At 60.8% G+C, this 57,671-nt stretch carries 45 protein-coding genes (2 of these 45 cut by a window edge); 31 read left to right on the top strand and 14 right to left on the bottom strand.

What is annotated here, in order from left to right:
* A protein-coding gene (locus PTZ19_RS11670; RefSeq protein WP_276354604.1) for an SDR family oxidoreductase crosses the window boundary here: on the bottom strand, positions 1-360 show its start. 525 nt of this gene lie to the left of the window's left edge; 360 of the gene's 885 nt are visible here — the first part of the coding sequence; the start codon lies at positions 358-360; the stop codon falls past the left edge of the window.
* 135 nt (positions 361-495) lie between these two features.
* Here PTZ19_RS11670 and PTZ19_RS11665 point away from each other — a divergent pair, with 135 nt between their 5' ends.
* Positions 496-2,562 carry a sensor domain-containing protein gene (locus PTZ19_RS11665; protein WP_276354603.1) on the top strand — a complete coding sequence of 689 codons (2,067 nt, stop codon included), beginning with the start codon at positions 496-498 and terminating at the stop codon, positions 2,560-2,562.
* 10 nt (positions 2,563-2,572) lie between these two features.
* Here the strand turns inward: PTZ19_RS11665 and PTZ19_RS11660 are convergent, their stop codons facing one another.
* On the bottom strand, positions 2,573-3,985 hold the full coding sequence (locus PTZ19_RS11660; RefSeq protein WP_276354601.1) for a SpoVR family protein: 1,413 nt from the start codon (positions 3,983-3,985) through the stop codon (positions 2,573-2,575).
* Positions 3,986-4,139: 154 nt separating this feature from the next.
* Here PTZ19_RS11660 and PTZ19_RS11655 point away from each other — a divergent pair, with 154 nt between their 5' ends.
* From PTZ19_RS11655 to PTZ19_RS11640, 4 genes are read left to right on the top strand one after another with little or no spacing between them, the layout of a single operon-like run.
* Entirely contained in the window at positions 4,140-4,397 is a 258-nt protein-coding gene (locus PTZ19_RS11655) for a hypothetical protein (protein WP_276354600.1), read from the top strand.
* A 59-nt stretch (positions 4,398-4,456) separates the two neighbouring features.
* Positions 4,457-5,224 carry a peptidylprolyl isomerase gene (locus PTZ19_RS11650; RefSeq protein ID WP_276354599.1) on the top strand — a complete coding sequence of 256 codons (768 nt, stop codon included), beginning with the start codon at positions 4,457-4,459 and terminating at the stop codon, positions 5,222-5,224.
* A gap of 27 nt (positions 5,225-5,251) precedes the next feature.
* A complete protein-coding gene (locus PTZ19_RS11645; RefSeq protein ID WP_276354598.1) occupies positions 5,252-8,299 on the top strand; it encodes a peptidase domain-containing ABC transporter in 3,048 nt (1,015 codons plus the stop codon).
* 15 nt (positions 8,300-8,314) lie between these two features.
* Positions 8,315-8,755: an HlyD family secretion protein gene (locus tag PTZ19_RS11640; protein ID WP_276354597.1), complete on the top strand. Its 441-nt coding sequence runs from the start codon at positions 8,315-8,317 to the stop codon at positions 8,753-8,755.
* Positions 8,756-8,761: 6 nt separating this feature from the next.
* On the opposite strand, the gene PTZ19_RS11635 is transcribed toward PTZ19_RS11640, so the two are convergent.
* The 4 genes from PTZ19_RS11635 to PTZ19_RS11620 form a co-directional block, all read right to left on the bottom strand.
* Positions 8,762-9,478, bottom strand: a complete 717-nt coding sequence (locus tag PTZ19_RS11635) for a response regulator transcription factor (protein WP_276354596.1) — start codon at positions 9,476-9,478, stop codon at positions 8,762-8,764.
* A gap of 86 nt (positions 9,479-9,564) precedes the next feature.
* On the bottom strand, positions 9,565-10,935 hold the full coding sequence (locus PTZ19_RS11630) for a DUF4129 domain-containing protein (RefSeq protein WP_276354595.1): 1,371 nt from the start codon (positions 10,933-10,935) through the stop codon (positions 9,565-9,567).
* Complete coding sequence (locus PTZ19_RS11625; RefSeq protein ID WP_276354594.1) at positions 10,919-12,040, bottom strand: DUF58 domain-containing protein; 1,122 nt, start codon at positions 12,038-12,040, stop codon at positions 10,919-10,921. The genes PTZ19_RS11630 and PTZ19_RS11625 overlap by 17 nt, the downstream gene beginning before the upstream one ends.
* A gap of 4 nt (positions 12,041-12,044) precedes the next feature.
* Positions 12,045-13,034 (bottom strand): AAA family ATPase, encoded by a 990-nt coding sequence (locus PTZ19_RS11620; RefSeq protein ID WP_422614995.1) that lies wholly within the window; start codon positions 13,032-13,034, stop codon positions 12,045-12,047.
* A 175-nt stretch (positions 13,035-13,209) separates the two neighbouring features.
* Here PTZ19_RS11620 and helD point away from each other — a divergent pair, with 175 nt between their 5' ends.
* From helD to PTZ19_RS11585, 7 genes are all read left to right on the top strand, one after another.
* The gene (helD, locus tag PTZ19_RS11615; RefSeq protein WP_276354593.1) at positions 13,210-15,561 is read left to right on the top strand and encodes an RNA polymerase recycling motor HelD; all 2,352 of its coding nucleotides are present in this window, start codon (positions 13,210-13,212) and stop codon (positions 15,559-15,561) included.
* Positions 15,562-15,592: 31 nt separating this feature from the next.
* Complete coding sequence (gene recQ, locus PTZ19_RS11610) at positions 15,593-17,398, top strand: DNA helicase RecQ (protein WP_276354592.1); 1,806 nt, start codon at positions 15,593-15,595, stop codon at positions 17,396-17,398.
* 65 nt (positions 17,399-17,463) lie between these two features.
* Entirely contained in the window at positions 17,464-18,051 is a 588-nt protein-coding gene (locus PTZ19_RS11605) for a guanylate kinase (protein WP_276354591.1), read from the top strand.
* A gap of 180 nt (positions 18,052-18,231) precedes the next feature.
* On the top strand, positions 18,232-18,774 hold the full coding sequence (locus tag PTZ19_RS11600; protein WP_276354589.1) for a SiaB family protein kinase: 543 nt from the start codon (positions 18,232-18,234) through the stop codon (positions 18,772-18,774).
* 3 nt (positions 18,775-18,777) lie between these two features.
* Complete coding sequence (locus PTZ19_RS11595; RefSeq protein ID WP_276354587.1) at positions 18,778-19,176, top strand: DUF1987 domain-containing protein; 399 nt, start codon at positions 18,778-18,780, stop codon at positions 19,174-19,176.
* 6 nt (positions 19,177-19,182) lie between these two features.
* On the top strand, positions 19,183-21,021 hold the full coding sequence (locus tag PTZ19_RS11590) for a SpoIIE family protein phosphatase (protein WP_276354586.1): 1,839 nt from the start codon (positions 19,183-19,185) through the stop codon (positions 21,019-21,021).
* 20 nt (positions 21,022-21,041) lie between these two features.
* Positions 21,042-22,676 carry an HD domain-containing phosphohydrolase gene (locus PTZ19_RS11585; RefSeq protein WP_276354585.1) on the top strand — a complete coding sequence of 545 codons (1,635 nt, stop codon included), beginning with the start codon at positions 21,042-21,044 and terminating at the stop codon, positions 22,674-22,676.
* Between the two features lie 74 nt (positions 22,677-22,750).
* On the opposite strand, the gene PTZ19_RS11580 is transcribed toward PTZ19_RS11585, so the two are convergent.
* The 5 genes from PTZ19_RS11580 to PTZ19_RS11560 all read right to left on the bottom strand — a co-directional run bounded on the left by PTZ19_RS11580 (position 22,751) and on the right by PTZ19_RS11560 (position 29,172).
* Positions 22,751-23,626, bottom strand: coding sequence for a carbohydrate ABC transporter permease (locus tag PTZ19_RS11580; RefSeq protein ID WP_276354583.1), 876 nt, complete (start codon positions 23,624-23,626; stop codon positions 22,751-22,753).
* The gene (locus PTZ19_RS11575; protein ID WP_276354582.1) at positions 23,623-24,492 is read right to left on the bottom strand and encodes a carbohydrate ABC transporter permease; all 870 of its coding nucleotides are present in this window, start codon (positions 24,490-24,492) and stop codon (positions 23,623-23,625) included. The genes PTZ19_RS11580 and PTZ19_RS11575 overlap by 4 nt, the downstream gene beginning before the upstream one ends.
* A 78-nt stretch (positions 24,493-24,570) precedes the next feature.
* Positions 24,571-26,019 (bottom strand): ABC transporter substrate-binding protein, encoded by a 1,449-nt coding sequence (locus PTZ19_RS11570; RefSeq protein ID WP_276354581.1) that lies wholly within the window; start codon positions 26,017-26,019, stop codon positions 24,571-24,573.
* Positions 26,020-26,137: 118 nt separating this feature from the next.
* A complete protein-coding gene (locus PTZ19_RS11565) occupies positions 26,138-27,493 on the bottom strand; it encodes a response regulator (protein WP_276354580.1) in 1,356 nt (451 codons plus the stop codon).
* 26 nt (positions 27,494-27,519) lie between these two features.
* On the bottom strand, positions 27,520-29,172 hold the full coding sequence (locus PTZ19_RS11560) for a cache domain-containing sensor histidine kinase (RefSeq protein ID WP_276354578.1): 1,653 nt from the start codon (positions 29,170-29,172) through the stop codon (positions 27,520-27,522).
* A gap of 196 nt (positions 29,173-29,368) precedes the next feature.
* Between PTZ19_RS11560 and PTZ19_RS11555 the strand changes: the two genes are divergently transcribed.
* The 9 genes from PTZ19_RS11555 (at position 29,369) to PTZ19_RS11515 (ending at position 43,866) form a co-directional block, all read left to right on the top strand.
* Complete coding sequence (locus tag PTZ19_RS11555; RefSeq protein ID WP_276354577.1) at positions 29,369-31,783, top strand: glycoside hydrolase family 31 protein; 2,415 nt, start codon at positions 29,369-29,371, stop codon at positions 31,781-31,783.
* A gap of 280 nt (positions 31,784-32,063) precedes the next feature.
* The gene (locus tag PTZ19_RS11550; protein WP_276354575.1) at positions 32,064-33,884 is read left to right on the top strand and encodes a cache domain-containing sensor histidine kinase; all 1,821 of its coding nucleotides are present in this window, start codon (positions 32,064-32,066) and stop codon (positions 33,882-33,884) included.
* On the top strand, positions 33,877-35,181 hold the full coding sequence (locus PTZ19_RS11545; protein WP_276354574.1) for a response regulator transcription factor: 1,305 nt from the start codon (positions 33,877-33,879) through the stop codon (positions 35,179-35,181). The genes PTZ19_RS11550 and PTZ19_RS11545 overlap by 8 nt, the downstream gene beginning before the upstream one ends.
* A 94-nt stretch (positions 35,182-35,275) precedes the next feature.
* Complete coding sequence (locus tag PTZ19_RS11540) at positions 35,276-36,139, top strand: carbohydrate ABC transporter permease (protein WP_276354573.1); 864 nt, start codon at positions 35,276-35,278, stop codon at positions 36,137-36,139.
* A complete protein-coding gene (locus PTZ19_RS11535; protein ID WP_276354571.1) occupies positions 36,136-37,005 on the top strand; it encodes a carbohydrate ABC transporter permease in 870 nt (289 codons plus the stop codon). The genes PTZ19_RS11540 and PTZ19_RS11535 overlap by 4 nt, the downstream gene beginning before the upstream one ends.
* 129 nt (positions 37,006-37,134) lie before the next feature.
* Entirely contained in the window at positions 37,135-38,583 is a 1,449-nt protein-coding gene (locus tag PTZ19_RS11530; RefSeq protein WP_276354569.1) for an ABC transporter substrate-binding protein, read from the top strand.
* A 75-nt stretch (positions 38,584-38,658) separates the two neighbouring features.
* Positions 38,659-41,403 carry a discoidin domain-containing protein gene (locus tag PTZ19_RS11525; protein WP_276354566.1) on the top strand — a complete coding sequence of 915 codons (2,745 nt, stop codon included), beginning with the start codon at positions 38,659-38,661 and terminating at the stop codon, positions 41,401-41,403.
* Between the two features lie 70 nt (positions 41,404-41,473).
* Complete coding sequence (locus PTZ19_RS11520) at positions 41,474-42,463, top strand: phosphotransferase family protein (RefSeq protein WP_276354563.1); 990 nt, start codon at positions 41,474-41,476, stop codon at positions 42,461-42,463.
* Between the two features lie 422 nt (positions 42,464-42,885).
* Positions 42,886-43,866, top strand: a complete 981-nt coding sequence (locus PTZ19_RS11515) for an aldo/keto reductase (RefSeq protein WP_276354561.1) — start codon at positions 42,886-42,888, stop codon at positions 43,864-43,866.
* 221 nt (positions 43,867-44,087) lie between these two features.
* Here the strand turns inward: PTZ19_RS11515 and PTZ19_RS11510 are convergent, their stop codons facing one another.
* Entirely contained in the window at positions 44,088-44,897 is an 810-nt protein-coding gene (locus tag PTZ19_RS11510; protein ID WP_276354559.1) for a hypothetical protein, read from the bottom strand.
* Between the two features lie 161 nt (positions 44,898-45,058).
* Here PTZ19_RS11510 and PTZ19_RS11505 point away from each other — a divergent pair, with 161 nt between their 5' ends.
* The 10 genes from PTZ19_RS11505 to PTZ19_RS11460 all read left to right on the top strand — a co-directional run bounded on the left by PTZ19_RS11505 (position 45,059) and on the right by PTZ19_RS11460 (position 56,542).
* Positions 45,059-45,511, top strand: coding sequence for a cupin domain-containing protein (locus tag PTZ19_RS11505; protein ID WP_276354558.1), 453 nt, complete (start codon positions 45,059-45,061; stop codon positions 45,509-45,511).
* Between the two features lie 247 nt (positions 45,512-45,758).
* The gene (locus PTZ19_RS11500; protein ID WP_276354557.1) at positions 45,759-47,327 is read left to right on the top strand and encodes an ABC transporter substrate-binding protein; all 1,569 of its coding nucleotides are present in this window, start codon (positions 45,759-45,761) and stop codon (positions 47,325-47,327) included.
* 94 nt (positions 47,328-47,421) lie between these two features.
* Positions 47,422-48,312: a carbohydrate ABC transporter permease gene (locus tag PTZ19_RS11495; protein WP_276354556.1), complete on the top strand. Its 891-nt coding sequence runs from the start codon at positions 47,422-47,424 to the stop codon at positions 48,310-48,312.
* Positions 48,313-48,314: 2 nt separating this feature from the next.
* Positions 48,315-49,142, top strand: coding sequence for a carbohydrate ABC transporter permease (locus tag PTZ19_RS11490; protein ID WP_276354554.1), 828 nt, complete (start codon positions 48,315-48,317; stop codon positions 49,140-49,142).
* A gap of 21 nt (positions 49,143-49,163) precedes the next feature.
* Positions 49,164-50,207 (top strand): NAD(P)-dependent alcohol dehydrogenase, encoded by a 1,044-nt coding sequence (locus tag PTZ19_RS11485; protein WP_276354552.1) that lies wholly within the window; start codon positions 49,164-49,166, stop codon positions 50,205-50,207.
* Between the two features lie 125 nt (positions 50,208-50,332).
* Positions 50,333-51,853 (top strand): PTS sugar transporter subunit IIBC family protein, encoded by a 1,521-nt coding sequence (locus PTZ19_RS11480; RefSeq protein WP_276354551.1) that lies wholly within the window; start codon positions 50,333-50,335, stop codon positions 51,851-51,853.
* Positions 51,844-52,806, top strand: a complete 963-nt coding sequence (locus PTZ19_RS11475; RefSeq protein WP_276354549.1) for a sugar phosphate isomerase/epimerase family protein — start codon at positions 51,844-51,846, stop codon at positions 52,804-52,806. The genes PTZ19_RS11480 and PTZ19_RS11475 overlap by 10 nt, the downstream gene beginning before the upstream one ends.
* The gene (hxlB, locus tag PTZ19_RS11470; RefSeq protein ID WP_276354547.1) at positions 52,790-53,353 is read left to right on the top strand and encodes a 6-phospho-3-hexuloisomerase; all 564 of its coding nucleotides are present in this window, start codon (positions 52,790-52,792) and stop codon (positions 53,351-53,353) included. The genes PTZ19_RS11475 and hxlB overlap by 17 nt, the downstream gene beginning before the upstream one ends.
* Before the next feature lie 48 nt (positions 53,354-53,401).
* Complete coding sequence (locus PTZ19_RS11465) at positions 53,402-55,519, top strand: BglG family transcription antiterminator (protein ID WP_276354546.1); 2,118 nt, start codon at positions 53,402-53,404, stop codon at positions 55,517-55,519.
* A 24-nt stretch (positions 55,520-55,543) separates the two neighbouring features.
* Positions 55,544-56,542, top strand: a complete 999-nt coding sequence (locus PTZ19_RS11460; protein ID WP_276354544.1) for a zinc-dependent alcohol dehydrogenase family protein — start codon at positions 55,544-55,546, stop codon at positions 56,540-56,542.
* On the opposite strand, the gene PTZ19_RS11455 is transcribed toward PTZ19_RS11460, so the two are convergent.
* Both PTZ19_RS11455 and PTZ19_RS11450 read right to left on the bottom strand, forming a co-directional pair.
* Positions 56,539-57,297, bottom strand: a complete 759-nt coding sequence (locus tag PTZ19_RS11455) for a DeoR/GlpR family DNA-binding transcription regulator (RefSeq protein ID WP_276354543.1) — start codon at positions 57,295-57,297, stop codon at positions 56,539-56,541. The two genes, PTZ19_RS11460 and PTZ19_RS11455, sit on opposite strands and share 4 nt — an antisense overlap.
* Positions 57,290-57,671, bottom strand: the final stretch of a protein-coding gene (locus PTZ19_RS11450; protein WP_276354542.1) for a carbohydrate kinase family protein. It continues 842 nt past the right edge of the window; 382 of the gene's 1,224 nt are visible here — the last part of the coding sequence; its start codon lies beyond the right edge, outside the window — the gene reads right to left on this strand; it ends in the stop codon at positions 57,290-57,292. Before PTZ19_RS11450 ends, PTZ19_RS11455 begins: the two co-directional genes overlap by 8 nt.

The raw sequence follows: 57,671 nt of genomic DNA, 5'->3' as shown, positions 1-57,671 counted from the left end.
TTCTACGGAGCGTTTGCAGAAAACGGGATCCCCGACGTCGCCTTCGAGCAGGGTGCAGCGGCGTCTTTCGGCTTCGATTCGTTGTTTCGTTTCTCGGGCATCGGGCTCTTCGTTCAAATACAGGATGGCGACATCCGCTCCTTCTTTGGCGAACGCGATGGCAACGGCCCGTCCGATTCCGCTGTCTCCGCCGCTGATGAGCGCGACCTTGCCCTGAAGCTTGCCGCCGGGCCGATAATTCGGCGATTCGGATTCCGGAATCGGCTTCATGTCTTTCTCCAAGCCCGGCTGCCGGTTTTGATGCTGCTCCGGGAATGAGCTCGGGCGCTGCGGCGTCTCTTGCCCCTGATCGTTCGTCATGAAACTTCCACTCCTTTCGGTGCTCAGGAGTAGGGTGATCCATTTTCCGGAAGCTTAAGCATGCTTTCGGGAAGGGGAACGGCCTAAACGCGTCGAAATATAGAGAAGGCACATCACATCGAGGGAGTCGGCATCATGCTCAATACCATCCAAGAGTTGGCAGACATTTACCGCCCCATGTTCGAGTACAATCCGGACGCGTGTTACGCCATCGATCCGGAGGGCCGGTTCGTCCTGGTGAACCAGGCAGCTACGGATCTTTGCGGGTATTCGCAAGAGGAAATGCTCGCCATGTCTTTCGTCTCGGTATTGCACGAGCAGCAGAGGGATCGGGTGATCGACCGGTTTCACCAGGCGTTGAGAGGTTCCCGGGAATCGTTCGAAACCGTATTGAAACACCCTGACGGACGTCTCATCCATGTGCTCGTAACGGCGGCTCCGATCGTGGTCGAAGGCAAGGTGCACGGCATTATCGGCATTTCCAAAAACGTAACCGAGAAAAACGTGTTGGCGGAGGAATTGTCGGCTTCGCGCACGCAGCTCCATTACATCGTGAACCATCTCGACATTTTCTACTGGTCATTCGACGTAAAAGAAAACCGATTCCGATCCGTGTCGCCGTCCTGCGAGAAGCTGTTCGGCGTCTCCGCGCAGCAGCTCGTTTCGAGCCGCGAGGCCTGGAAACGCATGTTCCATCCGGACGATCTGCCCAGACTGGAACAAGACCATCGGGAATTGGGCGGGCGTCCGCTTCGGGCCGAATACCGGATCATCCGTTCCGACGGGGAAATCCGCTGGGTCGATTACAACGCCATTCCGGTATACGACGGATCGGGAGAGTTGATCCGCCTGGAAGGATTGGTGACCGATATCCACGAACGCAAGCAAATCGAGGAACGTCTGGAGCGGCAAGCCTTCCACGACGCGCTGACCGGTTTGCCGAACCGCCGGAGGTTCATGGATAAGCTGGAGGAAACCATTTTCCGGGCCAAAAGGGAAAACCGCAAAACGGCGATTCTCTATTTGGATCTCGACCGGTTCAAATTCATCAACGATTCGCTCGGCCACGATGTAGGGGATCAGCTGCTGCGGATGATTGCCCGGCGGCTGGAGGAACTGCTGGGGCCGCGCGGCGTCGTATCCCGCCTGGGCGGCGACGAATTCTCGATTCTGACCGAGCCGGTCGGCGAGTTCCAGTGGGTGCGGGCGTTGGCGAAGGAAGTGCTGGCCGCCATCCAGCAGCCCGTCAAGCTCTACCATATGGAATATACGGTGACGACCAGCATCGGGATCAGCGTCTGTCCCGATTTCGGGACGGACGCGGCCACGCTCCTTAAGCAGGCCGATCAGGCGATGTATTTGGCCAAGGAAAACGGCAAGAACAACTTCCAGTTTTTCAACTTGGAATTGGACGCGCGGCTGGCCAGGAAAACGTTTCTGGAGCAGTCCATGCGCCAGGCGGTGAAAAGCGACGAACTGCTTCTCCACTATCAACCGATTTTCGATGCGGAGACGGGCAGGCTGCACGGCTTCGAAGCGTTGCTCCGCTGGGAACACCCCACGCTGGGACCGGTGTCGCCGGCGGAAATGATCCCCATTGCCGAAGAAACCGGCCTGATCGTGCCCATCGGGGAACAGGTGCTGCGGATGGCTTGTCTCCAAATGAAGGCATGGCAGGACAAGGGGTATCCCGAGATCGGCATCAGCGTGAACATCGCGGCGCAGCAGCTGAACGAGCATTTCATTCCCCTGGTCCGGAGCGTTCTGGACGAGACGGGGCTTCCCGTATCGTCCCTTACCCTGGAATTGACCGAAAGCACGGCGATGCAGCAAGTATCCGACACCTTGTCGAAAATCGAACAGCTGCGGGTTCTCGGAGTCAAGCTGTCCATCGACGATTTCGGCACGGGATACTCATCCTTGAGCTATTTGAAGAAGTTCCAGATCCATGCCCTGAAAATCGACCAATCGTTCGTGCGGGATATCGACAAGGACGAAGGCCAGGAAGCGATCATCAAAGCGGTCGTGGCGATCGCCGACAGCTTGCGCATCGGCGTCGTGGCGGAAGGGGTCGAGACGGAGGAGCAGATCCGGTTTTTGCGCCGCCTGGGATGCCGGTTGGTGCAAGGGTATTATTTCAGCAAGCCTTTGCCTGCCGCGCAGATCGAACGGATGTATTTCAGAGACAAGGCAGCCCGGTAAAGGGGCTGCCTCATAAGCTTTTACGGGACGTCTTTTGCCCGTCGAAGGTGAACAGGAGCGGCTTATCGTCCACCATCGTTTCCAGATGGACCGGTTTGCCCCACAGCCGAAACATGTAGGGAAGGGTCCGTTCGACGTATTTCAGATCCAGTTCCACGCCTTCGTAGCGGTGCACGACGTACAGCTCCCCGGTCCGCTGCCAATCTCCGTCCGTCACCTCCAAATACGGGAATCCCCCGTTCACGCGGGAGAACACCAGCTGGTCCCGGATGTTTTCCCAGGTTTTGTCGGTGATTTGCCAATCCGATCCTTTCTTCTCGAATACGTACAGGTCGAGTTCGTCCGCCAGCTCCTTCGTCATGTAGTTCCGGATGAAGGAAGGATCGGAGTCCATCTCGCGGACGTCGAACATGCGCTCCCGGCCGAACCGTTTCTCGATGTCCTCGAACATTTTCAGTCCCAGGTAATAAGGGTTCAAGGAGTGGCGGGACGGCTGCACGACCGCGGAATTCAGCTTCGCGTATTCGATCGTCTCCTCGCTGGTCAAGGGGAGCTCCCGCATGATGCGCTGGTGCCAGAACGTCGCCCATCCTTCGTTCATGATTTTGGTCTCGATCTGCGGCCAGAAGTAAAGCATTTCGTCCCGCAGCATGCTCATGACGTCCCGCTGCCAGTCTTCCAAGATGGGCGAGAATTCCTGAATGAACCAGACGAGGTCCTTCTCCGGGTGCGGGGGGATTTTGCGTGCGTCGCCCGTGCCGGCGTCCGCTTTCAACGCGTCTTCCGGGTTTTTCGGCTCCGTATCGTCCAGCACCCACAAATCGTCATAGGGGGAAGAGGAGGGGGTTCGGGCATTCTTCTCTTTTTCCTCGCGCCTCCGCCACTCCATGTAACGGTTTTTGTCCTGCCCGTAAGGCCGGTTGAGGACCGGATCGACATGTTCCTGGATCGCCATCACGGCGTCGAGGAAACGCTCCACCTCGTCCGCGCCGTAATCCATCTCGTATTGCCGGACCCGCTCCGCCGTCGCCGACATGCTCTCCACCATGTTGCGGTTCGTACGGGAGAAGCGGGCGTTGTTTTTGAAGAAGTCGCAATGCGCCAGCACGTGGGCCACGATGAGCTTGTTCTGCACGAGGGAGTTGCCGTCCAGCAGGAAGGCATAACAGGGATTGGAGTTGATCACGAGCTCGTAAATTTTGCTGAGGCCCAGGTCGTACTGCATCTTCATGCGGTTGAACGTCTTGCCGAAGCTCCAATGGCTGAACCGGGTCGGCATCCCGTAAGCGCCGAACGTGTAGATGATATCGGAAGGGCATATCTCGTAACGCATCGGATAAAAATCGAGTCCGAAGCCTTGCGCGATTTCCGTGATTTCCTCAATGGCGGTTTCGAGCGCCCGCTGATCGTCCTGGTCCCGCATCGTCGGCCATGCCCCCTGTCGCTAACGGAGATTTCACCAGGATATGTATATGAGGAAACCGGCCCGTTCGTGACCTTGTAATAATTCATTTATATTTTTAGGCCGGAGCGCTTGTTATACTGGGACATGAAAATGACCTGGGAGGGATTTTCCGATGAGCGGCGAACAAGCGGCAATTCCGAAGCTCACGCTGGACGAACTGGATCGCGAGCTGAGCGGCCAAGAGATGCGGAACGTGAACGGCGGAGCGGGCAAGACCCGTCACGAAATCCGCGATCCGAAAAGCGGCCCGGACCGCGGCGGTTCCGGCGGCAGCACGGACAGACGCAAAACGAATGACAACGACAATGAAAAGAAAAGCGGTTCCGGCGGCAGTTCCGGCGGTTCGGACGATAAAAAGAAGAAGCGTTAAGTCGGAAAGCAGGGCATCCTGCTTTTCTTTTTTCGTGCGCGGAAAGGAGCGGGGCGGGCATGGAGATTCGCGAGTCCGTTGCGTTCGTCCTGAACGGCCAACCGGTGACGCTGGGGGAAGTGCTGAAGCTGTCCAAGATCGAAAGGTCGTTTCCGGCGTTGGATAACAAACGGCGGATGGTGCTGATCGAACAGCTGGCGGCGGACAGGGGAGCGGCATGCACCTTCGACGAGCTGCAGCAGGGCGTCAACCGGTATCGCAAGGAGCTCGGGCTCTATTCCTCGGAGGAAACGAAGCGTTGGTTAGACGACAATGGGTTGTCCCTGGAAGATCTGGCGGACGCGGTCAAGCCGCGGATTTTGCGGGAGAAGCTGGTTGCCGGGATCCCGTCGGACCGGGTGAAGGCGTATTTCGCCGGGCACCGCCGGCAATTCGACGCAGCGCGCCTGTCGCGGATCGTCGCTTCGGATGCCGGAACGGCGCGCGAACTGAAGTTCAGGCTGCGGGAAGGTGCCGATTTCGGCTTGTTGGCGCGCGAGTTTTCGATCGAGGAAGAAACGCGTTACGCCTACGGCTATGTCGGCATCGTCGGCCGGACGGAAATGTCCCCGGAGGAATCGTCCGCGGTATTCGGGGCGGCGGACGGGGATATAGTCGGCGTGCTGACCACGCCCAGAGGGTACGAATTGATCCGAATCGAACGGATATTGCGGGCCGTCATGGACGACAAGACCGAAAACCGGATCCGTTCGCTGCTGTTCGAGGAAATGCTGGAAACGTTCGAGGCGGACGCGGTGACGGAAATGACGATCTGGAAACGGACATAAGCCGGATATGCGGAGGCTTGTTATAGCATGGAATCGATCATCCGAACGTTGAACCGAGTCGCGCTGTTCGATCTGCTCAGCGACGCGCAGAAGCGGAAGGCGGCAGGTTTGTTCGAACCGGCGGCTTTCCGGATGGGGGAAACGATCGCGGCCAGGGGCGAAGCCGTCGATGCCTTCTATATCATCGAGTCCGGCCAGGCGCGATGGATCGGCTTAAACGGGGCGGGCGAGGAGACGAGTCTGTCGGTATTGCGTGCCGGCGAGTTTTTCGGAGAACAGCTGCTGTTCGGGGAATCGCCGGCGGAAGCCACCGTGGCGGCGTCAACTCCGCTGCGGACGCTTCGCCTGACGAAGCCGGGCTTCGCCGCCCTGCTGCGGGAATACCCCGCGCTGGAGAAGTACTTCCGCGAAATGCTCGCGAACGAAGGCATGCGGCTGTTCCTGAAGCATTCGACGGTGCTCTCCGGTCTCGATTCGGAGGCGATCCGTTCGCTGCTCGACCGGTTCGAAGCGCGCGATTATGAGGCCGGCGACGTCCTCGTGCGGGAAGGCGCTGAGGGCGATGCCTTCTACATCATCCGTTCGGGCGCCGTGACGGTTGAAATCGGCGAAGAACGCAAAATCGTCAACCGGCTGCTTCCCGGCGACTTTTTCGGCGAACTCGCGCTTCTGACCGGCGAACCGCGCAAGGCGACGGTCCGGGCGGCCGAGCGGACCGCCGTCTTTCGGCTGGACAAGGCCGAATTCGATCGGCTGACCGCCGTCCACCCCCTGCTCAAGCAATCGCTGCAGCAGACGGCAGCCGGATATTCGCAAGAGGCGCTGGTCATGCCGGACGACCTGGAGGATCCGGAAATTTCCGAACAACCCGGCCAAGCGGAGCTCCCGACGCCCAAACGCGGCGAAGGCGCGATGCCGGGAAGGTTCCGGCGGAAGTACGCCGTATTGCGTCAGCAGAGCGAAATGGACTGCGGCCCCACCTGCCTGGCGATGATCTGCCGCCATTACGGGGTGGAAGTCTCGCTTAACCGGATGAGAGAACGGATGCGGGTGTCGCAGGAAGGCGTATCGCTGGCCGTGCTGGCGGCGGCGGCGGAAGAGATCGGGTTCGCCGCCGCCGCGCGCCAAATCGGAGGAAAGGTACCGGAGAAGGCAGCCTTGCCCGCGATTTTCCACTGGGACGGCGAGCATTACGTCGTCGTATACGCGAAACGGGGCAGACGCTATCTGATCGCGGATCCCCGATTGGGCGTGCTCGACAGCATCCCGGAAGACGAGTTGAAGCGGCACTGGAACGGAATCGCGCTGGAGCTGTCGCCGACGGCCGAACTGCGGCAGCCGCGGGGAGAGGGGAAGGAGACGCTGCTGAAACGCTTCTTGCCCTTCCTGAAGCCGGTCAAGGGCGCCATGCTCGACGTATTTCTATTGTCGATCGCGATCGAAGGGATTTTGCTGGCGCTGCCCATCCTGTCTCAGTTGGTCATCGACCGCGTGATCGCGTACCGGGATCCGTCCATGCTCCGCGTGTTGCTGATCGGCATGCTCGTTCTGGCGCTTTTCCAAATGTTCTACGCCTTCATGCGGCGGTATCTCGTGGCCGCAACCGCGGCAAAGCTGGACATCGCGCTCGTGGAGTCGTTCAATAAGAAGTTGTTCGGCCTGCCGTTCGATTTTTTCCTCCGCCGCACGATCGGGGATATCATGACGCGGGTAGGCGAGAACGAGAACATTCGACGGATGCTGACCGGCAACGCCGTCTATTTTCTGCTCGACCTGCTCGCCATCGTCATGTACGGCGTGCTGATGCTGGCCTACAACGCCAAGCTGGCGCTGATCGGGCTCGCCTTCATGCCGGCGTTCGTCGTCTTGATTCTGACGGCGATGCCGATCCTGCGCAAGATCGACCGCAAGCTGCTGGCGGCGGAATCGGACACCCATTCGAAAATGGTGGAGGCCGTGCAAGCCGTGGCGACGGTCAAGGCGCTGGCGATCGAGAAAATCGTCCGCGCCGGCATCCGGGACAAGCTCGTGAAAGAGCGGGAGCTGCGCAAGCAAGGCACGCTCCTGGCCGCCGGCGTCGACGCCTTCAGCGCGCTCGTGGAAATCTCCGCCCGCATCGCGATGCTCTATTGGGGCACGACGTTCGTGCTTCGGGGCGAATTGACGATCGGGGGGATGGTCGCGTTCCTCTCGCTTTTCCATACGGTGATGTCCGCGGTCATTTCCGTCACGGACATGCTGGACGGCTTCTCCGAAGCGAGAGTGTCCATGGAACGGCTGAATGACGTGCTGGGCGCAAGGGACGAGCAGCCGAATCCGCGGCAAAAACGGATATTGCCGCCGATCCGCGGCCATATCGAATTCCGCAACGTGACATTCCGGTACGCGCCGGGCAACCCGAACGTGCTGCAAAACCTGAACCTGGAAATTCACCCCGGTCAGACGGTGGCGATCGTCGGGCGCAGCGGAGCGGGCAAGACGACGTTCATCCAATTGCTGTTGGCGCTATTCGAGCCGACCGAAGGCCGGATACGGATCGACGGCTTCGATCTCCGCAACGTCCATTATGCGTCGCTGCGCAGGCAGATCGGCGTCGTGCAGCAGGAGAACGTGATTTTCAGCGCCACCGTCCGCGAGAACATCGCCATCCATCAGCCCGACGCGTCATTCGAAGAAGTAGCGGCCGCTGCGAAGCTGGCGGGGGCGGACGAATTCATCTCCGCGCTGACGCTCGGTTACGAGACGAAGATCGGCGAAGGAGGCACGCGCCTGTCCGGCGGTCAGCGGCAGCGGATCGCCATCGCCCGCGCGCTGCTCGGCCATCCGCGCCTGCTCGTCTTCGACGAGGCGACGAGCGCGCTCGATGCCGAGACGGAACGCCATATTCAGCGGAACATGGACGCGATCCTGAGCGAACGCACGGCGATCGTGATCGCCCATCGCCTGAGCACGGTGCGCAGGGCCGACCGCATCGTCGTCCTGGACCGGGGGACCATCGCCGAGTCCGGTACCCATGAAGAGTTGATGTCGCTGCAAGGCTTGTATTTCCATATGGTCAGCGAGCAAATGAATTGACTGGGGAGGAAAATCATGGAAAGGTTCGCGGAACGCTCGACCCGGATCGTGCTGGTCTCGTTTTTCCTCCTGGCGGCAGCGGCGCTGGCTATGTTGAAGGCGACTTCCGTCTGGGTGACGGTGTCGTCCCGCGCCGTTTTGGAGGATGACGCCTCGACGCTTCGGTTGCTGTTGAACGGCGGGGAGATCGGGAGGATCGAGGAGGGGATGGCGGTAACCGTCGAGTGGGACGCGTTTCCCAGCCGTAAGTACGGGGGAACTTCGGCGACCGTCACCGGTTGGGAGACGACGCCGGCCCGGACGTTGCCGGACGGGACGCCGCTCTATCGGGTAACGGCTCGTCTGGAGCCCCCGCCGGAATCGCTCCTCATGAAGCTCTTACCCGGTCAGCAAGGCGGAGCCGAAGTGAGGGTGACGCGAAAATCGCTGCTGGCCGTTTGGTTCGGGGCACCGTGACGGTGTTCAAGCGAAGAGATCGGACTCGGCATGCCGATCCGCGATTTCCAGACGGTAACCGACCCCCCGCACCGTCAGCAGGAAGGCAGGATTTCCGGGATTGTCCTCGACCTTTTTGCGCAGGCGGTTGATGTACACGTTGAGCGTGTTTTCGTCGCATTCGGTATGTTTCCAGACGGCTTGAAACAGTTGGGCTTTACTGAACGTCCGGTTCGGCCGTCCGAGCATTTCGCCGAAAATCGCCGCTTCCATCTCCGTGAGGGGGATGGGGCGGCCTTTTTTGTACAGGATATTCGATTCGCGGTCGAGCCTGAACGCGGCGCGGGTCGAATCGTCCGAGCATCGGCATTCGCGAAACCTGTCCATTCGGCGGATATGGGCCCGCAGCCTGGCCGCAAGCCCTGCGGGGCCGATCGGTTTGGCCACGAAATCGTCCGCGCCATAGCCGAAGCCGAGGATTTGGTCGGATTCGGCCGGCCTGTCGCCGATCAACACGACGGGAAGGAGGAAGCCGCGCTCGCGCAATTCCCGGAGGAGATGGAACCCAAGGCGAGATTCGATCATCGGTTCGAGCAGGACGAGATCGGGCGGGTTGCTTTCGAGGCTCCTCCAGGCGTCCGCGCAGGAGCCGACCGCGTTCGGGGCCATGCCGGCGCGCCTCAATGCCGCGTTGAGCTGTTCGAGCCACGCCGGGTCTCCGTCGACGATCAAGATGCGTTCCAATGCGGTACCCTCCTCGGAAACTGAACGGTTTGAGGGTATCGTAACAGCCCAACCTAAAATGAACCTAAAACCGACGATTTTTTTTTTTACGATTGGCGGTTTCGGCGGGCGAAAGCGGCGCCGGCAAGCGCGGCGACGTCTTCTTCGGCCGGATCGCGTTCGGCATAACGCGCTTCGTAGTAGGCGTCCAGCAGAAGCGAAGGATCCGCCGTTTCCCGGGCGTTGTCGGCGCGCCGGCGAGTCTCCGCACGCGGATCGCGGCTGGGGAGGTCCGACGCGATTTCCCGGGGCGTCAGGTGGGCGGGGACGGCATAGCCGCCGCGCGACAGCTCCCGAAGCCAACGCCGATACAGGTAGCGGACCCGGCTCCGGGAATCGGGCAGCGCTTCCCAGCCCGGTTCGTCACTCCGTCTGAACAGGCGGCCGACCCGGCTTCGGCGAAGCTTCCGGAACGATTCCTCCCAAGAGAACAGCGAGGTCTGCTCGTCGACGTACCCCTGCGCGGCGTCATCTTTCCAGGAACGGCCCAGCCATGCGGCGATCCATCCCCGCCACCTGCGCCAGATGGCCCCTCCGTGACGGTAAAGCCGATAGGCCCCCCAAGCCAGCAGCAAGGCGCAGATGCCAAGTCCGACGTAGGGCAACAGCCGGTCGAGCAGCTGCATGAACCAGCCGGGCTCCCGCGCGGGCGGAAGCGGCGGGAAAGACTCGGGCGAAGAGGGCTCGGGCAGCGGCTCCGGCAGCTCCTTGCCTTCCGGGAGCAGAGAGAGCAGAGCACGCAAGATGGCCGCGATTCCGGATTTGACCGCATGGATCAACCACCCGCCCACGCCTCCCGCCAGGAGCAGCATGGCGGCCAGCACGGCCGCCACGAACCAACGGTTGTGCCGTTTCAGCTCCGCCGGCACGCCGTAGCCGCCGTCCTCCGACAACGTCACGCGGCGCAGGTGCCGCCGGTTGACCGAGAACAGGGCGACGGCCAAGCAAAACACGCCGCCGAGCGTCAATAACGCCGGGCTGCCGGTCCCATGCGGGAACAACGGCCCGAGCAGGCTCGCCGCGAAATAGACCGCAACGCCCGTCCAGTACCAGCCCGTTCTCCATTGCCGGTAGACGACGGTCATTCCTTGCAAGCTCCCGAAGAGCATGGCGGCCAGCGCGCCTGGGGAGGGCGGGAACGGCGAATTGGCCGCGATCCCCCATAGCTCCCAAGCGGCCGCGGCCAGAAGCAGGGCCGCCAAGATTTGCTGCCACAGCTTGCGGATGACCGCGCTGAGACCGGCGCCGACCAAGGAAGCCCCCAAGGCGAGCTCCGGCCATATGCCGGACGGCGATACCGCTCCCGAGACATGTCGGACGGTCAGCCATATCGGTACGTGCATCCACAGCTCGTAAGCCGCAGCCAGCCCGCGGACGGCAGCCAGGCGCCCGCGCCCGCGGTCACGGTTCCCGCTCATGGTCGTCCCCTCCCGCCTTCTCGCCCGTTTCCGGAATGATCACCCATTCCACCCCGTTACCCATCCGGCGGAGCCGCTCCGCGGCAGACGCCAGCTTCTCCTCCCGGTGGCAGGTGAGGATGAGATAATCCGTCCGGCCCGGGCAGCGCTCCGCTTCCTGCTCCAATAGATACGCCATATTCGAAGCGCTTTCCAATTGCAGCTTGGCCAAGCCGGTCAGCAGCGCGCCCAGCTGCACGGCGCCGCCGGCCGGTTCCACACGGATCGGCGCCTTGGGCTCGCCCAGCATCCATCCGTTGCACAGCAGCCCGGTCTCCATGCCGCGGCCGATCGCGTCGTCGGCGATCGAAGCCGCGTACCGGATGCCGACCTCGATCCGCTCGGGGTCCGTGACCGTTTTCCACATCGTCTCGTTGATTTCGACGTTCAGGCAGAGCACGAGCCGATGATCCGCGGTATGCCCTTTGACCTGTACCTGCAGCTTGCCCGTTCGGGCGGTCGCTTTCCAATGGACGCGGGAGAGCGGATCTCCCGGCCCGTATTCCCGGATTCCCGCGGTGAGGAACGGATCCTCCACGATCCAGCGGCGGACGGAGAGATCCCCGAGCCAGCCGTGATTCGGCAAAGGGATTTCCCGAAGCGGCACGAGCCTCGGGTAGACGAGCAGCCGCAAATTTTCCATCGCGAAGCGGCGCGACGCCTGGACGAGGCCGAGCGGCTCGCCCGCCGTCATCGTGGCCGATTCGAGCGCGTAGAATCCCCGCTTGGCGCAGCGGATTTCGTGCCGCCGGACGATCCGCCGATAGGGGCGCAGGCTGAACAGGCTGAGATGGTTCTGGAACATTTCGCCGGCGTGGATATCCAGGTTCGACTGCCTATGGAAGCGCAGCGCGACGGGCATGAGCGATTCCAGCCGCAGCCAGGGCACCGGCAGCAGCTTCCGGTTCTCGATGGTCTCGACCATCTCCACAAGTTCGCCTTCGAAAGCGGTGGTCCGGTCGAAGCCGCGGGAATACGTCACGCGGCTCAGCGCCCGTTTCCGATACACGTAAGCCAGAATGCCCAGCAGGATCAAGCCGTCCAACACGATCCAGTAGAAAGGCATGGCGTTACGGCCTTCCCCAGGCTTCGGCGGGTTCCGTCGGCACTTCCGTCTCCCGCAGCAGAGAGCGGATCGCGACGGCCGACTGTTCGTCCCGCGTTTGCGGCGAATACTTCAGCAGCAGACGATGGGCGAGCACCGGTTCCGCGAGCGCCTTGATGTCGTCCGGCGTGACGTAATCGCGTCCCTGCACGACGGCGTAAGCTTGGGAAGCCTTCAGCAAAGCCTGGCTTCCCCGCGGACTCACGCCGAGGGCGACGTCGGGATGGCGGCGGGAAGCCTCCGACAGCCGGACGATGTAGCCGAGCAAGTCGTCCGCGATCCGAACGCCTACGGCGGCGAACCGCTGGATGCCCAGCAGCGCGTCCGGATCCAGGACCGGTTGGACTTCGTCCAACGGACTGCGGCCCCGGAAGCGGGTCAGAATATCGAGCGATTCCTCGAAGGACGGGTAGCCCATCCGGATCCGCAGAAGAAACCGGTCGAGCTGGGCCTCCGGCAGCGGGAAGGTCCCTTGGTTGTCCACCGGGTTCTGCGTGGCGATGACGAGAAAGGGAGCTTGCAGGGGATAGGTGACGCCGTCGATCGTGATTTGCCGTTCCTCCATGCACTCGAGCAGGCTGGATTGGGTGCGGGGGGTGGCGCGGTTGATTTCGTCGGCGAGCAGCACGTTCGTGAACAGCGGTCCCGGACGGAATTCGAACTCGCCGGATTTCTGGTTGTAGAAGTTGATGCCGCTCAGGTCGGTCGGCAGCAGGTCGGGCGTGAACTGGACGCGGCGGAATCCGCAATCCAAGGTGCGGGCCAGCGTTTTGGCGAGCAGCGTCTTGCCCGTTCCGGGAACGTCCTCGAGCAACGCGTGTCCGCCCGCGATCAAGGCGGTTAAGAGCAGGTCGACGGCGCTCCGTTTGCCGACGATGACTTGGGCGATCCGCTCCCGTGCTTCTTCGATCTGGCGAAACATCGATTCTGGGACAACGACTGCCGGCGGGTTCATGGGCGTCCACCTCTCCGTTCGGAATCAAGTGCGATAAGGGCATGCGTTTTTTTCCATTATAGAGTACGGATGGATCAGCCGAAAGGCTTTACGCGGGTTGATTTCGCGGGGTGCGCGTGTTACAACAAGGTGTATTGGGGAATTGCGGGCGGAAAAAGAAAGGGGCGTTGCGCGCGTGTCGAACGAATCCACCGAGCGCGAGTGGGAACGGAAGCGGCTGAACGAAGTGCTGAAGGAGATCGAGAACCGGCTGGACAAGGAGCTCGCCGTACTGGGCGAACGGCGGGGCGACGTCGTCGGAATCCGCCAGGAGTTCTGGGACGACGTCCGGATGAACTTCTCCGACGCGACGGAGCTGGGGGAAACGTGGACCAGCATCATGCAGCAGAAGGAAGTGCTGATCGAGCGGGAGCGCAGCCACCGGGTGGCGTTCGAAGCGGTCGAACGGCTGGCCCGCATGCACGACAATCCGTATTTCGCCCGGATCGATTTCGCCGAAACCGGCAGGGGGCCGGAGCAAATCTACATCGGCCGGGCTTCCCTCATGAGCGACGACGACGAGACGTTCTGGGTGTACGATTGGCGCGCCCCGATTTCGAGCTTGTTCTACGACCATGAACCCGGCCCGGCCGCATACGAAACCCCGGAAGGGGAAATCGGCGGGGAGCTGCTGCTGAAGCGGCAGTTCGTCATCCGGGCCGGCAAGCTGAAGCATATGTTCGACACGGACGAGACGGTCGGGGACGAAATCTTGCAGGCCGTGTTGTCCGAGAAGTCGGATACGTCGATGAAAAGCATCGTGGCGACGATCCAGAAAGAGCAGAACCGCATCATCCGGGACGAGAAGCATAAGCTGCTGGTCGTGCAGGGGGCGGCGGGAAGCGGCAAAACGTCCGCGGCGCTGCAGCGCGTGGCGTACTTGCTGTACCGCTTCCGCGGCACGCTCACGCCCGACCAGATCGTGCTTTTTTCCCCCAACCCGGTGTTCAAAGGATACATCTCCCGCGTATTGCCCGACCTGGGTGAAGCCAACATGCGCCAGATGACGTTCCGGGAGCTGATCGAAGCCCGGCTGGGGCGGCGTTTCCAGGTCGAGGACCTGTTCTCCCAGACGGAAGCGCTGAACGCCTCCGAGGGAACGCCGGAGGGCCTGGCCCGGGAGAAGGCCGTGCGCTATAAAGGCTCCGAGCACTTCTTCATGACGGTGGAGCGATATTTCGACCGGCTGCAGCACGAGGGCGTCCGATTCCGTCCGCTGCGCTTCCGCGGAGCGACCATCGTGTCGGCCGAGGAAATGGCGGAGCAATATTACGCCGTCAAAGCGTCGGAAGGTTTCGCGTATCGCGCCGCCACGCTGCGGAAATGGCTGCTCGCGAAGCTGGCGGCCTGGGCGGACGACCAGATGAACGAACCTTGGGTGGAAGAAGCGGCCGAACTGGCGGACGACGAGGAAATCCAGCGCGCGTACGTGCAGATCCGCCGCAAAGGCGGGTTCCGCGAGGACGCCTTCGACGACGAGGACCGGATGACCGAAGCGCTCATGCGAAGCGCGATCGAGAACGCGGTCGGCCCGCTCGTGAAAGCCGTCAAAGCTTACCGGTTTCTCGACGCGGTCGACACGTACCGCGAGCTGTTCCGCAGCCGGTCGCTGTTCGCGGCATGCTCGCCGGACGGCAAGCTGCCGGAGGGCTGGGAGTGGATGGCGAACCGCGCGGAAGAAACGCTGGCGCGCAAAACGGTGGACCACGAGGACGCCACGCCCTTGCTGTATTTCATGGAAGGTCTGGAAGGCTTCCGCAAGGTCGAGGCCGATATCCGGCATTTGTTCGTGGACGAGGCGCAGGATTATTCGCCGTTCCAGGCGGCGTATTTGCGCCGGCGCTTTCCGCAGGCCCGGCTGACCGTGCTGGGCGACTTCAACCAAGCGATCTACGCGGGCGCGCAGGAGAGCGGGGGCTTCGGCGGCTGGACCCGCCTGATGCCGCAGGAAGATACGGCGGTGTGGCGGCTGACGACCAGCTACCGGTCTACGCGTCCGATCGTGGAATACAGCAAAAAGATCCTGCTCCCCGAGGAATCCGCGGAGATCCGGCCTTTCCAGCGGGAAGGAGAGGTACCGACGCTGATCCGGTGCCGGGACGGCGCCCGGTTGGCGGACACGGTGACCGCGGACATCCGCGGGTTGCTGGAACAAGGTTACGGTACGATCGGGGTCATCGCCAAATCCGCGAAGGAATGCGGCAACGCCGCGGCGCTGCTGAAAGAAAGGCTGCCCGACGAGGTTCCGCTGACCTACCTTTCCGGAGCGTCGGCCGAATTGCCGAAGGGCGTATCGGTATTGGCTTCTTATTTGGCCAAAGGCATCGAGTTCGACGCCGTCGTCGTCTGGGACGCGTCCGCCGCGCGGTACGGACAAGACCGGGACCGCAAGCTGCTGTACACCGTCTGCACGCGGGCGCTGCACGCGCTTCACGTCTATTGTTTGGGGGAGCCGTCTCCATGGCTTCCGGATCGCGGCAAGCTTTAACGTTGCAAAAAATGAAAGGAGGGAGCAAAACATGCCGACGGAACAAGCGCTGGAGGCGCTGCGCCGGTATTTCGGCTACGATTCGTTCCGCCGGGGCCAGGAGGAGCTCATCGAGGCGATCCTGGACGGCCGGGACGCGCTCGGGGTCATGCCGACGGGCGCTGGCAAATCGATCTGCTACCAGATTCCCGCCGTCCTGCTGCCGGGCCTCACGATCGTCGTGTCGCCGCTCATCTCCCTCATGAAGGACCAGGCGGACGCGCTGAACGAGACCGGCATCCCGGCCGCGATCCTCAACAGCACGCTGTCCGCCTCGGACATGAACCGCGCGTACCGGGAGATCGAGAACGGCCGATACCGCATCGTCTATATCGCCCCGGAACGGCTCGAGTCGGAGCGGTTCGCCGAATGGCTCGGCCGCGTGCCCGTCTCCCTCGTCGCCGTCGACGAGGCGCATTGCATCTCGCAATGGGGGCACGACTTCCGCCCGAGTTACCTGTCGATCAAACGGCTGATCGACAAGCTGCAGCCGCGGCCGACCGTCGCCGCGTTTACCGCGACGGCTACGCCGGAGGTGCGGGAGGACATCGCGCAGCGCCTGGGCTTGCGGCATCCGCAGCGGGTGACGACCGGCTACGCGCGGGCGAATCTCTCCTTCCGGGTCGTCCGCGGCGCGGACAAACGGCAACAATTGCTGCGCTGCCTGCGCCGGCACGAAGGCGAAGCCGGGGTGGTGTATGCCTCGACCCGCCGGGAGGTGGAGGAATGCCATGCCTTCTTGACCGGACACGGCTTCGCCGCGGGCAAATACCATGCCGGACTGGAGGAACGCGAGCGGGCGGCCGCCCAGGACGCGTTCCAGCGCGACGACGTGCAGATCATGGTCGCGACCAACGCGTTCGGCATGGGGATCGACAAATCCAACGTCCGGTTCGTCGTGCACTACAACTTGCCGAAAAACCTGGAGGCGTACTACCAGGAAGCGGGCCGGGCCGGCCGCGACGGCGAGCCGGGCGAGTGCGTCCTGCTCTATTCTCCCCAAGACACGGCGACGCAGAAATATTTGATCGAACAGGGCGAAGGCGACGAAGAACGCAAAAAAAACGCCTACCGCCAGTTGAACGAAATGGTGCGGTACGCCTTTCACGAGGACTGCCTGCAGCAAGCGATCGTGTCCTATTTCGGGGATGCCTGCGAGCCTTGCGGACGATGCGGCAATTGCCTCGACCCGGCGGAACGGTTGGATATCACCGAAGCGGCCAAAGTCGTCATCGCCTGCGTGGCGGGCATGCGGCAGCGCTTCGGGGTCTCGCTGACGGCGAAGGTGCTCCGCGGCTCCGGGGAGGCGAAAATCCGCGAGTTCGGCTTTGACCGGCTGCCGGTATACGGCCGAATGCGCAGCCGCGCCGAGCGGGATGTCGTCGGCTTGATCCAGGCGCTGGCCGCGCAAGGCTACTTGAGAGTGACCGACACCGCGTACCCGACGGTGACGTTGACGGAGCGCGCGAGAGCCGTCGTGAGCGGGGAGGAACGGGTATATCGCAAGGTCGTTCCGGAAAGCGACCCGGGACGGGTTCCGACCGGCCGCTCCCGGCCGGCGGAGGGCGATCTGGGCGCGGAAGGAGAAGCTTTGTTCGCCAAGCTGAAGGCGCTGCGCAAGACGCTGGCCGACCGCGAGAACGTGCCGCCCTTCGTCATTTTCCACGACGCCGCGCTGCGCGAAATTTGCCGGATCCGGCCGACGGACGTGCAGGAGCTGCGCCGGGTGAAAGGCATCGGGGAAGCCAAGCTGGCGAAATACGGCAAGGCGCTGCTCGAGATCATTCGCGACCATTGACATACCGGCCGGCTGGAAGCTATGCTCGAATCAGCCAGTCATTTCAGCGGACGGGAGCTGATTCCATGCAGGAGCATTCGGGGCAGGGTCGGATTTTCGTCTTTACGGGACCTGACGGTTCCGGTCGCAAGTCGGTCGCGGAAGCGGTCGGGCATACGTTCGGCATGAACATGGTCGTTTCTTACGTGACGCGGGCTCCGCGGCCGGGGGAAGTCGACGGACGGGATTATCGCTTTGTCGCCGCGGAAGTCTATGAGAAGATGGAAGGCGAAGGACAGTTTCTCGAAAGCGTTCGGATCGACGGGCACCGTTACGGGATTCGCCGGGCGGACGTGGACGGCCAGCTGCGGGACCACGGATGCGCGTATTTGGTGCTGAACCGGGAAGGCGCGGAACGGATCAAATCCGTTTACGGCGACGCCGCCGTGCGTTTGTTCTTGTACGCCGACCGGCGGACGCTGGAGGACCGGCACCGGGAGCTCGGCCTGGACCCCGACGTCGTGGCCGCCCGCATGCGGCGCTACGATGAAGAGATGGCGTACCGCTTCGCCTGCGAGCATTCGTACGGCAATTACGACCTGGCCGATACCGTTTCCCGGATTACGGAGACGCTGGAAGGTTACCTGCAGCGCGGTTTGGTCGACAAGGACTGATTCATACGTTGCATCATCGCCGGACCGCAGGGATTCCCTGCGGTTCTTTCCTGCGCGCGCAGGATGGAAAAATGTCGCACGGTGTCTATTTTTGTCCTGCGAGGGTTGATATAATGGACGAAACGGGGTCGGCGCCGCCGTGCCCCCCAGCCCGAATCTTCGAAGGAGGAAGCACGGCTCTTGATCGACAAACAACTGCTGAACGTGCAGAAGCTGCTGCAGGACCACGGCATCTTAATCTGTTTTTCCGGCAGGCTGTCCCAGCAACTGATCGAGGAATACGGAGAGGCCGTCAAGTCGTACCTGGAGTCGGAAAACCGGCCGAAAAACGAGATTTTCCACATCTTCTCCATCTTCATCGAAATGACCCAGAACATCAAAAACTATTGCACCAGAATATCGGGCTCCGCGCTCGGCGACCAGATCGCGCAGTCGAGCATCGTCACGATCGGCAAGGACGGACAAGGCAGTTACATCTGCGCGGGGAACCTGATCGAGGAAGAGGACCTTCGGGAACTGACCGGCCGGATCGACGCGCTGGTGCGGCTGAACAAGGACGAACTGAAAGCCTTCTATAAAGATCAGCTGAAGAAGAACGATCCGCAGAACGGGGCCGGGGTCGGGTTGATCGACATGGCCCGCAAGGCGACGTCTCCGCTGGCGTATTCCGTCACCAAACTCGGGAATAACCTATCATTTTTCACGCTAAAGGCGGTCGTATAGGCTATGGTCAGCATCCGGCACGTATATATCGAAGGAACGAGAAGCACCCCGGAAGTCGATTTCGATCCGGAGCTTCACGTTCTGAGCATTCGCGGACAGTCGTACCCGGAGAACGCGTTCGCGTTTTATGAGCCGCTGCTGAAGTGGCTGGACGAATATTTGGCGGACTTGAACGCGGAGTCGACCGTGGAAATCGAGCTTCAATTGCCCTATATCAACACGACCAGCACCAAGTGCTTCCTGATGATGCTGGAGAAGCTCGACGAAGCGTTCAAGCAGGGCAAACAAGTCGGGGTTCGCTGGCTGTACGACGAGGACAACGAGAGCGAACTCGAATGCGCGGAGGAGTTCAAGGAAGATCTGCTGCTCCCTTTTCGGATCTTGCCGAAAACCGCGGAATAACGGATCATGAACAACCTTCAGGCAGACACCCGGAACCGTTCCCTGTATGACGGCAGCGTATGGAAGGTCGTCATCCTGGCCTCCGCCCTGATCGTCCTGTCCGCATCCTTAATCGGCTTTATGTCGTATCGGATCACGGAAAGGGAAGTCGTCAAGAAACTGAAAGAAAGCGACCTTTCCGTCATGGCCCGCTCCGTCGCGGGTCAAGTCGAAGGCCGGATCCAGCGGGCCGAGGAAACTTCCCTGCTGCTGGCGGACGATCCGGCCGTGACCGAGTGGGTGCAAGGCCGGGAGACCGACGGGAAGCTGGGCGCGCTGGTCAAACGGAAACTGTCCGATCTGTCGGGAAGCTACGACTACACGAATTCTTTCGTCGTCAGCGCGCTGACGTTTCACTATTGGGCCGAAATCGGCCAAATCATCGACACGGTCAGCGAGTCGGATCCGGACGACCAATGGTTTTTCCAGACGCTCGCCTCCGGACGGAAAACGAGCGTGATCGTCGATTACAACGCGAACCGCAAAGACACGTTCGTGTTCGTCAACGTGCGGATCGGGTCCGGCGACCGGCCGCTCGGCATCGCCGGGATCGGGCTGTCGCTGAAAAAGCTGTCCGACGATTTCGCCGGTTACCGGTTCGTGGACGGCAGCCATCTCTGGATGGTCGGCCGGGACGGAACGATCCACCTCTCGGACGACTTCTCCCAGACGGGCTCGAACGTATCCGAATGGTTGATGCCCAAGGCTTTGGAGGCATGGAACGGCGGCAAGGCATCGGAGGAATTCGTGTTCGAAGGGACCGACCGGCAGGGACGCAAGGTGGACATGATCAGCTACCCGGTCGGCGAGACCGACATGCGGCTGCTGGTGCAGATCCCGAGAAGCGAAACGACGGGCTTCCTCGCTTCGATCCGCAACAATACGACGATTTTGGTCGTCATTTCCCTGATTCTCTCCGTCTACTTCTTCACGAACGTCTCCCGCAGGATGGCGGATCCCTACAAACGCGCGCTGCAATTGAACGAACGGCTGGAGCGCATGGTGGAGGACCGGACGCTCGAATTGGCGGACAAAAACCGGCTCATGACGGAGAGCATCTCGTACGCGGGCCGGATCCAGCAATCCGTGCTGGCTTCCGAAGAGGCGTTCAAGACGAGATTTCCCGAGAGCTTCGTCTTCTGGAAGCCGAGGGACGGAGTCGGCGGCGATTTTTACTGGATCCGGGAGACCGGGGACGAGACGTGGATCGCCGTCGGCGACTGCTCCGGACACGGAGTGCCCGGGGCTCTGATGACGATGCTGAGCGTGTCGCTGCTCGGCCGAATCGCCGATCAGGGCGAGGCGGGCTCCCCGTCCGAAGCGATGGGCATGCTGAACCGCCTGCTCAAAGAAACGCTGCGACAGACGGAGCGGGACGCGGAAGGCACCGACGACGGGCTGGATTTGGGCTTGTTGTTCCTGCAGGGCGATCGGATCCGGTATGCGGGCGCGGGGATCTGGATGGCGTACCGGGAGGACGCGGGATTGCGGACGGTCAAAGGGGACAAGCCCCGGATCGGTTACCGCCGAACGCCGGCGGACGTCGCCTTTACGGATCATGAGATCCGCCTGTCCCCGGGCGCCGTCGTCTATCTCGCGACGGACGGCATTCCCGACCAGAACGGCGGACCGCGCAACCTCTCGCTTGGGAAGACGAGTCTGACGCATTGGCTGGAGGCATACGGTCCGCTGCCGCTCGCGGAACAGCGGGACCGATTCGAGCGGGAGTTGGCCGATTTCATGGGGGAACAGCCCCAGCGGGACGACATGACCTTGCTCGCGTTTCGGCTTCCCGGTAAATTTTGAGACGAAGGACGGAACGGTAAATGGCCAAGTCAAGCAAGGATTATGAAGCGTTCGGGGAAGAACTGCAGACGCTTTATGCCGCCCGGCAGGAGCTGCAGGAGGCCGAGTACGCCGGCAATGCGCTGCGCCCCGGCTACGAACGGCTTTCCGCCCGCTATGAGAAGCTGCTGCGGGAAATGAACAAAGTTCTCCGGATCAGCGATTCCCAAAGCTTGGCCCTCCTGCGCATGGAATCCGAGCTGTCCGTGCTGCTGGACAATGCCATGCAAGGGTTTCTGACCGTCGACCGCACGCTGAAGGTTCAAAAGCCGTACAGCGCGGAATGCCGGCGCATCTTCGGCGGCAAAATCGGCGGGGCTTCGGTGACCGAGCTGATGTGGCCGGACGATCCCGACACGCGCGCGAAAGTGGAGCGGCTGATGGAGCGGATGCTCTCGGCGCAGGCGGACGAATCGGAAGTGCGCTATTCCGACGGGCTGCCGAATTCGTTCCAACGGGGCGGCTTGCGCATCCGGATCGACTACAAGCGGATCGCGATGCCCGAAGGAACCGGCGACGATCCCCGCATCATGCTCATCCTGACCGACATCACGGAGCAGTACAAATCCAAGGAGCAGCTGGAGTTCCTGAGCACGCACGATCCGCTGACCGGCATGTTCAACCGGAATTACGTGGAGAAATGGATCTCCGATTTCGGTCCGGGTTCGCCGCGTCCCGTCAGCCTGATCATGGCGGACATGAACGGGCTCAAGCTCGTCAACGACGTGTTCGGGCATTTGAACGGCGATCAGCTGCTGACCCGCGCGGGCGGGATCATCCGGCAAACGTTCGGGGAATCGGCCGTCTGCGCGAGGTGGGGAGGAGACGAGTTCCTCGTGCTGCTGCCCGGCGCGGACGCGGAAGCATGCGCGGAACGGATCCGCCGATTGCGGGAAGCGTTCGAGTCCGCCGACGCGGCGCCGATTCCGATCAGCATGGCGATCGGCTGCGCGACCTTGGCGGATCCCGGCCGGGAGGAATGGGGTCCGCTCTTCCAGCAAGCGGAGAAGGAAATGTACAAGACGAAGCTTCTCGAAAGCCGGGCCATCCGCAAGAAGCTGATCGCGGAAATCACGGAGGCGATGTACGCCCGCGGCATCGAGGATCGTTCCCACGTGAGCCGGTTGACGGCGCTTGCGGAAGGGCTCGCCCTCCGGATCGGGATTTCGCCCGAATCTCCCGCCATGTCCACGCTCGCCCTGCTCGCCGGCCTGCATGACGTAGGCAATATCGCCATTCCGCAGGAGGTATACCGGCATGACGGTCCGCTTGCCGCGGATCAGTGGGATATCGTGCGGACCCACAGCGAAATCGGATACCGGCTGGCGTTCTCGCTGGGCGAGCCCGCGCTGGCGGAGGCGATTCTCTCCGTGCACGAGAATTGGGACGGCAGCGGATACCCTTACGGCCTGCGGGGAGAGCAGATACCGGAGCTGTCCCGGTTAATGGCGGTCGTGGACGCTTTCGACGCGATGACCCACGACCGGCCGCACCGGCCGGCGATGACGCGGGAATCGGCGTTGGCCGAAATCCGCCTAGGCGCCGGCAGCAAATTCGACCCGCGGCTTGCGGAGGTTTTCGCCGCTTGGATGAGCGAACCTTTCGTCGAGACTTGAACGGAAACACCCCCTTGGGAAGGCGCCCGACAGCCGGCGCGCCTGGTCCAAGGGGGCGTTTAGTTTGGGACGGTTCAGCCCTTCACCGCTCCGAGACTGAGTCCGCCGATGATGTACTTTTGAAAAAACAAGAACAGGACGGCGGGCGGAACGAGGGTCATGGTCAGGATGGCGAATCTTACGTTCCAATTGATCGTGGAGCCGGGGTAAATGATCATCGTGTAAATCGCGGCCCCGATCGGCAGCTTCTCCGTCTTCAGGACCAGGCTGGACCAATAAAAATCGTTCCAGACGGTGGAGAAGCCGAGCAGCAGAAGCGTCACGATAATCGGAACCGAGAGCGGAACGGCGATCGACAGGACACACCGGAACTCCGACGCGCCGTCGATGCGGGCCGATTCCAGCATTTCCTTATGGATGCCCTCGAAAAAGTTGATCAGGATGAGCAAATAAAAAGCGTTGGCTCCGGCCGGAAGCCAGAAAGCCCAGAACGTATTCAGAAGTCCCAAGTCTTTCAAGTTCAGAAAGTTGGGAATCAGATACGAGGCGGCCGGGATCATGAGCGTGGACATGAAATACAGGGAGATCCACTTCTTGGCCGGCACTTTCAGATGCGCCAGGCTATAGGCGGCCAATCCCATGAAGGTCAAGGACACGAGCGCGTTCCCCGCGTAAATGTACAGCGTGTTCTTGAAGTACAGGAAGATGTCCAAATAATCGAGCGAATCCTTATAGTTCTGCCACAGCCATCGGCTCGGAAAGAAAGGGGGCGGAAAAGCGAAAAACTCCTCCGTCGATTTCAGGGAATTCAGAAACGTGTTGACGAAAGGGTACAGCATCGACAGGCTGATCAAACAAACGCCGATCACCATGAATCCGTAAGCGATTTTAACGCCGGTTTTCCGGAAATCATGGGGGGACATAATCGCCCGATCCCGCGGTGGCTTCATGCCGGATCGTCCCCCCTTCTCAGCTTGAGCGTAAGGATCGAAATCGCGGCCAGGAACAGGAACATCAGCGTCGCCAAGGCGCTGGCTCTGCCGAAGTCGAAATAGACGAACGCTTCCCGGGTCATGAGCAGCAGATAGGTCAACGTGGCGTTGTCGGGTCCGCCGCCGAACATCAGCATTTGGGACTGGAACGCTTGCGACGTCGCGATGAGCTGCAGGACGAGCAGCAGCAGGACGAGGTTTTTGATGCCGGGCAGCGTGACGTAGCGGATGCGCGCCCATACGCCGGCTCCGTCCAATTCCGCCGCTTCGTAGAGATCCTTCGGGATGGAAGCGAGGCCGGCCACGTAGATCAGCGCGGCGCTTCCGAAGTTCTGCCAAGTCTCCATGATAATGAGCGAGAAAACCGCGTGGCCTTTGCTGTAGAAATCGAACTCGGGCAAGCCCACGGAGTTCAGGAACGTGTTGATCGGACCGACGGGATCGTAGAACCATTGCCACATCCCGTAAAGCACGATCGCCGGAATGATGCTGGGCAAATACCCCACGATCCGCGCGGGGCCTTGGAACCGCTTGAGCTCGGAGACGGAGACGGCCATGGCGATCGGGATCCAAAATCCGATGACCAAAGCCCAGAACATATAGACCAACGTGTTTTTGACGGCCGTCGGCAGGTCGGGATTCGCCAGCACTTCCCGGAAATTCCGTAAGCCCACGAACGTATTGCCGCTGACGAAATCCACTTTATAAAAGCTGTATCCGATTCCTTTGACGATCGGGATCCAGAGAAACACGAGAAAGATGACGATTTCCGGGATCAGGAACAGCAGGCCCCAGGAATACCGCCTTAAGCTGCGAAACGCCATTCGGTTCACTCCTATCGTCTCATGAAGAAGAAAGGGGTCTTCTACCGGCCGCAGTAAAGACCCCTTTCCGGCACCTCATTACTGAACGACGACTTTGTCGAAGGAGGCTTGTTGAACCTTCGCCGCCGCGTCGTCGAGGAGTTTTTGCAAATCGAGGTCGCCTTTCATCGTGAACACCTTCTGAATGACGTTCGCCATTTCCGCATAGTAGGCCTGGGTTTCGTAGGTGGCTTCCGGCTTGGACACCATCAGCTTGGTCAGCTCGGGATCGTATTTGTACACGTTGTCGTGTTTGGCCAGCATCGCTTCGTATTTTCGGCCGTATTCCGAATCGTCGTTCCAGTAGTTGATGAGCTGGGGAACGTAGACTTGCTTTTTGGAATTCTGGGACGTGATTTGGGCGTCGATCGAATCCAGGTAGGCATCCGTGAAGTATTCGTCCACGACGAAGTCGAACGCCGCCTTCTGCTGCTCCGCGGTCGCGAGTCCGTTAATGACCTTGTAGTTGCCGCCTGCGACGCCGACGTGCTCGCCGCCTTTGGCGAACGAAGGAATCGGATACAGGAGGACGTCGTCCTTGCTGATCTTGCCCTGGTTGATCGCGCCGTCGAGCGCGTTGCCGCTGCCGCACATGACCATGGCTCCGCGGCCTTGGTTGAAAAGGGTGAGCGCGTCGCCGTAGCCGAGCGCCCAGTTTTTCGGAATGACGTTCGCGTCTTTCAATTTTTTGTAGAATTCCAACGCCTTAAGACCGGCTTCCGAGTTGAACGTCGCCGTGACTTTGCCGTCCGCGACCGACTGCACCTCGCCGCCGGCCGAGTAGAGGAAGTTCGTCCAGTTCCATCCGGATTCCGTGCCTTTGCCCATCGGAATAAACCCGGCGATGCCTTTCGCGGGATCGTTCACCGCTTTGGCCGCTTCAAGCAAGTCGTCCCAAGTCCAGTCGAGAGGAGGCAGCGGAACGCCTTTCTGTTCGAACAGCTTCTTGTTGATCGTGATGGTCATGCCATACGCGTCGATCGGAACGCCGTACGTTTTGCCGTCGATGACGAACGGCTGCATCGCGAGCTTGTTCAGATCGTTGGCGTATGGCCAATCGGCCATGTAACCGGTCAGGTCGGCGATCCACTTCTTCTCGGACAGCAGCTTGGCTTCCGTGGCCCACGTCGTGAACTCGGTTTGCGCGCTGTTGGACGCCATTTTGACCGCGACTTCCGTGTTTTCGTACCACCAGTAGACCGGCTTGATCGTGACGTTCGGGTGTTTCTCCGTAAACCGCTTGATCCGGGCGTTCAGCGTCGCGTTTTCCGCGGTCTTGTCCGGCGGGTACGCATACGCCGTGATTTCGACCGGCTTGTCGGAGGCGGAGTCCGAAGCGGACGCGTCGGCGGAAGGCTTGGACGGCGACGAAGCCGAAGCCGGCGCCGAGGACGGACTGCCCGATGCGTCGGAGCCGCCGTTCCCTTTGCCGCAGCCCGCCGCCGCGAGCATCAGGGCCAGTAAAGACAGAACGAACGTTTTTCTCATGGAACCGAATCCCCTTTCATCCTTCTTTGGTTTTTTGCAAACTCGCATTTGCGTTTTTATTGTAAAGTCGGATCGGGGGGAAGCACGATGAGGGATATAGCGATAACGAAGCGGTTTATTATGTTTGTTTGGCGGCGATGCCGCCATCCTTCATTTCGGAAGGATTGACGCCGTAATATTTTTTGAATATTTTCGTAAAATGCTCCGGCGATTCGTAGCCGACCTCGTCGGAAATCTCGTACCTGCGCATGTCCGTCGTCATGATCAGCCTCCGCGCTTCCTCCATCCGCAATTTCGTCACGTAATCCCACATATTGTAGCCGGCGATTTTTTTGAACAGGTAGCTGAGGTAATTGGGGCTCAGGCAGACCGCGTCCGCGATTTCCTGCAGCTTCAGCCCTTTGCGGCGGTAATGGCCGCCAATGTATTGGATGGCGTCGCGGATGAAGGAGTTGTTGTCCTCGACCGTCCGGCGGGGATCGGGAACGGTTCCGGCCGCGGGGTCGTCCTGGCGCTTGCTGCTGAAGTCGCCGATGTAAAATACGGCGTGATCCGGGTGCACTTCGCTCCACCGGGTCGCTTCGACCGCTTCCCGGAACAGCTCGGACCAGGAGAGAATGCCTTCCCGGATTCGGCTGATCCCGATCGCGCTCTCGATTTTGAGATAGTGCCGCAAATGATTGTGCAGCAGCTGGGCGACCATCGTCTGTTCGCTCAGCAAGCCGGGCGCGTTCATCTCCGCGCGGGTGAACTGCAGAATGACCGCGATGAACGGGGTTCCGCTATAGAACGTCAGGCAATCCCAGCGGTTCAGCGTTTCCTCGATGATGTTCAACGAAGCGTAGCGCAGCAGGTTCCGGTCGCGGAACGTCAGCGCTTCGTCATCGCCTGCGCCGGATTTGGGCCACAGGAGCTTGACCGCCAGCATGCCGTAGCAGGGACCGTCGAGCCGTTTGCCGAGATAACGGAACGCTTCCTCCGCTTCCGTTTCGCTGAACCCTTCCGATACCCATTCGTTCAGCAGGATATGGCGGCCCGTGCTCATGTCCTCGAACGAAAATTTCTGTTTGAACGACGCTTCCGAAATCATGCGCAGCTTCGATTCCCTTTCCATCAATAACGCGCGGACGACGCGGATCAGTTCGTCCGGAACGACCGGTTTGATGATGTATTCCTTGACGCCGAAACGCAGCGCCTTCTGGGCGTATTCGAATTCGCCGTGGGCGGACAGCACGATGACGGGAACGAGCGGGTTTTCCGAGAACAGCGTTTCGATCAGCTCGATCCCGTTCATCCCTTCCATTTGGATGTCGGTGATCAGTAAATCGATTGGATCCAACCGGATGTAATCCAGCGCTTCAAAGCCGTTATTCGCGATCATGACGTCTCCGATGGCGATGTCGGAGTTCCGCAGCACGGCGGCCACCCCGTTGCAAATCATCCATTCGTCGTCCACGACCAACACGTTGTACATGGCGTTGTCCCTCCTGCGTCGGCGCGTCAGTCTTTCTCCCGGACGGCCGGAATCGTCAAGGTCACCCGCAGCCCGCCTTCCGGGCGCGATTCGAAACGAATGCCGTACGCGTCGCCGAAATGCAGCTTGATCCGCTTGTTCACGTTGCGGATGCCGTAACCCTCCTCGGGCCTTGTCTCGCTGAGAATCTCATGCAACCGGTTCAAATCGACCGGCTTGTACCCGTTATCCTCTATATGGATCAAGACCCGGTCCTCCGCCGTATGCACGCTGATCCACAGCTCCCCGTCCCGGTCCATTTTGCGGATCCCGTGGAGGATCGCGTTTTCGACGAGAGGCTGAAGGACGACTTTCGGAATGAGCAGGTCCCGGCTCGCTTCTTCGATTTGCCAATGGATTCGGAACGAATAATGGTTCCGCTTGAGCTGCAGCCGCAAGTACGCTTCCACGTGCTTCAGCTCTTCGGCGATCGCGATCAGCGTCTTGCCCCGGCTGAGCCCGATCCGCATCAGCTGCGACAGATCCCGGATCATCGAGGCGGATTCCTCGTTGCCTTCGATCGTGTTCCGCCACATGATCGACTCCAGCGTGTTGTACAGCAAATGCGGATTGATCTGCGAGTGCAGCGTGCTGAGCTCCGCTTCCTTGTGTTTCAGCTCCAAATGGTAATTGTCGATCGTCGCCCGGTTCAGCCGTTTGGTCATTTCGATGAAACGGCGGAAGAAATAGAGACTGGCGATCAGCAAAACGCCGAAATAAACGATCATCAAGGAATTGACGAGTTGTCTCATGTCTTCGTGCTCGCCGATGATCGATCGGATCGGAATTTTGAACAGCAGCTTCGTGCGGCTGTCCGCGCTCGTGTGGATCGCGAACAGCCAGGAGTCTTTCCCGTGCTTCTCGATATGCACGCCGGTCGGCAGCTCGGCCAGCGCCGGGGGAAGCTCGAAGACGGAAGCCGTCTTTAGCCCCGCGTTGCTCGACAGCACGACGTTGTTCGGGTCGAGCAGGACGATTTGTCCGTCGTCCGGGAGTTTCAGCGACTCCAGGTCGTTTTGCAGCAGCTGCTCGAGCCCCGTCATGACGAGGACGCCCGCCGGCTTGTCGTTGTTCAGCAGGTTGTTGATCCGCCTGACGTAAGCGGCGGTCTGCTCGCGTTCGGGATTGTCCCCGAGTTTGTCCATCGTGAGGATCAAGCCGGCGCCCTTGGCGTCCACCGCCTGCCGGAACCAACTGCCCGGCGAGGTGTCGCAGTCGAAAAAAACGCCGTTCGGTTTGACGCCGGAAGGAGGAGCGAAAGGATAATACTCGGCCAATTCCGGAAAAAAAACGGAATAGCCGACCGCGTGCTTCGACGACTCGCTCAGCACTTTGTCGAGCGCCAAATACTGCTGCAGGCGGTAATATTCGATTTCCGAGGGCGGGTCGAACATCCGCTGGGTTTCGGTCATGAGCATCAGCCGTTCCGTCACGCCGCCCGCGGCCGTAATGTCCCGATCCAAGGTGAGATGCCCCGTTTTGACCAATTGGAACAGCGTATCCCCCATCTGCTGCTCCGTGATGGAAGCCACGCGGGCGGATACGATCCAATAGGCGAGCAGGACGGGAAAGACGATCAGCAAGACGAAAAAGGCGATCAGTTTCTGGGTCATGTTCCATTGCCGTATCGATCGGATCATGCAGCATCGTCTGCCTTCGCCGTTTATTTCATCATAGGTAAGCCGAGAGCCCGGAACCATGGTGGATATGACGGTTTTCAGGTGTAATGTTACGTCTTTTATCGGCTGGGATTGTATTCCGGATGAAGGTCGGTATCATCAAGGCGTACGGCGCATGATCCGCGCCTGTGAAATTGCATAGAGGAGAGGGAAAGCCATGCTGACAAGCGAAGAAATCGTACCGGAACCGCGCGATTCCTCCCCGATCCGCGCCGCCGGAAAACGCATCGGCCGGATCGTACGGGCGGAACCGGCGGACGATGCGGTGCTGGCGTACGGGGAGAAGGCGAATTTGGCGCTGCGGTTCTTGAACGAAAGGACGGTCCGCATTTTGCTGTTCGAAACGGACCGTCCCGATTGGGGCGCGACGCCGGCGGTGACGGACGGCGCCCGTGCGGCGCTGCCCGCCGACCTGCGGGAGACGGAGGACGCGTATGTCATCCGATCGGGCGCTCTCGAAGCGGTGCTGCGCAAGCGCGACGCCTCCCTGGTCGTCCGCAATGCCGAAGGAACGACGCTGCTGGACGGGGCGGAGTGGTCATGGGAGAAGAAGAAGATCGAGTTTACCGATCGCTCGGGCGCGGCTTCCCATTTCTACGGATTGGGGGAAAAGACCGGTTTTCTCGACAAACGGGGCGAACGTTACCGGATGTGGAACAGCGACGTGTACGAGCCGCACGTGCCCGACACGGACGCGTTGTACCAGTCGATCCCGTTTCTCGTCCATTTTCGCGAGGGGGGAGCGGCGAACGGGATTTTCCTCGACAATCCGGGGAGGACGCACTTCGACATGCGCGCTTCGGACGACCGTTATACGATCGGAGCGGAGAGCGGGGCCATGGATCTGTATCTGATCGACGGACCCGGCTTGAAGGAAGTCGTGTCCCGGTACGCGGAGCTGACGGGCAAACCTCCGATGCCGCCGCGATGGGCGCTCGGCTACCAGCAGTCCCGTTACAGCTACGAGACCCAGGAAGAAGTGCTGAAGCTGGCCCGGACGTTCCGGCGGAAGCGGATTCCGTGCGACGTCATCTACCTGGATATCCACTATATGGACGAATATCGGGTATTCACCTGGGACCCGGACCGATTCCCAGATCCTGCCGGCATGATGCGGGAGCTTGCGGAAATGGGGTTCCGGATCGTGCCGATCGTGGATCCCGGCGTCAAGAAAGACCCGAACTACCGCGTGTACCGGGAAGGCGTGGACGGCGGTTTTTTCTGCCGCAAGCTCGAAGGGGAGCTGTTCATCGGCGCGGTCTGGCCCGGTCCGAGCGCGTTTCCGGACTTCACGGACGATGCGGCCGCGAAATGGTGGGGGGATCTCCACCGATTCTATATCGGGTACGGAATCTCCGGCATCTGGAATGACATGAACGAGCCTTCGGTGTTCAACGACACGACCAAGACGATGGACCTGGACGTGATGCACGCGAACGGCGGACGCCCGGCGACCCACGAAGAGCTGCACAACCTGTACGGGATGATGATGTCGAAAGCCACCTACGAGGGGCTCGCCAGGGGACTGGAGGGCGAGCGTCCTTTCGTGCTGACGAGGGCCGGTTACGCCGGCATTCAGCGGTACGCGGCCGTATGGACGGGAGACAACCGGAGTTATTGGGAGCACATGGAAATGAGCGTGCCGATGGTGCTGAACCTCGGCCTATCCGGCGTGGCGTTCGCGGGAGCGGACGTCGGGGGCTTCTCCCACGACGCGTCGGGAGAGTTGGTCGCCCGTTGGACCCAGATGGGCGCGTTGTTCCCGTTCTGCCGGAACCACAGCGTCATCGGTTCGCGGCTGCAGGAGCCGTGGCGGTTCGGGGAACGGGTGGAGGCCGTGTGTCGGGAAGCGATCTCGTTACGCTACCGGCTGATGCCTTATCTGTACTCCCTGTTCTACGAAGCCTCCGTGACGGGCTTGCCGGTGTTGCGCCCCTTGGTGCTGGAATATCCGGAGGATCCGGCGGCGACGAACCTGAGCGATCAGTTCCTGTTAGGGGAGTTCCTGCTCGCGGCGCCGGTTTTCCGGCCGGGCGCGGCGGCCCGTGCCGTCTATTTGCCGGCCGGCGTTTGGTACGATGGGGAGACGGGCGAACGGCACGAAGGGGGCCGGCATGTGCTCGCCGAAGCGCCGCTGGAAAAAATGCCGCTGTACGTGAAGGCCGGCGCCATCGTGCCGACCCGCGGGGTTTCCCAATTCGCGGACGAACCGGGCGCGGACGAGCTGACCTTGTCGGTTTACGCAGGGTCTTCGGGAGAAAGCCGTTTCCGTTTGTTCGAGGATGACGGGCGTACGTTCGCTTACCGCGAGGGGGCGTATCGGCTTCGGGAGTTCGCATGGAACGAAAGCGGAGCGGGCGCCAGCCTGAAGGCGGTATCGCTGCACGACGAGTTTGAAGGCGCCTCCGCCAAACTCGGGATCGTCGTGAAGCAATTGGCGCCGGCGCCGGCAGCGGTGGTTTTCTCCGGGGACCTGTTGGAGCCCGGGGAATGGCGGTACGACGCCGAGCTGCGCGAGCTTCGGCTCAACGTGGAAGCGAAGGGCGGCTTCCGTTTGGACATCGAATATTGAGAGAGCGGCAGTGATCGAAGCCTCGGGAACCGAATCGGTTTCCGGGGTTTCTTTCGATTCCGCCGACTACAAACCATCGAAGAAATAGAGGAACTTCCTTTCGACCGGCCAGGGCCCAAATATTTTCGCCAAACGGATGGAGGATTTTGGCGGCCTGGCGGCGTATGTGTTGGTTTACCGAAATCGTGCGCGAAATTACGGAGTTCGGGCCGGTCTATTCCGTGCCGGCGGGTTTCGGCCGCATAATGGGAATACGGACGGCGAGGGGGAACGACACGGCATGTTACGGCTGGGATGGACCAATCCGCTTACGAAGATGAAGGTGAAGCAGCAGCTGGTCCTGCTGGTGCTGATACTGGTCGGGCCCGTCTTCCTCTTGAACGCTTACGCCAACCAGAAAGCCGAACAGCTCCTGAAACGGCATGTCACGAACGCGTACCTGGAGCTGAACAAACAAAATTACATCCTGATCAACCGGGACATCGACACGATCAGCCGGATCATGACGACGATCATCCAGAACCCCGTCACGCAGGCGCTTCAGCCCAAAGAGGAAGACATCTTGGTCCGGGTCAAGAAGTACGAGACCGCCGACAAGCTGCTGCTCACTTATCCGCTCGGCGTAAGCGAAGGAGAGGCGGTGGCGTATTACCTGTATATCAACGATCCGGATAACGCCTATCCCTTCGCTCCCCGCACCCCCCTCAATTTCAAAAACGGCGGGGTTTTCTTCTATACGGACGACGAGAAGCAAGCCTGGATGGATGAAGCCGCGGCCCGCAAAGGCAAAGGCTACCTCCGGCTGTTCGACTCGATCGTGACGGGCTCGTCGCAGACGACCTTGGCCTACGTGCGGGCAGTGAACAGCACGACCGTAGGCAACCGGGTCATCGGGGTGCTGATCGCGACGAACGTGCACAAGAAAATCCAGCAATCCCTTCAGACCGTCTCCCTGCCCGACAACGGGGAAATTTACGTGACGGATTACGCCAACCGGATCCTCGCGGCTTCGGTTCGCGACCCGGTCATCGGCCGTACGCTCCCGCTGCCCCGCGGATTGGTGACGGGGGACGACCCCGACGGCACGGTCGACGCCATCGACGGCGACTTCATCTACGTGGAGCATTACAATTACGAAGCCCAGCTGAAGCTGATCTATAAAATTCCCACGTTCTCCATGCTGCAGCAGCAAAACGAGCTGAAACGGGTCATCCAGCTGATCTCGATCGTATATTCGGCGTTCGCCTTGGCCGTCATGGCCTACTTCTGGCGCTCCCTCCTGACGCCCATGCAGAAGCTGGCCGGTTTCACGCGTTCGTATGAACCGGGCAAACCGGTTCCCCAGACGCCGGCCAAGGACCGCAACGACGAAGTCGGCGTGCTCATCCATTCGGTGTACGGCATGGCGGACCGGCTGAACGGCCTGATTCAAGACCGCTACCTGATGGAAATCAAGCAGAAAGAGGCGCAGCTGCAAATTCTCTACCAGCAGATCAATCCCCATTTGCTGTACAACACGCTCGAGAGCATCTACTGGAAAAGCTCGCTGGAAGGCAACTCCGAGGCCGCCGTCATGATCAAGGAGCTGGCCCAGCTGATGAGAATCGGCTTGAGCCGGGGACGCGAGCTCATCACGCTGGAAGAGGAACTGCAGCATGCGCGCGCGTATATGAACCTGCAGCAGATGCGTTACGGCTACGAATTCCAGTTGGCCTGGAACGTCGAGGAAGCGGCGCTGCCGATCCTGATTCCCAAGATCACCCTGCAGCCGCTGCTCGAAAACGCCATCCTGCACGGCGTCCGCAACATGGGAGAAGACGGCGAAATCGCCGTAACGGCAGAACTTCGAGGAGATAAGGTCGAAATCCGCATCGAAGACAACGGCTACATGGATCCCGATATCGGGAAAATCGAAGATTTGCTGAACGGGGACGCGTCCGAGCCGGCCGCGCAGGGTTACGGGATCCGGAACGTCCAGCAGCGGATCCGCCTGCATTACGGGGCCGAGTACGGCCTTCGCTACACCAGGAGACCGGGCGGGGGAACGGTCGTCACGATCGCGCTTCCGGCCCGGCAACAGGAGGAGGAACGTCATGTATAACATCCTGATCGTGGACGACGAACCGCTCATCTGCAAGGGGCTGTCGGGCCTGCTGCAGTCGTCCGGGCTCGACATCGGCGGCCTGTTCACCGCGCACAGCGGCCAGGAGGCGCTCGATTACTTAAGGATGGAAGAGATCGACCTGATCGTGACCGACATCCAAATGGGCGCCATGAGCGGCATCGAGCTGATGCACCAAGCCAAAATCGTCAAGCCTTGGGTGCAGACGATCGTCATTTCCGCCCACGAGACGTTCCAGTATGCCCAACTGGCCCTTCGCCTCGGGGCGAAAGATTATTTGATCAAACCGTTCAAAAACGAGCAGTTCCTCGATTCGGTGCGCAACGTGCTGCTGCACATGAACAAGCCGGCGCCGAACGATTCCGGATACCTGTCGGGTCAGAGCGAACGTTTTCAGATGGAAGAGCCGGATCCGCGGCGCGCGGAAGCGTTGAACCGGATGCTCGAATCCGCGGAGGAAGGGCTCGCGGAGGAAGCGTGGAGCGAAATGGGGCTCGAGGGCCCGTATTTCGCCGTGTTGAAAATCAAGCTGAACCCCGCCCCGGAGCTTACGGGCAACCGGGACGTCCGCCTGCTTCAGTATGCCGCGCTCAATATCGTCAGCGAGCTGCTCGACCGGGATTTCCGGCACGTCTCCTTCTACTCGCCGGACGCGGAAATCACCGTCATCCTGCAATGGAGCGAGGCCGATTTCGGGGATTCGGGCTCGGACAAGATCAACCAACTGGAAATGATCGGCCGGAGCCTTCACCACAACATTGCCCGGTACCTGCGGCTCGATTCCGTCGTCGGGATCAGCCAAATCTTGAAAGGCACGGAGTTTCTGCATACGCTGGGCAAGCAAGCAGGGCGGGCCATCCAGTGGAACCGCGAGCACCAGGACCATCACGTGTTTTTCTACGGGGATTTCAAATGGAATCTTTACGGCGAAGAGCCGACGGAAGCGGAATGGGCGGAACGGAACAACGAGATCGTGGAGAAAGCCAAGGCGTACATCCTGGAGAACTACGCCCAGAAAGGACTGACGCTTAACGAGGTGGCGCAGCGGAACCACGTCAGCCCCAACTATTTGAGCTATCTGTTCAAGAAATACACGGGTTCGGGCCTGTGGGAATACGTCATTAAGCTGCGCATGGAAGAGGGGCGCAGACTGCTGCTCCAAACCGACCTGCGCCGTTACGAGATCGCGGAGAAAGTCGGGTACGAGTCGCCGGAACATTTCAGCAAAATATTCAAAAAGTTTTTCGGAATCAGCCCGACCGATCTGAAGAAGTAAGATTGGCTATCATCCCGATAGAAGCGCACATGTTCACGCCGACGTCCTTTTTCTACAATGAGGTAGACACACGGAGAAAGGACGGAGAGACGGGATGTGGAGGAAATACGTGTGGGGATACGCGTTCGTGCTCCCCGCCGCGCTGATTTTTCTGCTGTTCACGTGGACGCCGATGGTCAAAGGGATGATTTACAGCTTTTATCACGTCGATTTCGTCAAGGGCGATACGTTCGTCGGCCTGGACAACTACCGCGCCATCTTCCGGGATCCGGTGATCGGCACGGCCGTCAAGAACACGCTGTACTACATGGGTTTGTGCATCGCGGTCGGATTCTGGGTCCCGATTCTGTTCGCGGTGGCGATCTCGGAGCTGCGGCGGGGGCAAGGCATCGCCAGGGTCGCGGCCTACTTGCCCTACGTGGTTCCCGTCGTCGTGCTGTACGGGCTGTGGAGATGGCTGTACGATCCGGTCGGTCCGATCAACGCCCTGCTGACGCAATTCGGCCTGTCGCCGGTCAATTTCATGACGGACCCGAAATGGTCCATGGCTTCCCTCGTGTTCATGGAGACTTGGCAGCAGTTCGGCTCCGCGATGCTGATCTACTTGGCCGCGATCCTGAGCATTCCGCGGGATTGGTACGAGGCCGCGGAGATCGACGGCGCGGGCGTATGGAAGCGGATCCGGCACATCACGCTTCCGGCGATCCGGGGCCAAATCGCGCTGCTCTTCGTGCTCCAGCTCATCGCGACGTCCCAGGGCTATCAATCCCAGCTGGCCATGCTGGACGGAGGGCCGAATAACGCGACGCTGACCTATGCGCTGAACATCGTCAAAAACGCCTTCAACCGCCTCGATTACGGCGGCGCTTCCGCCCTCGGCGTGCTCATGTTCCTGGTGCTGGGCCTCTTGGCCGCGCTGCAGCAGCGGATTTCCAAACGAGGGGAGGGGGCGGCGTGAAAAACGCGGAACGCGGCATTTTGTCTCCCTACGACCTGAGAAAGCCGCTCAACCGGATCGTCTACCTGCTCATGTGCCTGGTCATTCTGGCGATGGTCCTCTCCATGGTCTATCCGATCGCGGTGGCGTTCTTCAACGGCGTGAAGGCGAACGTGGAGGTCAATACGTTCCCGCCCCATTTCCTGCCGGAATCCTGGAATTGGGACAATTACTCGAAAGCCTGGCATTACATCGACTTGCCGAAATATTTGAGGAACACGCTGTTCATCTTCGCGGGCAACATGGTCATGACGGTCGTCGTGCTCGGACTCGCGTCCTACAGCTTGTCCCGGCTCGAATGGCCGTACCGGAAAGCGGCTTACGGCTTCTTCATGGCGACGCTTTTCGTGCCGCCCGCGACCTATCTGGTTCCCAGCTTCATCAACCTGAAAGAGCTGCACGTCATCTCGACTTTCTGGGGACTCTGGCTGCCGGCGGGGGCGAACGCCTTCTACCTGCTGCTGCTGAAAAGCTTCTTCGACGGACTGAACCCGGAGTTGTTCGAATCGGCCCGGATCGACGGGGCTTCGGAGCTGAGGGGCTTTTTCCAAATCGCGTTTCCGCTGTCGCTGCCCATCTTCGCCACGCTGGCCATTTTCGTCTTCTCGTCCGCTTGGAACGACTGGTTCTGGCCGACGTTCGTGCTCAGCCAAGACAGGTATCCTCTATCGACGGCGATCAAGCTGTTCGTCATCGACGCGAGAAGGCTGGATCTGAATATCAGGTTCGCTCTCCTGACCATGGTGATGGTCCCGCCGATCTTGATTTTCCTGGTCTTCCAGCGGTTTATCATCCGCGGGTTGCATCTGGGAGGCGTCAAAGGATAGGGCAGGCGAGTCAGCCGAGAGATCGTAAACCTGCACATGAACGAAATAGGAATGCACATCGCCGAATGGCAGCGCCTCCATTTATGATGAGCCTGTAACCAAAATCCAATAAAGGGGAGTTTTCCGATCATGCGCAAACCGTTCACCGCCGTCTCCGTCCTGCTCGCGTTCAGCCTGATGCTGGCCGCTTGCGGCGGGGGCAAGAAGGAGGACACTTCTGCTTCGCCGCAAGGCGCTTCCGGGTCCCAGGCATCCGCTCCGGCCGCTTCGGACGGCGCTTCGCCCTCGGATGACATCAGCACGAAGAAAATCACGATCAGCATCTATTATCCGACGCCGGACCAGACCGAAAGACGCGCGCTGGAAGACGATAAGATCAAGCGTTTCAACGAGAAATACCCGAACGTGACGATCGTCAAAAGCGACTGGCAGTACAATCCGAACGAAATCGGCATGAAAATGGGCGCCAACGAAGCCCCGACGCTGTTCAACACGTACGCGACGGAAGGCAAATTCCTGGCGGAGAAGGGCTGGGCCGCCGACATCACCGATCTGTTCAACAATTACGAGCATAAAGACGAAATGAACCCGATCCTGCAAAACCAGTTCGTCATCGACGGCAAAGTATACGGCATCGCCCAACAAGGGTACGTGACCGGTACGGTCGTGAACAAGAAAATGCTGACGGACAAAGGCGTCGCCGTTCCGAGCTACGACTGGACGTGGGACGACGTGCTGAATACGGCCAAAACGGTCGCGGATCCCGGCAAAGGGATTTCCGGGATCGCCCCGATGGGCAAAGGCAACGAAGCCGGCTGGAACTGGACCAACTTCCTGTTCGAAGCGGGCGGCGAGATCCAGAGCACGGACGGCGGCAAGGTGACGGCGACGTTCAATTCCGCGGCCGGCCTGAAAGCCCTCCAATTCTACGACCGGCTGAGATGGGAAGCTGGCGCCGTGCCGCAAGATTGGGCGCTCGGCTGGGGCGACGCGGTCGGCGCGTTCGCGCAAGGACGCACCGCCATGGTCATCGCGGGTCCGGACGGCCCGGTCGATCAGGCGCTGAACCAAGGCGGCATGAAGCCGGAGGACGTGCTCGTGTTCCCGATGCCGGCGGCCGAGAAAGGCGGCAAGCATACGGGCGTGCTCGGCGGCGACTTCCTCGTCATCAACCCGAACGCCTCGAAGGAAGAGCAGGAAATGGCGTTCCGCTACGCGGTGTTCGACTACTTCTCCGACAAAGGGCTGGAATCGCTGGACGCGAACATCGAAGCCCGGAAGAAGGAAAACAAATACTTCGTGCCGCCGGTCATCCAATACTTCAAGGACGATTCCCCGTACGGCCAGAAGGTGCGCGAAGTTTACGCCAAGCACGACAACGTTTACGTCTACGACGCGCAGTCTTTGAGCCTGCTGGACGGCAAGCCGGAGGCCCAGTATAACACCCAGGACTATTACGCGACGATGAGCAACGTCGTGCAGGAAGTGTTCTCGAAGAAGGGCACCGACCTGCAGAAGCAGCTGGACGTCGCCGCGAAATACGTGCAGGAGAAATTCTACGATTCCATCAAACCGTAAGGAATAAGGTACGGCCTGACGATCCGGTCCCGCTTCGGCGGGACCGGATTTTTCGGAACGGGGAGGGATGATCCGTTGGCATCGGGAAAGAAGGGGAAGATGGGGATTGCCGCGGGGGTGATCGTTCTGCTGGCGGCCGCGGCGATATGGGGTTACCCGGCCGTCACGTCGGGTTATCCGGTGAAAATGTCCCGGGAGTCGGACCGGATCGTCGTGACGGGCGAGCGGTACGAGATCGCGTTCAGCGCCAAGAACGGCGGGATCGAATCGATTCGCGGCCGCGGGGCGAAGGAGGCGTTGTCGGCCGGCAACCGCGGCGGAGCCTTGTGGTGGGGCTTCGCGGGAGACGAAGGATCGTGGAACGGCGCCCAGGCATCGGATTTTTCGTACGAATGGCACAGCCGGGCGAAAGAGCTGGTCTTTCATTACGGCGGCCCGCTGAAAGTGGACGCGACCGTCGCCTTCGGGCGGGACGGGCGGATCCGCATGCGCGCCAACGTGGTCAACGGCACGGGGCTGACGATCGAGTCGTTCCGGTTTCCCTATGAATTGAAAGTGCCGGCCGACCGTGTCCAGGACGGCTTGCTGCCGATGCTTCCGGGCGCGCTTCTTACGGATGCGTTTTTCAAGGAGAACAATTCTTTTTCGGCGCCATACCCGGGCGTCATGTTCGCCGCCTATGAAGCGGTACGGACGGATCACGGGAGCTTGGCCTTATACGACGTACACGGGAAAACCGCAGAGACGGCGAATCTCGGCTTCAAAAACCAGGTGGACGACGCGGGCAAAACCGCCTTGGTGCATGATTACTCTGTCGTCTTGGCGCCGAACGCCGAATGGACGACGCCGGACGTGGTGCTGGACATCGGCGGGGACTATGCCGAATCCATCGGCGGATACGGGGAGTTGAACGGGTTTTCGGACTATCCCTCTTTGAGGAAGAAGCTGGGGAAAGACTGGACGGCATACGCTTCGCTGCCTTTTTACAAAATGGACATTTCCGCGTTCAAGAATGGGAGCTGGCATGCCTTGAAGACGGATTACGCGGATCGGCTTCCGTATCCCGGCGTGCTCCATCTGGTCGGGTTCCAGACGGGAGGGCACGACGAGAACTATCCGGATTTCCTGCCCCCGGACCCCAAGTGGGGAAGCGACGCGGATTTTCGGGACTTCGTTCGGAGCGCGAAAGAGAAAGGCGACAAAGTCGTGCCGTACACGAACTTCTCCTGGTGGGGCGTGAGCTCCCCGACTTTGCAGAAGTTGCCGCCGGGCACCTCGCTTGAGGACGTGGTCGCCTTGCAGAAGAACGGGACGGTCATCAAGGAAGATTACGGTCCGCACAGCGGCTACGTCGTCAATCCGGCCCACCCCTTCGTTCGGCAGCGGATCGCGGAGGAGCACGGCAAGCTGCTCAAGGAAGCAGGGTTTGACGGCATTTTCGAGGACCAATGGGGGATCCGCAACGCGCCTGCCCTCTACAACAAGTCGGCCCCGGAGGGAACGAACCCGGCCAACGCCTATTTCCAAGGGGTGAGGGATTACTTCGCTTCCCTGGACTTTCCGATGTTCACGGAAGACGGCATCGACGTGCTCGCGGCCGACGCGACGGGGTTCATGGGCACGAATCTGCTGTGGGACGTCCTGGATTACCGCAAAAACACCGCGAGCTACACGGAGTATTACCCGATGGCCGGCATGCTGCTGCGGGATAAGGTCTTGTTGTACCAGCACGATCTGGCGGCCGAGACGATGACGGACGATCCGGAGATGCTGCGCTGGAACCTGGCCATGGGCTACAACCTGTCGGCTGACTTGTATAACGGGGTGACGAATCCGTGGGTCGACGCGGTCGGCGTGATCCAGCGCGAGGTGCTGTCCGGCTACGCGGACGAGAAGGTGCGGTCGTACGAACGGGTGACGCCGGACGTGACCCGGACCGGGTTCGGGAGCCGCACGGTGACGGCCAACTGGAACCGGGAGTCCGTATATGCGCTGGACGACGCGATGACCCTCTCGCCGGGCGGATTCGATGTCGCGGCGGCGGACGGAAACGTAAGGGCGGGGAACTACGCGCGCTACAACGGACTTGATCTGGATCCCGGCGAGCATGTGCTGGTCGAGGTGCGGAAGAAGGACGCGATCCGGGTGTACCAGCCTTACGGCTCCGATACGACGCTGCGCATCCGCAAAGGCGGCAAATGGGCGTACGTCGCGGCCGCGGCCTATGAAGCGGACGGAACGAAGATCGCGGACCTGGCCGTGTCCGAAGACGGCGACTTCGCGACGTTCGACTACATCGCGAACATTCTCGACCGCAAGGTCGGCTGCGTGGAGTTGTTGCCCGCGGACCGGCCGTCCGACGTGAAGGCGTCGTTCCGGAAAGTGAAGCTGCTGACGAACCTGGCGTTGGAGAAAGGGATCACGGCGACGTCGAGCACGGCCGACGCTTTCGACGCCGACAAAGCGAACGACGGGGACCCGTTCACGTATTGGGAGAGCACCAACAAGAAGTTTCCGCAGTCGCTGACGCTCGATCTCGGCGAAACGACCGAGGTCGGGAAACTGATGCTTCGCCTGGTGCCGCAGGACGCGTGGGAGAAGCGGGACCAAGAGATCGCGGTGCTTGGCAGCGCCGACGGGCAGACGTTCGCGACGCTGGTTCCGCCGGCGGCCTACGCGTTCGATCCGGCGTCGGAGAATAAGATCGAAATTCCGATCGATCCGCCGGGCAAGGTGCGGTATGTCCGGCTGACGGTGACCGGGAATACGGCTTGGCCCGCCGCGCAAATCTCGGAATTCGAAGTGTACGGGAAATCGTAAGCGGATTTTTCTTCTTGCAGCGGGTCGCCTCTCAAGGTAAATTGGAGATGGTTTCCATTTAATAGGAGATATGCGTTTACACTCCGATACCCAGGGGGGACCCGCGATCGAGAGCCTTACGAAACGGACATTGAACGAGACGGAAATGAAAGCCGTCGTGCGCCGCGCGTTCGGGCAGGGAATCTCCATGAAACGCATGGAGGCGCTGACCGACGGCTGGTTTAACGCGGCCTACCGGGTCGCTTTGTCGGACGGCAAGGAATGCGTGGTGAAGGTTTCCCCGCCGGATGGCGCCCGTACGCTGCGGTACGAACGGAACTTGATGAAAGCCGAAGCGGAAGCGCTGAAGGCGATCCGAGCGCTCGGGGACGTTCCCGTTCCTCGGCTGTACCATGAGGAGTTCGCCCGCGAGGTTCTGGATTGCGACCTGATCGTGATGGAGAAGCTCGAGGGCGTAACCTACAATCGGCTGAAGGAACGGCTTCCCCCCGAACGGATCGCGGAAGCGGATTCGGCGATCGGGCGCTGCAACCGGCGCATCAACGAAATCCGCGGCGAATGGTTCGGGTATATCGCGTTGCCCGAGCACGGGCACGCCAAATGGAAGGATGCGTTCCGGATGATGGTGCGCTGGCTGTTCGAGGACGGTCGGGAAGCCGGCGTGGAGCTGCCGTATGACACGGTCTGGCGTTTGGTGGAAGATCGGCTTCCCCTGCTGGACGCGGTCACGGAACCGCGGCTGGTGTATTGGGACTTATGGGACGGCAACGTCATGGTCCGCGAGGACGGAACGTTGACGGGGTTATTCGACGCCGAAAGGGCGCTTTGGGGCGATCCGCTGATGGAGTACCACTTCAGCAGTTTTAGCCAGTCGGAAGCGTTCTGGGAGGCGTACGGCTTGGACCCTCGCGCGCCGGAAAACGCGGAACGCCGCAAGCTTTACGATCTGCACCTCGCGCTTGTCCTGCGGATCGAATGCGCGTACCGGGGCTTCGAGGGCGGACATTTGGAATGGGCTGCGCGCAATTTGGCGGAACGGATCGCCGCGATGCGAGATTAGGAGAAACCCGGCTGGACCGTCGGTTTATGGCATTGCCTCGCAAAAAAGCAACCTCCCGAGCTCTCCGTTGAACGATTTCATCGTGCATCTCGATCGAAGTCTTTCAAACGTACCGCCGTTGTCCGAATTTATCGTACATCCCGCTCGAAATCTCACGAACGAGCCGCCGTTGTCCGACTTTATCGTACATCCCGCTCGAAATCTCACAAACGAGCCGCCGTTGTCCGACTTTATCGTACATCCGCCCTCTTTTTATGGAAATTTCCGGTCGTTGTCCGATATTTCCGTACATCGGCTCGAACCAGTCGGTCGGTCTGATAGGTGAGTGCCGCTTTACGATCGGACCGCTGCCGGCGCGCATTTGAAATCGGCCAAGGAAAAGCGTACCATGGTGCTAGATTCCGGAAGGGAGAGGATCAAGCATGGAGTACGCGAAATTGGGACGGTCGGGCATGAAGGTCAGCCGCCTGTGCCTGGGCACGATGAACTTCGGTGTGGTGACGGAGGAGCAAGAGTCGTTCCGCATTATGGACGCCGCGTTGGACGCGGGCATCAACTTCTTCGACACGGCGAACGTTTACGGCGGGAAGGACAATCACGGACGGACCGAGGAAATCGTCGGCCGTTGGTTTGCCCAAGGCGGAGGGCGGCGGGAGAAAACCATCCTCGCCACCAAGGTTTACGGCGACATGGGCGATCCACTCGACGGACCGAATCGGGATCGGGGACTGTCGGCCTACAAGATCCGCCGCCACCTGGAAGGTTCGCTGCGCCGTTTGCAGACCGATCATGTAGAACTCTACCAAATGCACCATATCGACCGGTCGGTGTCCTGGGAAGAACTGTGGAGCGCGTTCGAAATCGCCCAGCAGCAGGGCAAGATCGGGTACGTCGGCTCCAGCAACTTCGCCGGCTGGGACATCGCGGTCGCTCAAGGAGAAGCCAAAGCCCGGGGGCATCTTGGGCTGATTTCGGAGCAGCATAAGTACAACCTGCTGTGCCGCCTGCCCGAACTGGAAGTGCTGCCGGCATCACAGGCGCTCGGACTCGGCGTCATTCCCTGGAGTCCGCTGGATGGGGGACTGCTGGGCGGTTCGGCGCTGAAGCCGAGCGAAGGCCGCCGCAGCGTCGCCAACCAGGAGCGCATCGAGAAGCACCGGCCGCAGCTCGAAGCGTTCGCGAAGCTGTCCGCCGAGCTGGGAGAGTCCGAAGACATCGTGGCGCTTGCCTGGCTGCTCCACCAGCCGGCGGTCACGGCGCCGATCATCGGCTGCCGCACGCTGGAGCAGTTCGAACGCAGCCTGAAAGCGGTCGAGCTGAAGCTGGACGAAGCCGCGCTGAAGCGGATCGACGAAATTTTCCCCGGCCCCGGAGGAGACGCTCCGAAAGCTTACGCTTGGTAAACCGGCATCATCGATACTTGCAAGCGCGCAAACCCGCAGCTCCGGCGAGCTGCGGGTTTTTGGCCGTTGTTTCGGCGTGCCATGATTTCGGATGTCAAGCTTAACGAAATCGTGCATGAGGTGCGCTATTGCAGCGGTGGAGAGGTGGATTTGGTTATCTAGAGCAAAATTGTAAGATTGCGAACCGACTACTCCTTGACGGTTCCGTCCCAGGCGTCGCGTCAAGGAATATGCTCTTGGCTCGCCAAGACGAGCCGGTGCCGATCCGGATCGGGCTTGAAGCGGTACCGCTCGGCCCCGTCTTGGCCGGCCGCCCGCCCTCCTTCCACCACGAGTTCGCCTTTTTCCGACGCCGGGGCGACGACCGGCGAAGTCGTCCATTCCACGACGTCGCGGTCGCCGAAGCGGAATGTGTAGGCCGAAGCTTGCCCGGAGTCCTTCTCCACGCCGTAAGCGCGAAACTCCAACCCGTGGCAGTCGGCGTAACGCGGAATGAGCAGAAACAGCTCCGCGTCCGGGAAATCGAATTTGCGCATCTCGAGCGCCGCGTTTTCCTTCGAGATGATTTCCAAGCCGGTCCAAACGTCCATCCGCTGCTCCTTGCCGGCCGCCGGAACGAAGTAAACCCCGTAATCCCCGGTCACGCTCAAGTCCGTCTCCAATCCGATACAGCTGGGCGCCCCAAGCGGCAAAATCCGCTCGACGCCGGATTCCGGCCGAAGCTCCAACCGTCCGAAGGCCGATAAACCGACGGCCCGGACGGCAAGGCTCTCATAGACGGGCGCGTCCGCGGATTCCGCTGAAGGAGACGGGGACGGCGTTGAATCGGCCTCAAGGGACGACGTCGGCATGGCTTCGGGTGCCGGTGCCAGGCGGACGTTTTCCTCTGATGCAGAGGAGCCTCGCTTCAACGCGTCCTTACGTTCTCCCCCCGAAGGCTGCAACGCGATCACGCACGCCGCGATCGCCGCCGCCGTCACCGCTGCCAAGGCCGCGATCCGCCACGTCCGGGAACGATTATTCGGTCTCATTTTCCGATGTTCGTCCGTCATTCCGCTCACCTCGATGGATTAGACCGTTGCATTCAGGCGAAAGTTTCCATCCCGATAAAAAAGTTTGTTCCCCATGGCATTGCCTGACTAGACGGGAACTCCTATACTTATCGCATAGACCAGACAATAGGAGAGAAACCATGGAAAACAAACTGCTATCCCCGCTCGTCAAAGTTTTCGATCTTCAGCCGCACGTCGAAGGAGGCTGGTTCCGCGAAACGTGGAAAGCGTCCTTCGACATCCCGCGCGAGGCGCTGGGCGCCCCCTATTCCGGCGCGCGCGCCGCGGCCAGCGCCGTTTACTTCCTGCTGCACCCCGGCGAAATCTCGAAATGGCACAAGGTGCTGTCCGACGAAATGTGGCTTTGGCACTCCGGCGGTCCGCTGAAACTGACGCTCGGCGGCGAAGGAGATCGGCCCGGTCAAGAAACGGTCATCACGCTCGGCATGGACGCGGAGAAGGGACAAGTCCCGCAAGCGCTCGTCCCGGCGAACGTCTGGCAGAAGGCCGAGCCGCTGGGGGACGAGCCGGTGTTCGTAAGCTGCATCGTGGCTCCGGCGTTCCATTTCGACGATTTCACGATGGTGGACTGACGCATAAGCAAACCGGTCCGAATGCCGGAAGCCGGCCTCTCGGTTCATGAGGGGCGCGGCTTCTTTTCGCTATTCTTGCGCGATCCCGCATTTTTGTCGCAAGCCGGAGCGCCAGATTTCCCGGATCTTTGAATAGAAAGTCCGGACCGGCTGCTCTTATAATAACCTTGAGGAAAGATTACCGGCCGGTATCCTTCTATCGCTGCATGGATGAATACGCAACTTAAGAACAGTTAGGGGGATTCACTTGAAAAGGTCCTGGACAGCCGGCATACTCGCCATGATTTTGACAAGCATGCTCGTATTGGGCGCCTGCTCCTCCAAAGAATCGTCCGAAAGTTCGAGCCCGAGCGCAAGCGCTTCTGAAAGCGCGACCAATCCGAGCGCTCCGTCGTCCGCAGCCGCATCGTCCGACTCCGATCCGTTCGGAGGCTGGGTGGAGGGCTTGCCGAAGATCGAAGCTCCCGCGGGATTCGATTGGAAACAATTCGCGGGCACCACGTTGAACGTCATTACCGAGAATACGCCGCCTTCTTCCGGTTTGGCGGCCAATATCGAGACTTTCGAGAAAGCGACGGGCATCAAAGTCAACATCGAGCAAGTCAACCTGGACGTCGTGATCGAGAAAGCGGGGCTGGATTTCAACGCCCGCAACGACAACTACCATATTATCTACGCGGATCCGTACCAGATCCTCGCGAAGCAGGCCAAACATTTCCTTGACCTGAACACGCTGAACAACGATCCGTCCCTGCCGCACATTCCCGGCGGGCTGGAGGACTTCATCCAGTCGCAGTTGACGGCGGACGGCTATATGGGCAACAAAGACAAGCTGTACGCCCTCCCGTACGACAACCCGACGATGGTGCTCGCTTACCGGAAGGACGTCTTCGAGAAATACAAAGACCAATTCATGAAAGAGAAAGGTTACGACTGGACGCCGGGTCCCGACATGACCTGGGACCAGTACTACGAAGTCGCGGCCTGGATCAACCAGAAGGTGAAGGAAGGCGTCATCACGGAAGTCAAATACGGAACGGGCCATCAAGCCAAGCAGCACGACTCCTTGATGAACGATTTCAGCAACGTGCTGGCCTCGTTCGGCGGCCAATACTTCCAAGCGCAGAACATCGGGGATATCGGAACGGAAAATCCGGGCAAATCGCTGCTGAATTCCCCCGAGGCGATCGCGGCGGCCGAATTCTACAATAAGCTGCTGAAAGAAGCCGCGCCCGGAAGCACCTCCTGGGATTGGTCGGGACTCGCCGAAGCGTTCGCGGCCGGAGAGATCGCGATGGCTCCGGAATGGCACGAATTTTCGGGCACGTTCGAAAACCCGGAATCTTCCAAAGTCGTCGGCAAGGTCGGTTGGACCATCCTGCCCAAAGGTCCGAAGGGCCGCGCCAACATGTACGGAGGCACGGGCGTCGGCATCAACAAGTACGTTCCCGAGAAGGACCAGAAGGCGGCGTGGCTGTTCCTGATTTGGGCGACTTCTCCGCAAACGCAGTATAAGATCCTGGACGTCGGCTTTACGCCGACCCGTTATTCGGTCTACGAAATGCCGCTGCTGAAAAAAGCGATGAGCGACCCGACGTCGGAAGAAGCGAAGAAGCTCCCGCTCGCCTCCTCGCTGACGGCCGCCCAGGAAGCCTGGAAAGAAGGCAACGTCTACATGCGGCCGAAAATCCCGATGTGGCCGCAGATCGATACGATCGTGTACACCGAGCTTTCCAAAATGCTCGCGGGCCGGCAGTCTCCGGCGGACACCATGAAGGAAATCGCCAAACAAAGCGATAAGCTGACCAGAAACTGACGGATCGGATCAAGCGGGTTTGCCGCATTCGGCGGCCCGCTTGATCCCGTTCCCGCTTCAAGTTGCCGCGCATAACGGAAAGGAGGTCGCGCAGGTGGCACTAGCAGCCGGGGAATCCCCCCGAAAGAGAAGACGGAGCCGCACGGAGTTTTGGATGCTGCTTCCGTCCATGATCGTACTGGCGGCCGTCAGTTTGTTCCCTTTTTTCTTCATGATCTATGCCAGTTTCATGGATTACGCGCTGGATATGGATAAGCCCCGTTTCGCGGGCTTCGACAATTGGAAAGGCGTGTTGACTGCCGATACGTTTTGGGAATCGTGGGGCCGGACCGCGGTCTACGCGGGAGGAGGACTGATCGCGCAGCTGGCGCTCGGCATCGCGGTCGCGCTCCTGCTGTACCACATCCCCAAATTCCGCAACCTGTTTTCGACGCTGCTCATGCTGCCGCTGTTCGTGGCTCCCATCGTGACGGGGCTGCTATGGCGTTTTTTGCTGGATCCCACGTACGGCCTGTATAACTGGTTTTTACAAAAGCTCGGAATGAACGTCCAGATCCTGGGCGATACCGCATACGCCATGCCGGCCGTCATCTTGATGGACGTCTGGGAATGGACCCCGCTCATCACGATCATCGTGTTGGCCGGCTTGCAGACCGTGCCGGAAGAGCCGCTTGAGGCGGCGGAGGTCGACGGGGCCAACGGCTGGCAGAAGGTCCGGTATATTCTGTTGCCGATGGTGCGCCGAATGATCGTCGTGGCGCTGCTCGTCCGCTCCATGGATATTTTGCGGTACGTGGACACGATCACGATCGCGACGGAAGGCGGACCGGCCGACGCGACGAAAATCATCGGCTACTATTTGATGCAGGTGGCGTTCCGCTTCCAGGATATCGGCGGCGCGGCGGCGCTTGGCTTAACCATGCTGATCGTGAGCACGCTGCTGGGCAGGTTCTTCATCAAAGTCATGAGAAGCGAGGAGGCGTAAGGATGGCCGCAAGCCGCAGAGCGTTGCATACCGTTCTCTATCTCCTGTTGCTGGTGATCCTGGCCTGGGGACTCGTCCCCATCCTCTATATGATGCTTTCTTCGGTCAAAACGCAGGTCAATATGTTCTCCATGCCGCCGAAGCTGATTTTCCAGCCTACGTTCGACGTGTACGGGGAGATGTTCGCCGGCAGGGGAGATTTCGCCGAATTCCTGACCAACAGCGTCATCGTGGCCCTGGTGACGACGGCGTTGTCGCTGCTGTTGGGCGTCATGGGCGGTTTCGCCTTGGCGCGCGGGAATTTCAAGCGGGAGAAAGACATTTCCTTCTGGATCATCAGCACCCGGATGGCGCCGATCCCGGCCGTCATCCTGCCGCTGTATCTGATTTTCTCCAAGCTGGGCTTGATCGGCACGACGACCGGGCTGGTGTTCGCGTACACGACGTTCAACCTCCCGTTCGCCCTCTGGATGATGTCCACCTTCTTCAAGGACGTGCCGATCGATCTGGAAGAAGCGGCGATGATCGACGGCTGCAGCAAATTCCGCGCTTTCTGGCGCGTGGCGGTGCCGACCGCGGCTCCGGGCATCGTGGCCACCGGCGTGCTGTGCCTGATGTTCGCCTGGAACGACTATTCCTTCGCCTCCATCTTCACGGGCAACGGCACCCAGACGGTTCCGATCGCGGTCTCGCTGCTGGTGTCGCAATCGGGGATCAAGTGGGGCCAGGCGATGGCGACCGGAACCGTGATCATCATGCCGATGGTGCTGTGCGGTTTTCTCGTGCGAAAATACATGGTGCGCGGTTTGTCCATGGGCGCCGTGAAATAAAGGGAAGGGAGTCATGCGGAAATGGAGAGCAAGATGAAGGCGGCGGTGCTGACGGAGCCGGGGAAGATCGAGATTCAGGAGCGGCCCGTCCCGGTCCCCGGCCCGGACGAGGCGCTGGTGCGGATTCGCGCGGTCGGCCTGTGCGGATCGGACGTCCACTATTACGAACATGGGAAAATCGGACCGTACGTGGTGGAGAAGCCGATCGTTTTGGGGCATGAAGCCGCGGGCGACGTCGTGGCCGTCGGCCGCGAGGTGCGCCATTTGAGCGTCGGTCAGCGGGTGACGATCGAGCCGGGCGTGACGTGCGGACGCTGCGTCCATTGCAAATCGGGCCGCTACAACCTGTGCCCGGACGTCCGTTTCCTGGCCACGCCGCCCTATGACGGGGCATTCTGCGAATACATCGCCATCCGGGCCGATTTTCTCTATCCGATCCCGGATTCGATGTCCTATGAGAAAGCCGCGCTGATCGAGCCTTTGTCCGTGGGCCTTCATGCCGTTCGCCGGGGGGAGATCCGGGCCGGCGAGACCGTCGTCATCATGGGCATGGGCCCGATCGGCATCCTGGCGTTGCTCGCCGCGAAGTCGGCCGGAGCGGGACGGGTCATCGGCGTCGATCTGGAAGCGTTCCGGCTGGAACGGGCATTGCGGATGGGGGCGACCGACGTCGTCAATCTCCGGGAAGAAGACGGAAACGCCGCGATCCTGCGGCTCACGGACGGGCGCAAGGCGGACCTGGCCATCGAAACCGCCGGCAACGGCAGAGCCGCGGCATCCGCGCTGCAGGCCGTGAGGCGCGGGAGCCGGGTCGTATTGGTCGGCTTGCCGCAGGAGAACGAAACGCCGCTCAGCATCCCTTACATCGTGGACAACGAGATCGACATCCGCGGGGTATTCCGGTATCACAACACGTATCCGACCGGCATCTCCATCATGGCCGCGGAAGGACTGGACCTCGAACCGGTCATCACGGACCGGATGACGCTGGACGAAACGCCCCGGGCGTTCGAGAAAGCGATCCGGGAGAAGAACCGCACGCTCAAAATCGTCATCTGCCCATGAAAAAGAAGGGTTTTGCGGAAAGATGCGCCGTCTGGCCGAAATCCTCCAAATGTGTTAGGGTTCAGGTGTAAGCGTTTTGATTTTCGGGCTAATGAAGTCGACCTACGCTAAAGTCGGTGACAGTCATGTATAAATTCGGCAGGCTTCTCAGCGCGATCGTGTCCCAGAACATCGCGATCATCATCGCGATCGGGCTCGTCCGGGCCATATTCGGCGTATACGGCTGGTTCCCCAACGACAACGTGAATTTGCTCGTCGGCCCGCTCTTGAATTGGCTGGTGCCCGTGCTGTTCGCTTATTCGGGCGGGCATCTGATGGGGGGCAAGCGCGGAGGAGCCGTCGCCGCGATCGTCGTGTTCGGGCTGGCGCTCGCCAGTACGGTCTCCATGATCTTCATGGCCTTCCTGCTCGGGCCGATCCTCGGCTGGATCGTCAGCCGGATCGAGCGCTTGCTGGAGAACCGGTTTCCTTCCGGAATCGAGTTGCTCGCCGCGAACTTCCTGTCGGCCGTCCTCGCGGGAGGGCTGTCCGTGATTTGTTTCACGTACGTCGGCCAAGAGGTTTCCAGCTTCATCCTCCGGGCGAACGACTGGATCCTTCAAATCGCGTACTCGGGCTGGCTGCCGATCTCCGCCGCCGTAATCGAGCCGGCTAAGGTGCTGTTCCTGAATAACGTCATGAGCTACGGCATTCTAGGCCCGATCGGCATATCCCAAGTCAAGGATTTGAGCAAGTCCATCTTCTTCCTGCTGGAATCGAATCCGGGACCGGCGATCGGCGTTCTGCTCGCCCACGTGATCCGGCTCAAGGGGAAATTGCGGCGCAATGCCGCTTCGACCCTGGCCATCCATTCGCTCGGAGGCATCCAGGAAGTCTACTTCCCGTACGTCCTGACGCGTCCGCAGCTGTTGCTTCCGTTGATTCTGGGAAACATGACGGGCATTTACGTGTTCCAATACTGGAATGCCGGGCTCGTTTCCATTCCTTCGCCCGCCAGTTTGCTGCTGATCGCGGGATTGGCTCCTCCGGGAGATATCTGGTACGTCTTTTTGGGCATCTCCGTTTCGGCCGCGGTGTCGCTCCTCCTGTCGTTGGCCGTGCTGGGTCCGGTCGCGGATTTGGGCAAGGAGACCGCGGCCATGCGGGAACAAGGCGTGATCCAGCGTCTGTCGCACGTGGATCGCTGGAAAGAAGTCCAGCACGTGTTGCGGCCTGCCAAGAACCTAAGGCCGAATGAACCTCCCGCGCAACGGGAAACGGAAGAACATGCGGAGGTTGCCGAGCCCAAGCCGAGTCCGCCTCCGTCGGCCGCGGAGAGGGGCAGGCCGATCACCGTCTGCTTCGCCTGCGACGCCGGCATGGGATCCAGCGCCATGGGGGCCGCCATGCTGCGCAAGAAGCTGCGGGCTTCGAATTTCGAACACGCGGCGACGGTGGTTCATGCTTCGCTGGATCAAATTCCCGAGCAGGCGGACATGATCGTCACCCACCATTACTTGCTGAAGCGGGCCGTCTCGCATGCCCGCGGCCGGCTTTGCGTATCGATCGACAATTACACGGATCCCGCCGCGTACGAGAAAATTTTGGAGCAAGTCAAAGCCTTATCCGCCGAAGGCGGTCAAGGGGGGAACAAGGCGTGCAATTGAAATTGGGCGTTTCCACCGGTTTCGCGATCAAGCGATGGGCCGACCCCGGGGATTGGGTCCGGATCGTGAAAGAGGAGTTGGGCTTGGACACGGTCCAATTCTCGCTTGACCAGTTCGATCCGAGAAGCCGCCCCGACAATTCGGCCGCTTACGCGTACAGGGTCCGCAACGCTTGCGCGAAGTTCGGCGTCGTTCTGCATTCCACGTTCACGGGGCTGTCGATTTATTCCCACAATTTGCTGATGCATCCGCTATGGGAAGGACGAAGGGACGGGGTCGACTGGTTCGAGAAGGCGTTCGCCCTGACGGAAGCCCTCGGCGCGAGCGGAACCGGCGGGCCTTACGGAGGCATGGACATCGCCTCCTACCAAGCGGTCGAACGGAGGGAGGCGATCGAGCGTTCGGCGGAGGAGTGCATGGCGTACCTGCTCAGCCAAGCCCCGCGTTACGGCATCGACACGTTTTATTGGGAACAGACCCCGATCCGGCGGGAAGGGCCCGTCGGCATCGAGGATACGTTACGGCATCTCGAGCGGATGAACGCCTTGCGGGATCCGCAAGGGGCCGCGTTCGCCCTGTGCCTGGACGTCGGCCATGCGATCGCTCCCGACGCGGAGGGCGAAGACCGGGATCCGTACCGATGGCTGGAGAAGCTCGCTCCATACGCTCCGATCATCCACCTGCAGCAAACCGACGGCCGCTATGACCGGCATTGGCCGTTTACGCCCGAATTCAACGACAAGGGCATCATCGACGGCGTCCGCGTGCTGGAAGCGATCCGCCGATCGGGAACGGACGGCGCGCTGCTGCTGATCGAAGTCGGGCACCCGTTCGAAGAATCGGACGCCAAGGTGCTCGGGGATATGAAGCGCACGGCGGACTATTGGCGGGAATCGCTGAAACGGGGCGCCGGACTCGAAGGAGGGGAACAGACCCATGGAAGTTATCGATGAGCGTACGCGCGATTCCATGATCCGGGAGCTGGAACGCAGCTTCAAAGCCGTTTCGCCCGAGGCCGTCCGCGGCCTGGCGCGCGAAATCGCAAGCGCGAAACGGGTGTTCATATACGGGCTCGGACGCGAACGGCTCATGCTGCAGGCGTTCGGGATGAGGCTGATGCATCTGGGCGTGCAGGTGCATATCGTGGGCGACGTGACGACCCCCGCGATCGGGGCGGGAGACTTATGGATTACCAGCTCCGGAACGGGGTATTTGGCGACGGTCGAGGCGCTCATGAACGTCGTGCGGCCGTCGGGCGCGCGAGTGGCGTTCCTGACGGCGTTTCCGGACGCGGAGCTGCCCAGGCGGGCGGATTTGATCCTGCATATCCCGGCACAAACGATGAGGGAAGGCGCGGAAGACGTCCGGTCGGTTCAACCGATGGGCTCGCTGTTCGAGCAAACCCAACTGCTATTGTTCGACTGGGTGGTCCTGCTGCTCGGCGAGGAGCTGAAGCAGTCCGAGTCCGACATGGCCGGCAGGCACACCAACTTGGAATAACCGCCAAGCGGACTTCGTTCCGCTGGCCGCTTCGGGGATGGATCGGGGATGGAGAACAAGATGAAGATCAAGCTGAATACGCGGCAGCAGCAAATCCTGCTCTACTATCTGGAATCCGGCGGTTACGCGCAATTGAATCCGCTCGCGGATCAATTGGGCGTCAGCCTGCGCACCCTTCAGCGCGAATTGTCCGAACTCGATCCTTACCTGGCGCGATTCGGGATCCGCTTCGACAAGAAGCTCGGCCTGGGGATGAAGCTCCAGGGGGACGCGGCCTCGCTGAAGGCGCTCTCCGATCAATTGGCGCACGACCGCTCCATGCAGCAGCTCTATTCGGCGGAAGAGCGGCAGTCCATCATCAAGCAGATGCTTCTGTCCAGCAAGGAACCCCGGAAGCTGTACGTTTTCGGCAAGGAACTGAACGTCTCGGAGTCAACCGTCGCGAGCGACTTGCAGAAAACCGAGACCTGGTTCGAAAAATACGGCATCCGGCTGCAACGCAAACCCGGCATCGGCGTGTACATCGACGGAACCGAGAAAAGCATCCGGGCCGCCTTGGCGGATTTGCTGTACGAGAACGTCACCCAAGAGCAGCTGATGGAATTCCTGTACGAACACGCGAACCGGGGCCGGGATAAGCTGAGGGCTTCCATCCGTCATCGCCTGCTCAATTTCATCGACCCGCAGTGGCTGTTCAAAATCGAGCAGGTCATTCAGGAAATGGAGCAGAACCGGGGCTTCAAGATGGCCGACAATGCCTACGTCGGGTTCGTGGTCCACTTGGCGCTTGCCTCGCAGCGGTTGAAAAACCGGGAAGAAATCACGATCGAGGGGGACATTCTCGAGCGGCTGAAGCGCACGAAGGAGTTCGGCGCGGCCCGCGAGCTGGCGGCCGTCCTCAGCGCGAAGCTGGGACTGGACATCCCCGAAAGCGAAGTCGGGTATATCACGATGCATATCCTGGGGGCGCGCTCCAATCACGTGATGGGCGAAGATTTCGACTATACCCTGATTCAGCAATACGCGAGCCGGATGATCTCGATCATGGAGCAGGAACTGAAGCTCGAGCTCAGCAGCGACGACATGCTGGCCGCCAATTTGACCACCCACTTGTCCTCCGCCGTGAAGCGGATCGAGCTCGGCATGGCGGTGCGCAATCCGCTGCTTCAGCAAGTCAAGGACGACTACCCCGACATTTTCGAAGCGACCCGCAGGGCTTCCCGTTATCTGGAGCAGCAGCTGGGCAAACCGATACCGGAGGAAGAAATCGGCTATTTGGCCATGCACTTCGGCACGGCGATGCTCAACAAGAAGGAGTCCGGCGAGGAGAGGTACCGCGTCCTGCTCGTCTGCTCCAGCGGCATCGGGACCTCGCGGCTGCTGCAGGCGCAAATCAAGATCAAGCTTCCGCGCCTGCAGGTGGTCGATACGGTTTCGCTGTTCCACCTGGAAGATTGGCTCCGGGAACACCCGCCCGTGGATTTGGTGGTTTCTACTTTGCCCGTCCATCTCGATTCGGTCGACGCGGCCGTGGTCAGCCCGTTCCTGACCGACGAGGAAGCCGCCGGCCTGAACGAGAAGCTCTCGCAGCTCAAGAAGGCCGACCGGGCGCCGAAGGAGGACCGCCTGACGATCGAGCAGACCGTGGACAAAGTCGGCCAATACGGCAAAGCGCTGGCCGGGCTGCTCCGCAACATCGAGGTCGCCATCGGCTTCCGCGCGGACGGCAAGATGGACCTGATCGAGCGGATCATGGCGTTCGTCGCGGATAAATTCGACGTTCGGGACGTGGGTTTGCTTCAAGCAGATTTGCTGAAACGGGAAGAACTGGGGCCGTTGCTGCTGGAAGAGGAGCGGATCGCGATGCTGCACTGCCGCAGCGAAGGCATCGGGGAGATGGCCGTATCCTTGTTCCGTCTAGAGGAGGAAGTCCATTGGCAGACGGGGAACCGCCGGCCGCCCGTCCGCACGGTGCTGACGCTGCTCGGTCCGACCGGCGCGCCCAAGGAAAATTTCGAATTGGTCAGCGAAATCAGCATGGCGCTCGTCGAAGAGTCGACGACCCGGATTCTCACGGAAGGAAGCGGCCGGGAAATCGAGGAGCATCTGCAGTTGATTTTGAAAAAAGGGTACATCCGCTTGGCGGGACAATCCCTGAGAACCTGAACTCCAAGAGAGGGTGATCGTGCAATGAAAGCTTTAGTCATCGAAGCGCCGCACCGCGCCGTCGTCAAGGAAGTTCCCTATCCGCAGCCCGGACCGGGAGAAGTGACGATCCGCGTGAAAAACGTCGGCATCTGCGGCACGGATTTCCACATTTTCGAAGGTGAATTCATTTCCCCGTATCCGATCATTCCGGGGCACGAGTTTTCGGGCGTCATCGATCAAGTCGGGGAGGGCGTCACGGCATTCGCGCCGGGGGACCGCGTGACGGCGGATCCTTCCATCTTCTGCGGGAAATGCGAATATTGCCTGACGAACCGGGGCAATCATTGCTTGAACTGGGGGGCATTGGGCAATACCGTAGACGGCAGCATGGCCGAATTTGTCCGGGTGCCTGTAGGAAATGTCGTCAAAATTCCCGATTCGATGAGCTTCGAGGAAGCGGCGTTCATCGAGCCCGTAGCCTGCGTCGTGCACGGGATGAACCGACTGGAGCTGAAGTTCGGCGACCGGGTCATCCTGTTCGGCGCGGGAGCGATGGGCCAGCAGCTCGTGCAGGCGATTTCCCGCGTCGGCGCTTCGGAGCTGGTCGTCGTGGACGTGTCGCGCAGCAAGCTGGACCTAGCGCTCCGTTTGGGGGCGACTCGGGGAGTGCTCAGCGGGGAGCTTCGGAAAGAGGACTTCCCCCGCGGATTCGACGTCGTCATCGACGTCACGGGCATTCCGGCGGTAATCGAGAAGGAATTCGACTTTTTGGGCCCGACCGGGAAATATTTGCAGTTCGGGGTGACGCCGCAGCAGGCGGAAATCCGGATCAATCCGTTTAAGCTGTACCACCGGGATTGGACGTTGATCGGATCGATGGCGATCAACCATACGTTCCTGCCGGCTTACCACTGGGTGAAAGAAGGAAGAATCCAGCTGAAGCCGCTGATCTCCAAGGCGATCACGCTGGAGGAAGCCGCGGAATTCCTGGCCCAGCCGAAAGACCCGGACTTGTTCAAGGTCCAGATCCGGGTCGGTTAAGGGGCCGTCAGCAGCTCGACGCCGGCCTCCCGGCAGGCGGTCAGCAGTTCATCGTCCGGCAGCCGGTCGGTGACGATCCGGCTCGCGTCGCTTAGGCCGGCGAAGGAAAACAAAACCTGGGCGCCGAACTTGGAGCCGTCCATCACGATATTCGTTTCCTTCGATTGCTTGATCGCCAGTTTCTTGATTTCGGCCTCCAGCATGTTGGAGTTGCTGAAGCCGTGCGCGCGATGGACTCCGGTGGCGCCCAGGAATGCCCGGTCGAACGCCATTCCGGACAGCGACTTTTCGGTGATCGGCCCCGTGAGGGCCGCCGTCTGTTCGACCAGAACCCCGCCCGTCACGATCGTCGGGATTTGCTTGCCCATCAGCTCGGCGGCGATGTTGACGGCGTTCGTGACGACGGTGACGGGAAAGGCCGGGGGCAAATAGCGGGCGACTTGCAGCGTCGTCGTCCCCGCGTCGAGGTAGACGGATTCGCCGGGCTGGATCAGCCCGGCGGCTTTTTTGCCGATTTGCAGCTTGGCTTCCGTCATGATGCCGAACCGTTCCTGCAGGGCGACGTCCCGCCCCACGAAGATGGCGCCGCCGAACGTGCGGCGGATGTTGCCCGCCGCCTCCAGCTTTTCCAGATCGCGGCGGAGCGTCATCTCCGTGACGCCGAACATTTCCTTCAGTTCGGCGATTTTGACTTCGCGTTCGATCTGCAAGCGATCGAGAATCCGTTGCTGCCTTGCGTTCAATCCTTCAGTCATGAGGGGATGGGCCTGCCTTTCCGACGGAACTCCACAGGCGGTTCCGTTCATCGTATTGCCAGCCGGGCAAGCGCATGACCGTTGCCCGCTGGGCCCAGCCCGCGCCGATTCGGGTCATGAGCCGGTCCCAGGACGGAATGCCGCCGACGGCATCCTTCTCTTCGACGCTGCACGCTCCCGTGCCGACCGCGCAGAGCAACGCGTCCTCGACCGTCGATCCTCTCAGCATCGCCGCGAGGAATCCGGCGATCGTCGCGTCGCCGGCGCCGGTCGTGCCGGCCGCCTCGACTTGGAAGCAGGGCGCCAGCAGCTCGCGTCCCAGCCAATTGCCGGCCTGCTCGCCAACGGGAGAGGCCGCGCCCATGGCCGCGAGC

The sequence above is a fragment of the Cohnella caldifontis genome (genome assembly GCF_029360585.1).
Classification (GTDB): domain Bacteria; phylum Bacillota; class Bacilli; order Paenibacillales; family Paenibacillaceae; genus Cohnella; species Cohnella caldifontis.
This window is presented reverse-complemented; position numbering and strand designations above follow the sequence as displayed.

Bases quoted from the DNA above. Each gene is read 5' to 3' on its own strand.
- PTZ19_RS11625 (WP_276354594.1), bottom strand. From the start codon at position 12,040: ATGCCTTTCTACTGGATCGTGTTGGACGGCTTGATCCTGCTGGGCATT.
- PTZ19_RS11505 (WP_276354558.1), top strand. From the start codon at position 45,059: ATGGAAAACAAACTGCTATCCCCGCTCGTCAAAGTTTTCGATCTTCAG.
- PTZ19_RS11595 (WP_276354587.1), top strand. From the start codon at position 18,778: ATGGTCAGCATCCGGCACGTATATATCGAAGGAACGAGAAGCACCCCG.
- PTZ19_RS11655 (WP_276354600.1), top strand. From the start codon at position 4,140: ATGAGCGGCGAACAAGCGGCAATTCCGAAGCTCACGCTGGACGAACTG.
- PTZ19_RS11640 (WP_276354597.1), top strand. From the start codon at position 8,315: ATGGAAAGGTTCGCGGAACGCTCGACCCGGATCGTGCTGGTCTCGTTT.
- PTZ19_RS11565 (WP_276354580.1), bottom strand. From the start codon at position 27,493: ATGTACAACGTGTTGGTCGTGGACGACGAATGGATGATTTGCAACGGG.
- recQ (WP_276354592.1), top strand. From the start codon at position 15,593: ATGCCGACGGAACAAGCGCTGGAGGCGCTGCGCCGGTATTTCGGCTAC.
- hxlB (WP_276354547.1), top strand. From the start codon at position 52,790: ATGGAAGTTATCGATGAGCGTACGCGCGATTCCATGATCCGGGAGCTG.
- PTZ19_RS11490 (WP_276354554.1), top strand. From the start codon at position 48,315: ATGGCCGCAAGCCGCAGAGCGTTGCATACCGTTCTCTATCTCCTGTTG.
- PTZ19_RS11585 (WP_276354585.1), top strand. From the start codon at position 21,042: ATGGCCAAGTCAAGCAAGGATTATGAAGCGTTCGGGGAAGAACTGCAG.
- PTZ19_RS11645 (WP_276354598.1), top strand. From the start codon at position 5,252: ATGGAATCGATCATCCGAACGTTGAACCGAGTCGCGCTGTTCGATCTG.
- PTZ19_RS11590 (WP_276354586.1), top strand. From the start codon at position 19,183: ATGAACAACCTTCAGGCAGACACCCGGAACCGTTCCCTGTATGACGGC.
- PTZ19_RS11555 (WP_276354577.1), top strand. From the start codon at position 29,369: ATGCTGACAAGCGAAGAAATCGTACCGGAACCGCGCGATTCCTCCCCG.
- PTZ19_RS11550 (WP_276354575.1), top strand. From the start codon at position 32,064: ATGTTACGGCTGGGATGGACCAATCCGCTTACGAAGATGAAGGTGAAG.
- PTZ19_RS11630 (WP_276354595.1), bottom strand. From the start codon at position 10,935: ATGAGCGGGAACCGTGACCGCGGGCGCGGGCGCCTGGCTGCCGTCCGC.
- PTZ19_RS11540 (WP_276354573.1), top strand. From the start codon at position 35,276: ATGTGGAGGAAATACGTGTGGGGATACGCGTTCGTGCTCCCCGCCGCG.
- PTZ19_RS11485 (WP_276354552.1), top strand. From the start codon at position 49,164: ATGGAGAGCAAGATGAAGGCGGCGGTGCTGACGGAGCCGGGGAAGATC.
- PTZ19_RS11545 (WP_276354574.1), top strand. From the start codon at position 33,877: ATGTATAACATCCTGATCGTGGACGACGAACCGCTCATCTGCAAGGGG.
- PTZ19_RS11530 (WP_276354569.1), top strand. From the start codon at position 37,135: ATGCGCAAACCGTTCACCGCCGTCTCCGTCCTGCTCGCGTTCAGCCTG.
- PTZ19_RS11580 (WP_276354583.1), bottom strand. From the start codon at position 23,626: ATGAAGCCACCGCGGGATCGGGCGATTATGTCCCCCCATGATTTCCGG.
- PTZ19_RS11510 (WP_276354559.1), bottom strand. From the start codon at position 44,897: ATGAGACCGAATAATCGTTCCCGGACGTGGCGGATCGCGGCCTTGGCA.
- PTZ19_RS11560 (WP_276354578.1), bottom strand. From the start codon at position 29,172: ATGATCCGATCGATACGGCAATGGAACATGACCCAGAAACTGATCGCC.
- PTZ19_RS11660 (WP_276354601.1), bottom strand. From the start codon at position 3,985: ATGCGGGACCAGGACGATCAGCGGGCGCTCGAAACCGCCATTGAGGAA.
- PTZ19_RS11620 (WP_422614995.1), bottom strand. From the start codon at position 13,034: ATGAACCCGCCGGCAGTCGTTGTCCCAGAATCGATGTTTCGCCAGATC.
- PTZ19_RS11650 (WP_276354599.1), top strand. From the start codon at position 4,457: ATGGAGATTCGCGAGTCCGTTGCGTTCGTCCTGAACGGCCAACCGGTG.
- PTZ19_RS11570 (WP_276354581.1), bottom strand. From the start codon at position 26,019: ATGAGAAAAACGTTCGTTCTGTCTTTACTGGCCCTGATGCTCGCGGCG.
- PTZ19_RS11520 (WP_276354563.1), top strand. From the start codon at position 41,474: ATGCGTTTACACTCCGATACCCAGGGGGGACCCGCGATCGAGAGCCTT.
- PTZ19_RS11605 (WP_276354591.1), top strand. From the start codon at position 17,464: ATGCAGGAGCATTCGGGGCAGGGTCGGATTTTCGTCTTTACGGGACCT.
- PTZ19_RS11460 (WP_276354544.1), top strand. From the start codon at position 55,544: ATGAAAGCTTTAGTCATCGAAGCGCCGCACCGCGCCGTCGTCAAGGAA.
- PTZ19_RS11455 (WP_276354543.1), bottom strand. From the start codon at position 57,297: ATGACTGAAGGATTGAACGCAAGGCAGCAACGGATTCTCGATCGCTTG.
- PTZ19_RS11465 (WP_276354546.1), top strand. From the start codon at position 53,402: ATGGAGAACAAGATGAAGATCAAGCTGAATACGCGGCAGCAGCAAATC.
- PTZ19_RS11515 (WP_276354561.1), top strand. From the start codon at position 42,886: ATGGAGTACGCGAAATTGGGACGGTCGGGCATGAAGGTCAGCCGCCTG.
- PTZ19_RS11575 (WP_276354582.1), bottom strand. From the start codon at position 24,492: ATGGCGTTTCGCAGCTTAAGGCGGTATTCCTGGGGCCTGCTGTTCCTG.
- PTZ19_RS11480 (WP_276354551.1), top strand. From the start codon at position 50,333: ATGTATAAATTCGGCAGGCTTCTCAGCGCGATCGTGTCCCAGAACATC.
- PTZ19_RS11665 (WP_276354603.1), top strand. From the start codon at position 496: ATGCTCAATACCATCCAAGAGTTGGCAGACATTTACCGCCCCATGTTC.